This window comes from Amycolatopsis sp. NPDC004747 (assembly GCF_053601335.1).
On record NZ_JBSGBQ010000015.1, the window covers coordinates 40,754 to 98,424 of the forward strand.

Annotated in this window: 23 protein-coding genes (1 of these 23 cut by a window edge); 15 read left to right on the top strand and 8 right to left on the bottom strand. The window is 74.4% G+C overall.

Annotated elements, in window-relative coordinates; translation table 11 throughout:
* The first annotated feature begins 1,423 nt into the window (after nt 1–1,423).
* The 7 genes from ACWEGE_RS24455 (at nt 1,424) to ACWEGE_RS24485 (ending at nt 44,121) form a co-directional block, all read left to right on the top strand.
* The gene (locus ACWEGE_RS24455; RefSeq protein WP_449662766.1) at nt 1,424–19,093 is read left to right on the top strand and encodes a non-ribosomal peptide synthase/polyketide synthase; all 17,670 of its coding nucleotides are present in this window, start codon (nt 1,424–1,426) and stop codon (nt 19,091–19,093) included.
* Between the two features lie 24 nt (nt 19,094–19,117).
* A complete protein-coding gene (locus ACWEGE_RS24460; protein WP_013224966.1) occupies nt 19,118–19,318 on the top strand; it encodes an MbtH family protein in 201 nt (66 codons plus the stop codon).
* Between the two features lie 50 nt (nt 19,319–19,368).
* Entirely contained in the window at nt 19,369–20,769 is a 1,401-nt protein-coding gene (locus ACWEGE_RS24465; RefSeq protein ID WP_449662767.1) for a serine hydrolase domain-containing protein, read from the top strand.
* Nucleotides 20,770–20,817: 48 nt separating this feature from the next.
* A complete protein-coding gene (locus ACWEGE_RS24470; RefSeq protein WP_449662768.1) occupies nt 20,818–40,587 on the top strand; it encodes a non-ribosomal peptide synthase/polyketide synthase in 19,770 nt (6,589 codons plus the stop codon).
* Entirely contained in the window at nt 40,584–41,819 is a 1,236-nt protein-coding gene (locus tag ACWEGE_RS24475; RefSeq protein WP_449662769.1) for an MFS transporter, read from the top strand. Before ACWEGE_RS24470 ends, ACWEGE_RS24475 begins: the two co-directional genes overlap by 4 nt.
* Before the next feature lie 100 nt (nt 41,820–41,919).
* Nucleotides 41,920–42,732 (top strand): hypothetical protein, encoded by an 813-nt coding sequence (locus ACWEGE_RS24480; RefSeq protein ID WP_449662770.1) that lies wholly within the window; start codon nt 41,920–41,922, stop codon nt 42,730–42,732.
* A 624-nt stretch (nt 42,733–43,356) separates the two neighbouring features.
* The gene (locus tag ACWEGE_RS24485) at nt 43,357–44,121 is read left to right on the top strand and encodes a sugar phosphate isomerase/epimerase family protein (RefSeq protein ID WP_449662771.1); all 765 of its coding nucleotides are present in this window, start codon (nt 43,357–43,359) and stop codon (nt 44,119–44,121) included.
* Nucleotides 44,122–44,146: 25 nt separating this feature from the next.
* Here the strand turns inward: ACWEGE_RS24485 and ACWEGE_RS24490 are convergent, their stop codons facing one another.
* Nucleotides 44,147–44,806, bottom strand: a complete 660-nt coding sequence (locus ACWEGE_RS24490; RefSeq protein ID WP_449662772.1) for a lytic polysaccharide monooxygenase auxiliary activity family 9 protein — start codon at nt 44,804–44,806, stop codon at nt 44,147–44,149.
* 415 nt (nt 44,807–45,221) lie between these two features.
* On the opposite strand from ACWEGE_RS24490, the gene ACWEGE_RS24495 reads away from it, so the two are divergent.
* Both ACWEGE_RS24495 and ACWEGE_RS24500 read left to right on the top strand, forming a co-directional pair.
* Complete coding sequence (locus tag ACWEGE_RS24495) at nt 45,222–45,509, top strand: hypothetical protein (protein ID WP_449662773.1); 288 nt, start codon at nt 45,222–45,224, stop codon at nt 45,507–45,509.
* Between the two features lie 251 nt (nt 45,510–45,760).
* Nucleotides 45,761–45,934: a hypothetical protein gene (locus ACWEGE_RS24500; protein ID WP_449662774.1), complete on the top strand. Its 174-nt coding sequence runs from the start codon at nt 45,761–45,763 to the stop codon at nt 45,932–45,934.
* A gap of 132 nt (nt 45,935–46,066) precedes the next feature.
* Here the strand turns inward: ACWEGE_RS24500 and ACWEGE_RS24505 are convergent, their stop codons facing one another.
* From ACWEGE_RS24505 to ACWEGE_RS24520, 4 genes are all read right to left on the bottom strand, one after another.
* A complete protein-coding gene (locus tag ACWEGE_RS24505) occupies nt 46,067–46,678 on the bottom strand; it encodes a DUF3618 domain-containing protein (protein ID WP_449662775.1) in 612 nt (203 codons plus the stop codon).
* A complete protein-coding gene (locus tag ACWEGE_RS24510) occupies nt 46,675–47,103 on the bottom strand; it encodes a phage holin family protein (RefSeq protein WP_449662776.1) in 429 nt (142 codons plus the stop codon). The genes ACWEGE_RS24505 and ACWEGE_RS24510 overlap by 4 nt, the downstream gene beginning before the upstream one ends.
* The gene (locus tag ACWEGE_RS24515) at nt 47,103–48,071 is read right to left on the bottom strand and encodes a hypothetical protein (RefSeq protein WP_449662777.1); all 969 of its coding nucleotides are present in this window, start codon (nt 48,069–48,071) and stop codon (nt 47,103–47,105) included. Before ACWEGE_RS24515 ends, ACWEGE_RS24510 begins: the two co-directional genes overlap by 1 nt.
* Before the next feature lie 414 nt (nt 48,072–48,485).
* Nucleotides 48,486–48,950, bottom strand: a complete 465-nt coding sequence (locus ACWEGE_RS24520) for an SRPBCC family protein (RefSeq protein ID WP_449662778.1) — start codon at nt 48,948–48,950, stop codon at nt 48,486–48,488.
* 116 nt (nt 48,951–49,066) lie between these two features.
* Here ACWEGE_RS24520 and ACWEGE_RS24525 point away from each other — a divergent pair, with 116 nt between their 5' ends.
* From ACWEGE_RS24525 to ACWEGE_RS24535, 3 genes are read left to right on the top strand one after another with little or no spacing between them, the layout of a single operon-like run.
* Nucleotides 49,067–49,459, top strand: a complete 393-nt coding sequence (locus ACWEGE_RS24525; protein WP_449662779.1) for an STAS domain-containing protein — start codon at nt 49,067–49,069, stop codon at nt 49,457–49,459.
* A gap of 30 nt (nt 49,460–49,489) precedes the next feature.
* Nucleotides 49,490–50,299, top strand: a complete 810-nt coding sequence (locus ACWEGE_RS24530) for a nucleotidyltransferase (RefSeq protein WP_449662780.1) — start codon at nt 49,490–49,492, stop codon at nt 50,297–50,299.
* A complete protein-coding gene (locus tag ACWEGE_RS24535) occupies nt 50,296–51,030 on the top strand; it encodes a metallophosphoesterase family protein (protein ID WP_449662781.1) in 735 nt (244 codons plus the stop codon). Before ACWEGE_RS24530 ends, ACWEGE_RS24535 begins: the two co-directional genes overlap by 4 nt.
* 44 nt (nt 51,031–51,074) lie before the next feature.
* Here ACWEGE_RS24535 and ACWEGE_RS24540 read toward each other — a convergent pair whose 3' ends face one another.
* The 3 genes from ACWEGE_RS24540 to ACWEGE_RS24550 form a co-directional block, all read right to left on the bottom strand.
* The gene (locus ACWEGE_RS24540) at nt 51,075–54,290 is read right to left on the bottom strand and encodes a BTAD domain-containing putative transcriptional regulator (protein ID WP_449662782.1); all 3,216 of its coding nucleotides are present in this window, start codon (nt 54,288–54,290) and stop codon (nt 51,075–51,077) included.
* A gap of 206 nt (nt 54,291–54,496) precedes the next feature.
* Nucleotides 54,497–54,652: a hypothetical protein gene (locus tag ACWEGE_RS24545; RefSeq protein ID WP_449662783.1), complete on the bottom strand. Its 156-nt coding sequence runs from the start codon at nt 54,650–54,652 to the stop codon at nt 54,497–54,499.
* An 86-nt stretch (nt 54,653–54,738) separates the two neighbouring features.
* The gene (locus tag ACWEGE_RS24550) at nt 54,739–55,089 is read right to left on the bottom strand and encodes a hypothetical protein (RefSeq protein WP_449662784.1); all 351 of its coding nucleotides are present in this window, start codon (nt 55,087–55,089) and stop codon (nt 54,739–54,741) included.
* A gap of 306 nt (nt 55,090–55,395) precedes the next feature.
* Here ACWEGE_RS24550 and ACWEGE_RS24555 point away from each other — a divergent pair, with 306 nt between their 5' ends.
* The 3 genes from ACWEGE_RS24555 to ACWEGE_RS24565 form a co-directional block, all read left to right on the top strand.
* Nucleotides 55,396–56,358: a quinone oxidoreductase family protein gene (locus ACWEGE_RS24555; protein WP_449662785.1), complete on the top strand. Its 963-nt coding sequence runs from the start codon at nt 55,396–55,398 to the stop codon at nt 56,356–56,358.
* Between the two features lie 116 nt (nt 56,359–56,474).
* Nucleotides 56,475–57,227 carry an SDR family oxidoreductase gene (locus ACWEGE_RS24560; RefSeq protein ID WP_449662786.1) on the top strand — a complete coding sequence of 251 codons (753 nt, stop codon included), beginning with the start codon at nt 56,475–56,477 and terminating at the stop codon, nt 57,225–57,227.
* Nucleotides 57,224–57,671: the 5' portion of an SDR family oxidoreductase gene (locus ACWEGE_RS24565; RefSeq protein WP_449662787.1), read on the top strand. The gene runs 323 nt beyond the window's last position; the window shows 448 of its 771 coding nt (coding positions 1–448); its start codon is at nt 57,224–57,226; its stop codon lies beyond the right edge, outside the window. Before ACWEGE_RS24560 ends, ACWEGE_RS24565 begins: the two co-directional genes overlap by 4 nt.

Consider the following 57,671-nt stretch of genomic DNA (forward strand, 5'->3'; position numbering starts at 1 on the left):
CTGGCGGGGTTCGGGCCGGCTTTGCCACCCGGGGGCGGCTGGTGGGCGGGTTTTGGGTCGGGTCTGGCGTTCGGGGGCGGTGGGGCTGGCGGGGTTTGGGCCGGCTTTGCCACCCGGGGGCGGCTGGTGGGCGGGTTTTGGGTCGGGTCTGGCGTTCGGGGGCGGTGGGGCTGGCGGGGTTCGGGCCGGCTTTGCCACCCGGGGGCGGCTGGTGGGCGGGTTTTGGGTCGGGTCTGGCGTTCGGGGGCGGTGGGGCTGGCTGGATTCGGGTCGGCTCTGCCGCTGGAAGCGGCTTGGGCCGGCCAAGTGGGTCCGGGTCTGCCTCCGGAAGCGGCGGGATCGGCCGAGGTCCGGGTCGGAGGCATCGCCGGAAGTGGGCCGGGGTGGGGCCGAGGCGGATCGCGGCTTCCGGAGGCGGCGGGGCCGACTCTGCCCAAGGCCGGAGCCGCCGTGCGGAAGCGGCGCGGGTCCCGGCGAGCCCAAGACCGGGTCCTCCGAAGGCGGCTCGGAGCGCTCCCCGTGGCCAAGCCGCGCATGACCATCGCCGCGGGTGGCCCCCGCCCGCAAACCCCGCCAGATGCCCGCCCCGGCCGCCGCGGCCCACCCGCCCGGTGAACGCCGTTCACCCTTCCGGTCAATCGCACCCGCCGCATTCCCGGCCGTCTTTGTCTCGCTCTGCGGGATCCCGCAGTATCTGCGCGACGCCCCGTACCCCGTCCTCACCAATCGACCGTTTCACCTATGTGCCCGTGTCCTCCGCGTTACCCGCCAATCGGGTGATGTGTCGTAAGGTGAAGCACAACTTCCGATACCGATCACTTCCGTCATCGGACCCGGTCGTCACCCGAGTGACTCGGGTATTTCCGCTGGTGAGCGCCCTGCAGTAAAGTCAAACCTCCCAATCGAGGTAACATTTTCCGGCAGAAGAGTGAACATTAATCGTCGCCGTGCTACTCGCTGTCCGGGCAAACATCCGCGATTTTTGGACATTTTCGCCAATGCTCCGTTCGGCGGTACGAGCAACGCGTTCACTGGGTAGCGTGATGCCAATCCGGCTGGTCTTGGGGGTACTCGACTGCCGGATGACCGACCTGCTGCACAAGGAACGCTGGTTGTCGCGCGCGTTCGGCGGTCGCTGGTGCCCAACCGGCACGGCGGGGGTTGCCGTCGAAATCGGAACTTTTTCCGGGGTGCCCGCGCGGCCGTCACGCTGGAAAGGATCAATGTGTCTCGCGCTCGTTCTCGCGGGTTCGCCCGGGGTGTGGCACGCCGGGCCGATTTGTTGAACGAGTGGCAAAAAGCCGGCGCTCGCGGCGGGGGCAAAGCCCGGATCCGGCCACCGTTTCTCGCGATTTACCTGGTCGCGGGCCCTCCTGCCCGTACGGCCCCGCGCTGACCCACCCGCGTTCGAAAGGTTTCCGCAATGCCGCGATACGACGTCTCGGTTCATGCCGCCGATGACGACAGCGACAGAACAGCGCCCGCGCGCACTCTCGCCGAACTGTTCCAGGCCCAGGCCGCCCGCACCCCCGGAAAACCGGCGCTGACCGGCGCCGGTGGCACGCTGACCTACGCGACGGTGAACGCGCGGGCGAACCGGCTGGCGCGGCTGCTGATCGCCCGCGGGGCCGGCCCGGAAGGGGTCGTCGCGCTCGTCCTGCCGCGGTCGGCCGACCTCGTCGTCGCGCAGCTGGCGGTGGCCAAGGCCGGCGCCGCCTTCCTGCCCGTCGACCCCGACCAGCCCGCCGAGCGCATCGCGTTCGTGCTCGCCGACGCGCAGCCGGTGCTCGTCGTGGGCCGCGGGACCGCGGAAGCCCGCGGGACCGCGGAAGCCACCCTCGACCTCGGCGAACCCGGCCTGCTGGACGAACAGGCCGACACCGACCCCACCGACGCCGACCGGACGCGCCCGCTGCACCTCGACCACCCGGCCTACCTGATCTACACGTCCGGCTCGACCGGCGTCCCCAAAGGCGTCCTCGTCACCCACCGCGGCCTGGCCGGCTTCTTCGCCGCGATGCGCGAGCAGTACGACGTGCGACCCGGCGACCGGGTCCTCGAGTTCTCCTCGCCGAGCTTCGACGCGTCCATCCTCGAACTCGGCATGGCGCTGCCGCACGGGGCGGCCCTGGTCGTGCCGCCACCCGGCCCGCTGCTGGGCGACCGGCTCGCGGACGTCCTGGCCGAGTACGGAATCACCCACGCGCTCATCCCGCCGGTCGCCCTGGCCACGCTGCCGGCCGACCACCCGCTGCCGGCCTTCCGCACGGTGATCGTCGGCGGGGACGCCTGCCCGCCCGAACTGGTCCGGACCTGGGCGCCCGGACGCCGGATGATCAACTCCTACGGGCCGACCGAGTTCACCGTCGTGGCCACCTGGAGCGACCCGCTGACCCCCGGGGGCACGCCCCCGATCGGCCGTCCGCTGCCGGACGCCACCGCGTACGTGCTCGACGACGCGCTGCGCCCCGCCGCCACCGGCGAGCTGTACGTCACCGGCCCGGGGCTGGCCCGCGGCTACCTCGACCGGCCCGGGCTGACCGCGAGCCGGTTCGTCGCCGACCCGTTCGGCGCGCCCGGCGCGCGGATGTACCGGACCGGTGACGTCGTCCGCCGAACCGTCAGCGGTGAACTGGAGTTCGTCGGGCGGGCCGACCACCAGGTCAAGATCCGCGGCTTCCGGATCGAACCTGGCGAAATCGAAGCGCTGCTGCTCGGGCAGGACGGCGTCCGCGAGGCGGTCGTCGTCGCCCGCGAGGACCGCGGCAAACGCCTGGTCGCCTACTTCGCCGGGGACGCCGATCCGGCGGACCTGCGCGCCGCCGCGGCCGACCGGCTGCCGCCCTACATGGTGCCGGCCGCGTTCGTCGCTCTCGAGGCGATGCCGTTGACCCACCACGGCAAGCTCGACCGCGACGCCCTGCCCGAACCCGACTGGCAGGCGCAGGTCCGGGCCGCCCACACCGCGCCGCGGACCCCGGCCGAGCGGGCGCTCGCCGAAATCTGGGCCGACGTGCTGGGCGTCCCGGACATCGGCGTCGACGCGGACTTCTTCGAGCTCGGCGGCGACTCCATCCTCGGGGCCCGCGCGCTCGCCCGGATCCGCGCCCGCTTCGGCGCCGAGCTGTCCCCGCGGGTGGTGTTCGACGCCCGCACCATCGCGAAGCTCGCCGAGCTGCTGCCGGCCCGATCCGGTACCCCGGCCGCCCGGATCGAGCCGGTGCCCCACGAAGCCGTGGTGCCGCTCTCGCCGGTCCAGCGCCGCCTCTGGGTGCTCGACCAGCAGCACCCCGGCAGCACCGAATACAACGCCGGCGTCGGCCTCACCCTCGAAGGCCCGCTGGACCACGACGCCCTGCGCGCCGCGCTGGACGGGCTGGCCGCGCGGCACGAGTCGCTGCGGACGACGTTCCGGACCGTCGACGGCGAAGGCGTCCAGGTGGTCGCCGACGACGGCACCATCCCGCTGCGGGAAGCCGACGCCGAGGCCGACCTGGACGCGCAGCTCGCGGCCGAACTGGACCGCCCCTTCGACCTGACGACCGGGCCGCTCACGCGGGCCACGCTGATCCGCCGGGGCCCGGAGGAGCACCTGCTCCTGCTGTGCCAGCACCACATCATCACCGACGGCTGGTCGGTCGGCCTGCTCGTCGACGAGTTCGCCGCGCTCTACGCGGGGGAGAAGCCGGCCGCGCTCGACATCGGCTACCGCGACTACTCCCGGTGGCACCACGAGCGGCTGGCCGGGCTGCGCGAGGCGCAGCTGGCCTACTGGCGCACGCAGCTCGCCGGCCTCGAACCCCTGGACCTGCCCACCGACCGGCCGCGCCCGCCCGTGCGCGCCACCGAAGGCGCGATCCGCCGGTACGAGCTGCCCGAAGGCCTCGCCGGGCTGAGCCACGACACCGGCACGACGCTGTTCACGACGCTGACCGCGCTCGTCCAGGTGCTGCTGGCCCGCTACACCGGGCAGGACGACGTCGCCGTCGGCACCGCGGTCTCCGGCCGCGACCACGACCAGCTCGAACGGCTCGCCGGGTTCTTCGTCAACACCCTCGTCCTGCGGTCCGCGGTCGACGCCGCGGAACCGTTCGACGTCTTCCTCGGCCGGGTCAAGGAAACGACGCTGGCGGCCTTCGCCGCCGCCGAAGTGCCCTTCGACCAGGTCGTCGACGACCTGCGGCCGGCCCGTGACCCGAGCCGGACGCCGCTGGTGCAGGTCCTGCTCGTGCTGCAGCAGGACCTCGTCCGGCCCCGGGAGGCGGGTGCCCTCCGCCTGGGCGAGCACGACCTGCCCCGCCCCCGGGCCCGGTTCGACCTGGTGCTGGAGTTCCGGCCGCAGGGCCGCGGGGTCGCGATCGAGTACGACACCGCGCTCTTCGACGCCGCCACGATCGACCGCTTCGCCGGGCACCTGCGGGTGCTGGCCGAGGCCGTGGTCGCCGAGCCGCACCGGCCGGTGGCCGAGCTGCCCCTCATGGCTGACGCCGAACTGGCCGACCTGCACGCTCTCTCGCGCGGACCGGAGCTCGACGCGCCGGACGCCACGCTGGCGCAGCTGTTCGAGGCCCAGGCGGCCCGCACGCCGGACGCGGTCGCGGTCGTCTGCGAGGACCGCTCGCTCACCTACGCCGAGCTCGACGCGCAGGCCGGCCGGCTGGCCCGGGTCCTCGCCGAGCGAGGAGCCGGACCCGAACGGTTCGTCGCCGTGTCCCTGCCGCGCACGGAACGGATCCTGGTGGCGCTGCTCGGCGTGCTCAAGTCCGGTGCCGCCTACCTCCCGGTCGACCCCGCCTACCCGGCCGACCGCCAGGAACTGATCCTCGACGACGCCGCTCCGGCCCTGCTGCTCACTCCGGACGGCCGCGGTCCCGGGTCCGTGCCCGCCCTCGCTTTCGACGACCCCGCCCTGCTCGACAGCCGGGAGAGCGTGCCGTTCGCCCGCGCGGCGAACCCGGACCACCCCGCCTACGTGATCCACACGTCCGGCTCGACCGGCCGCCCCAAGGGGGTCGTCGTCGCGCACCGCAGCGCCGCGAACCTGATGGCCTGGGCGGCGAACGACTTCCGGGACGTCTTCCGGCCGGGGTCCACAGTGGTCGCTTCGACGTCGCTCAACTTCGACGTCTCGGTGTTCGAGCTGTTCGCGCCGCTGACGACCGGCGCCACCGTCGAGATCGTCCGGGACGTGCTGGCCCTCGGCGAAGGCGAGCGCACCGGACGGCCGGTCGGCCTGGTCAGCGGGGTGCCCTCGGCGTTCGCCCAGCTGCTGGCCCAGGGCGCGGTTTCGGTGCGGCCGTCCACTGTGGTCCTGGCCGGCGAGGCGCTGACGCGGCACGCGCTCGACGACATCCGGAAGGCGCTGCCCGGCAGCCGGATCGCGAACATCTACGGGCCCACCGAGTCCACTGTGTACGCCACGGCGTGGTACCACGACACCGACCGCACCCCGCCGATCGGCCGCCCGATCGCCGGCGTCCGCGCGTACGTCCTGGACCGCGGGATGCGGCCGGTGCCCGTCGGCGTGCCCGGCGAACTGCACCTCGGCGGCGCCGGGGTGGCCCGCGGCTACCTCGGCCGGCCCGGCCTGACCGCGGGCCGGTTCGTCGCCGACCCCTTCGGCGCGCCGGGTGCCCGGATGTACCGGACCGGCGACGTCGTCCGCTGGAGCACCCGCGGCGAGCTGGAGTACCTCGGCCGCGCCGACGACCAGGTCAAGATCCGCGGCTTCCGGATCGAGCCCGGCGAGGTGGAGGCCGCGCTGCGGAAGCACCCGGACGTCACCGAGGCGGTGGTCGTCGCGCGCACCGACGGCGGCCACCAGCGACTGGTCGCCTACGTCGTGCCCGGGGCACCCGCGGACCTGCGGGACTTCCTCGGCGCCTCGCTGCCCGCCCACCTGGTGCCCTCGGCGTTCGTGGCGCTGGAGAGGCTGCCGCTGAACCCCAGCGGCAAGCTCGACCGGCGGGCCCTGCCCGCCCCGGACTTCACGGGCGGCACCACCCGCGTCGCGCCGCGCACCGAAACCGAGCGGCTGCTGGCCGCCATCTGGGCCGACGCCCTCGGCCTGCCGGAAGTCGGCGTCGAGGACAACTTCTTCGAGCTCGGCGGCGACTCGATCCTCGGCATCCGGCTGGTGTCCGAGGCGGCCAAGGCCGGGCTCCGGATCACCACCAAGGACGTCTTCCGGCACCAGACGATCGCCGCGCTCGCCGCGGCGGCCGGGGTGGCCGAGCCGGTGGCCGAGCGGCCCGCGGCGACCGGCGAAGTGGTCGTCACCCCGATCCAGCACTGGTACCTGGACACCGACCCGGCCGAGCCGGACCGGTTCGTCCAGCAGCTGAGCGTCCGGCTCGCCGAAGACGTCGACGAGGACCGGCTGCGCGCAGCGGTGAACACCGTCGTCGCCCACCACGACGCCCTGCGGCTGCGGTTCCGCCGCACGGACGGCGGCTGGACCCAGGAGCACGCCGAGCCCGGCGAAACCGACGTCTTCGGCGCGAAGATCGACATCGGGCACGGCCCGCTGGTGAGCGCCGAGCTGACCGGCACCACCCTGCGCCTGGCCGTGCACCACCTGGTGGTGGACGGCGTCTCGTGGCGGATCCTCCTGGAGGACGTCGACCACGCCTACCACGGACGCGCGCTGGGCGCCCGCACGACGTCCTTCGGCGACTGGGCCGCCCGGCTCGCCGGCCACTCCTTCGCCGCCGACCTCCCGTACTGGCAGGCGGTCGCGGGCGCCGACATCCCGCTGGACAACGACGGCCCCGGCACGGTGGCGAGCACCCGCACGGTCACCACCCGACTGGACGCCGAGCTGACCCGCGCGCTGCTGCAGGACGTCCCGGGCGTCTACCGCACCCAGGTCAACGACGTGCTGCTGGCCGCGCTCGGCGACGCCCTGCGCCGCTGGACCGGCGCCGGGCGCGTGCTCGTCGACCTCGAAGGCCACGGGCGGGAAGACCTGTTCGACGACGTCGACCTGTCCCGCACGGTCGGCTGGTTCACCTCGATGTTCCCCGTCGCGCTCGAGGTGCCGGAGGACGGCGTCGCGAGCCTGCTCAAGTCCGTCAAGGAGCAGCTGCGCGCGATCCCGGCCCGCGGCCTCTCCTACGGCGTGCTCCACCACCTCACCGGGACCGCTCCCGCGGTGAGGCCCCGGCTCAGCTTCAACTACCTCGGCCGGTTCGAAGCCGGCGGCGAGCTGTACCGGGGCCTCGAGCGGGAACTGGAACTCCGGCAGCACCCCGCGGACACCCGGCCGCACGCCGTCGACGTCGTCGCCCGGGTCACCGGCGGCCGCCTGGAGATCACCTGGTTCTACTCGGAACAGCTCCACGCGGAAGCCACCATCCAGGCCGTCGCCGACGACCTCGTCCGCGGCCTGGCCGGGATCGTCGCGCACTGCACCGCACCGGCGGCCGGCGGCCGCACGCCGTCGGACTTCCCGCTGGCCCGGCTCGACCAATCCACTGTGGACCGGTTGGCGGGCGACGGCCGCGACGTCGAGGACGTCTACCCGCTCACCCCGGCCCAGGCTGGCATGCTGTTCCACCGGCTCACCGGCGGCGGCAGGCACGCCTACCTCCAGCAGGTGACGTTCGTGCAGAGCGGCGTCCCCGATCCCGAAGCGCTGGGCCGCGCCTGGCAGCGGGTGGTGGACCGGACCCCGGTCCTGCGCACCCGGGTCGTCTGGGACGGCCTCGACGAGCCCGTGCAGGTGGTGCACCGGCGGGTCACCCTGCCGATCGAGTACCGGGACTGGACGAGCGAGCCCGCCGGCCTCGACGCCGTGCTGGCGGCCGACCGGGACGCCGGCCTCGACCTGGGCGAGCTGCCGCTGATGCGGCTGCTGCTCGCCCGCGTCTCGGCGACCGAGGTCCGCGTGGTCTGGACGTTCCACCACCTGCTGCTCGACGGCTGGAGCCTCTTCCAGGTGCTCTCCGACGTCGCGGCGGCGCACGCCGGACGCCCGCTGCCGACCCGCCGCCCGTTCCGCGACCACCTCCGCTGGCTGTCCGAACAGGACACCCCGGCCGCGGAACGGTACTGGCGGGACAAGCTTTCCGGACGGCCCGAGCCGGCCCGGCTGCGCACCGACCGCGCCCCCGACGGGCACGCGGCCGAATCGACGGCGTCGCTGCGGATCGAGCTGGCCGCCGGGCCGCTGCGCAAGGCCGCGCAACGCCACGGGCTGACCCTCAACACGCTCGTGCAAGGCGCCTGGGCGGTGCTGCTGGCCCGCCACACCGGACGGCCGGAGGTCTGCTTCGGCACCACGGTCGCCGGGCGGCCCGCCGAACTGCCCGGGGCCGACGAGATCACCGGCATGTTCATCACCACGCTGCCGGTCGTCACCGACGTCGGCGAGCGGACGGCCGCGGTGGACTGGCTGCGCGGCCTCCAGGACGACCAAGCCGAGGCCCGGCGGTTCGACCACCTGTCCCTGGCCCGCCTGCAGGGCTGGGGCGGGGAGTTCGACACCCTGCTCGTCTTCGAGAACTACCCGGTCACCGCGGAGCTCGGGCTGCGCGACCTGCGCGGGGTCGAGACGACCAACTACCCGCTCAGCGTCGTCGCCTACCCCGGCGAGGAGCGCCTGGAGTTCCTGTTCGGCTACGACCCCGAGCTGTTCGACGCCGCCACGATCGCCGGCTTCGCCGGGTGCCTGCAGACCCTGCTGGCCGAGCTCGCGACCCGGCCGCACGAGCCGCTCGCCCGGCTGCGCATGCTCACCGGCGCCGAGGAGCGCGAAGTCCTGGACACCGGCACCGGTCCCGCGCAGGACCAGCCGGACACGACCGTGCCCGCCCTGTTCGCCGAGCAGGTCCGCCGCACGCCCGACGCGGTCGCCGTCACCGGCGCGGAAACCCTGACCTACGCGGAGCTGGACGCCCGGGCGAACCGGCTGGCCCACCGCCTGCTCGCCCTCGGAGCGCGGCGGGACGAACTGGTCGGGCTGCTGCTGGGCCGCTCGGCCGACGTCGTCGTCGCCGAACTCGCGGTGCTCAAGGCCGGCGGTGCCTACCTGCCGCTGGACGCCCGCGCACCCCGCAGCCGGCTCACGGCGCTGCTCGGCGGCGTCGGCGTGCTGGTGACCGACGACGTCGGCCGGGCGCGCGCCCGGGAAGTCCACAGTGGACCGGTGGTGACGATCGGCGAGGTGGGCGACGAGCCGGCCGAGGCGCCGGATGTCCCGCTGCGGCCGGAAAACCTCGCCTACGTGATGTACACGTCGGGCTCGACCGGGATCCCCAAGGGCGTGGCCGTCAGCCACCGGGCCATCGTCGCGCTGGCGCGGGAGCGGGCCTTCGCCCGCGCCGCCCACCGCACCGTGCTCATGCACTCCGCGCTGGCCTTCGACGCTTCGACGTACGAGGTGTGGGTGCCGCTGCTCGGCGGCGGGCGGGTCGTCGTCGCCCCGCCGGGCGACCTCGACGCCGACGTGCTGCGCCGCCTGGTCACCACGCACGGGGTGACCGGGGTGTTCATCACCGCGGGGCTGTTCCGCGTGCTGGCGCAGGAGGACCCCGGCTGCCTGCGCGGTGTCCGCGAGGTGTGGACGGGCGGCGAAGTGGTGCGCCCCGCCGCGGTGCACCGCGTGTCGGAGGCGTGCCCGGGGCTCACCGTGGTGGACGTCTACGGGCCCACCGAGACGACGACCTTCGCCACCCGGCACCCCCTGCCGCCGGGCGAGCCGGTGCCGGACGTGCTGCCGATCGGGCGGCCGCTGGACGGCACCGCGGCCTACGTCCTCGACCACGGGCTGCGGCCGGTGCCGCCGGGTGCCGTCGGCGAGCTGTACCTGGCCGGCACCGGGCTGGCCCGGGGCTACCTCGGGCAGCCGGGGCTGACGGCCGACCGGTTCCCCGCCGACCCCTTCGGCGCGCCGGGCGAGCGGATGTACCGCACCGGTGACCTCGTCCGGTGGACCTCCGACGGCGTTCTCGAGTTCGTCGGCCGGGCCGACGACCAGGTGAAGATCCGCGGCTTCCGCGTCGAGCTCGGCGAGATCGAGACGGCGCTGACCGCCCACCCCGAGGTGACCGAAGCCGTCGTCGCCGCGGTGGAGTCCGGCGGGACCAAGCGGCTCGTCGCCTACGTCGTCGCGACCGGGACGCCGGACCTGCGGGAGTTCCTGCTGCGCTCGCTGCCGGACTACCTCGTGCCCGCGGTGTTCGTGCCGCTGGAAGCCCTGCCGCTCAACGAGAACGGGAAGGTCGACCGCCGCGCGCTGCCCGCACCCGACTTCGTCTCCGGGCTCGGCTACCGCGAGCCCGCGACGGACGCCGAGCGGCTGCTCGCGAACATCTGGGCCGAAGTGCTGCGGGTGGACCGCGTGGGCGCCGAGGACAACTTCTTCGAACTCGGCGGCGACTCGATCCTGTCCATCCAGGTGGTTTCGCGGGCCCGCCGGGCCGGCCTCGACCTGATGCCGGGCCAGGTGTTCGACCACCCGACCGTCGCCGCGCTCGCGCTGGCCACCACCCCGGCCGCGCCCGCCACGGCCGCCGCCGTCGCCGAGCCGGTGACCGGCGGGATGCCGCTGACGCCGGTGCAGCGCTGGTACCTCGACCCACGGCCGGTGCACCCGGAGCAGTTCGTCCAGTCCGTTTCGGTGGACCTGCCCGCCGCGCCCGACCCGGCCGCGCTGCGCCGCGCGTTGCGCGCTCTCCAGCTGCACCACGACGCCCTGCGGCTGCGGTTCACCGCCGACGGCCAGTCCCACGCGGCCGACGCCGTCGACGTCCTCGACGCCACCATCGACCTGGAGAACGGGCCGCTGCTGCGCGCCGAGCTGTCCGGCACGACACTGACCCTCGCCGCGCACCACCTGGTCGTCGACGGCGTCTCGTGGCGCGTCCTCCTGGAGGACCTGGAAACCCTCCTCGCCGGCGGTGAACTCCCCGCCAAGACGACGTCCTTCCGCGACTGGGCGCGCACCCTGGCCGACCACACGGCCGGCGGTTTCTTCGACGACGAACTCGCCCACTGGGCGGCGATCGACGCCGACCCGGCCCTCCCGGTCGACGCGGCCGGCGCCAACACCTACGGCTCGGCCCGCTCGGTGGTCGTGCGGCTGCCCGCGGAGGCGACCCGGGCGGTGCTGCACGACGTGCCGGGGGTGTACCGGACGCAGGTCAACGACGTCCTGCTGACCGCGCTCGGCCGGGTCCTGCGCGACTGGACCGGCCGCGACCGCGTGCTGGTCGACCTCGAAGGCCACGGCCGGGAGGATCTGTTCGGCGGCATCGACCTCTCCCGCACGGTCGGCTGGTTCACGTCGATCTTCCCGGTCGAGCTGACGTCGTCCGGCGAGGACTGGGGCGAAGCCCTGAAGACGACGAAGGAGCGGCTCCGCGCGATTCCCCGCCGTGGCATCGGCTACGGCGCCCTGCGCCACCTCGCCGGCACCGCGCCGCGGATCGAGCCCCGGATCAGCTTCAACTACCTGGGCCGCTTCGACCACGGCGGCGGCCTGGGCGGCGCGGCCCACCCCGAGCAGGTCCGCGCGCACCAGCTCGACGTCGTCGGCGCGGTCGTCGGCGACGAGCTGGAACTGACCTGGCACTACGCCGAAGACGTGCACACCGAAGCCACCGTCCGGCGGCTCGCCGACGCGCTCCTCGAAGCGCTCACCGGGATCGTCGCGCACTGCGCCCGCCCGGACGCCGGCGGCCGCACGCCGTCGGACTTCCCGCTCGCCCGCCTCGACCAGGCCGCGGTGGACCGGCTGGCCGGCGATGGCCGCGACGTCGAGGACGTCTACCCGCTCACGCCGATGCAGTCGGGCATGGTCTTCCACAGCCTCGTCGACGGCGCGGCCGGGACCTACCTCAACCAGGTGCGGCTGCGGCTGACCGGCATCAGCGACCCCGAGCGCCTCGCCCGGGCGTGGCAGCGGGTCGTCGCGGACACGCCGGTGCTGCGCACCCGCGTCGTCTGGGAGGGCCTCGACGAACCCGTGCAGGTCGTCGCGCGGTCCGTCGCGGTCCCGGTCGTCCACCTCGACTGGACCGCGCTGGAGGACGACGAGCGCGCCCGCGAGCAGGAGCGGTTCCTCGAAGCGGACCGGGCCGCGGGCTTCGACCTGACGGCCGCCCCGCTGCTGCGGCTGGCCTTCGCGCGGCTGCCCGGCGGCGACGTGCTGCTGGTCTGGACGTTCCACCACGTGCTGCTCGACGGCTGGAGCGCCGCGCAGGTGTTCGGCGAGGTGTGCGCCCGGTACGCGGGTACCGCCGTCCCCGGCCGGCGTCCGCCGTTCCGCGAATACCTGCGCTGGCTGGGCGAGCAGGACACCGCCGACGCCGAAGCGCACTGGCGCGACCAGCTCGCCGGGCTGCGGACACCGACGCCGCTGCCCTACGACCGGCGGCCGGTGGAGGCGCACCGGGCGCGGTCCGCCGCGTCGGTCCGGGTGTCCGCGCCCGCCGACGGGCTGCGGGAGCTGGCCCGCCGCGCCGGCCTGACGCTCAACACGATCTTCCAGGGCGCCTGGGCCCTCGTGCTGTCCCGCTGCAGCGGGGAATCCGCGGTCGTCTTCGGCACCACCGTCTCCGGGCGGCCCGCCGACCTGCCGGGGGTCGAAGCGATGGCCGGGTTGTTCATCAACACCCTGCCCGCGCCGGTGACCGTCCACGACGGACTCGTCGTGACGGACTGGCTGGCCGACCTGCAGACGGCCCAGGCCCGCTCGCGCCGGTTCGACTTCGTGTCACTGGCCCAGCTGCAGACCTGGGCGGGGGGCACCACGCTGTTCGACAGCATCCTCGTGTTCGAGAACTACCCCTTCGACCCGGTGGCCCTGGCGGCACACGGCATCGGCCTGCACGAAGAGGGCGAGCTGCAGCCGACCAACTACCCGCTCAGCGTGGTCGTCACGCCGGGGGAGCGCCTGGAGGTGTCGTTCGACCACGACCCGGACCTGTTCGACCGGGCCACCGTCGACCGGCTGGCCGCGCAGCTGCTCCTGGTCCTGGAGCGCATCGCCGCGGATTCCGGCCGGCGGGTCGGCGACCTCGATCTGCTGACCGACGACGACCGCGAACGCGTGCTGCGGACGTTCAACGCCACCGCGCACCCGGTGGCCGAGGCGACGGTGGTGGGCCGGTTCGCCGACCAGGTGCGTCGGACGCCGGATGCTCTGGCGGTCGACGATCTGACCTACGCGGAGCTCGATGCCCGCGCCGACGGGCTCGCGTCCCGGCTGGCCGAGCTGGGGGTCGGGGTCGAGGACCGGGTGGGGTTGCTTTTGGAGCGGTCGGTCGATCTTGTCGTGGCCGAGCTGGCGGTGCTGAAGGCGGGGGCGGCGTACGTGCCGGTGGAACTGCGTGCGCCGGAGAGCCGGATGCGGCTGGTGCTGGCCGAAGCGGGCGTCTCCGCGGTCATCGCGGAAGAGTCCTACCAGGACATCCACAATGGACTGTCGGTGCGGGTGGACGAAACCGGGCCGGAAGGTGCGCCCGAGGTCACGGTGCGGCCGGCGAACCTGGCCTACGTGATGTACACCTCGGGGTCCACCGGCAAGCCGAAGGGCGTCGCGGTGACTCACCGCGACGTCGTGGCCCTGGCATCGGACCGCTCGTTCGTGGGCGAGGCGCATCGGACGGTGTTGCTGCATTCGCCGCAGGCGTTCGACGCTTCGACGTATGAGGTGTGGGTGCCGTTGCTCAACGGCGGCCGGGTGGTCGTCGCCCCGCCCGGCGACGTCGATGCCGAGGTGCTGCGCGAGGTGGTCGGTCGCCGCGGGGTGCGGGCGCTGTGGCTGACTGCGGGACTGTTCCGGCTGCTGGCCCAGGAGGATCCCGCGTGCCTGCGCGGGGCCGGCGAGGTGTGGACCGGTGGTGACGTCGTGCCCGCCGCCGCGGTCCGCCAGGTGCGGGACGCCTGCCCGGGGCTGACCGTGGTCGACGGCTACGGCCCCACCGAGACGACGACTTTCGCGAGCCGGTTCTTCGTGGCCCCCGAAGACGCCGTGCCGGACGCGATGCCGATCGGGCGGCCCTTGGACAACATGGCCGCCTACGTCTTGGACGAGGGGCTGCGGCCGGTGCCGCCGGGCGTGACCGGGGAGTTGTTCATCGCCGGTGCCGGGGTGTCTCGCGGGTACCTGGGCCGGTCGGGGCTGACGGCGGAGCGCTTTGTGGCCAACCCGTTCGGGGCTGCGGGGGAGCGGATGTACCGCACGGGTGACGTGGTCCGCTGGACCCCCGATGGTGTGCTGGAGTTCGTCGGCCGTGCCGACGACCAGGTGAAGATCCGTGGGTTCCGGATCGAGCTGGGCGAGATCGAGACGGCCCTGGCCGCCCATCCGGACGTCACCGAGGCCGTGGTGATCGCCCGGGATCGGCGGCTGGTCGCCTACGTCGTCGCGGCCGGGAAGCCGGAGCTGCGGGGGTGGCTGCAGCGGGACCTGCCGGACTACATGGTCCCGTCGGCCTTCGTCACGCTGGACGCGCTTCCGTTGAGCGCCAACGGAAAGGTGGACCGCAAGGCGCTCCCGGAGCCGGCCGCGGAGCCGGTCGCCGGGTACGTGCCGCCGCGCACGGACACCGAACGCGTGCTCGCCGAAGTCTGGGCCGACGTGCTCGGCGTGCCCGGGGTCGGCGTCGAGGACAACTTCTTCGAGCTCGGCGGCGACTCGATCCTGAGCATCCAGGTCGTCTCCCGGGCCCGGCGCCACGGGCTCGCGCTCACCCCGCGGGACCTGTTCGCCCACCAGACCGTCGCGGCGCTGGCCGTGGCGGCGGGCTCGGCCGCGGTGACCGTGGCCGAGCAGGGGCCGGTCACCGGCGCCGCCGCGCTGACCCCGATCCAGCTCTGGTTCTTCGCGGGCCGCCACGGCGACCCGGACGGGTTCACCCAGTCGGTGCGGGTCGAGCGGCCCGAGCCGTTCGACGTCGAGACGCTGCGCGCGGCGCTGGCCACGCTGGTGCGGCACCACGACGCCCTGCGGATGCGGTTCACCGTGGCCGGCCAGGAAAACGCCCCGGCCGAACCGGCGGAGCTCCTCGGGGCCGAGATCGACGTGACCCGCGGGCCGCTCCTGTCCGCCGAGCTCCTCGAACCCGCCGTCCTGCGGCTGACGGTCAACCACCTCGTCGTCGACGGCGTCTCCTGGCGGATCCTGCTGGAGGACCTGGAAACCGCCTACCGCGGCGGCCCGCTGCCGCCGAAGACGACGTCGTTCCGCGACTGGGCCAACCGCCTCGCCGCGCACGCCGAGGACGGCGGCTTCGACGGCGAACTGCCGTACTGGCGTCGCGCGCTGGCCGTCGACCCGGCGCTGCCGATCGACCACCACACCGCCGAGGCGGGCACCGGCACGGTCACCACGCGCCTGGACGCCGAGCTGACCAGGGCACTGCTGCAGGACGTCCCCGGCGTCTACCGGACGCAGGTCAACGACGTGCTGCTGGCCGCACTCGGCCGGGTGCTCGCCCGCTGGACCGGCCGCGACGGCGTGCTGATCGACCTGGAGGGCCACGGCCGCGAGGACCTGTTCGACGACGTCGACCTCTCCCGCACGGTCGGCTGGTTCACCTCGCTCTACCCGGTCGCGCTGCGGATCGACGACGACTGGGCAGCCCTGCTCAAGTCGGTGAAGGAGCAGCTGCGCGCGGTGCCCCGCCGCGGCGTGGGCTTCGGCGCCCTGCGGTACCTGACCGGGACCGCGCCCGCGCTGACGCCCGAGATCGGCTTCAACTACCTGGGCCGCCTCGACGGCGCGGCCGGCAGCCTCGACTCTTCGGTCGGCGAGGGCGCGGGCCGGGCGCACCTGCTCGACGTCGTCGGCCGGGTGGACCGGGAAACCCTGGAACTGACCTGGTACTACTCGCGCGACACGCACACCGCCGCCACGGTGGAGAAACTGGCCGCGGACCTGGTGGTCGCGCTGGGCGAAGCCGTCGCGCACTGTGCCGCGCCCGGCGTGGGCGGCCGCACGCCGAGCGACTTCCCGCTGGCCGGCCTGGACCAGCGGCAGGTCGACCGGATCGCCGGCGACGGCCGCGACGTGGCCGACCTCCACCCGCTCACGCCGATGCAGGCGGGCATGGTCTTCCACGGGCTTTCCCAAGAGGCCCAAGGCGTCTACTTCGAACAGGTCACCGCGGTCCTCGACGGGGTCGCCGAGCCGCGGTTCCTGGCGCGGGCCTGGCAGCACGTCGTCGACCGGACGCCGGTGCTGCGCGGCAGCGTCGTCTGGGAGGACGTCCCCGAGCCGCTGCTCGTGGTCCACCGCGCGGCGCGGGTGCCGGTCACCGAGCTCGACTGGCGGGACCGCGACCGCGAGGAAGCCTTGCGCGAGCTGCTCGCCCAGGACCGGGCGAAGCCGTTCGACCTGGCGGCCGCGCCGCTGCTGCGGGTCACCTTGGCCCGGCTGCCCGGCGACGCCGTCCAGCTCGTCTGGACCTTCCACCACGTCCTGCTCGACGGCTGGAGCGTCTTCCAGGTGCTGTCCGACGTCTGCACCGCCTACGCGGCCCTGCGCGACGGCACCGCGCCGGCTCTCCCACACCGCCGTCCGTTCGGCGACTACGTCACGTGGCTGAGCGGCCAGACCGCCGAGGGCGCCGAAGAGTACTGGCGCCGCGAGCTCGCCGACGTCACCGAGCCGACCCCGTTGCCCTACGACCGGGCACCCGCAGCCACCCACGAATCGAGCTCGTCGACGTGGGTCGGCCGGGAGCTCGACGAGGCGGCCACCGCCCGGCTGGCGGCGTTCGCCCGGCGCGAGCGGCTCACCCTGAACGCCGTCGTGCAGGGCGCCTGGGCGCTCCTGCTGGCCCGGCACGGCGGCGAGGACGACGTCTGCTTCGGCGCCACCGTGTCCGGCCGCCCGGCCGGGCTGGCCGGCGTCGACGACATCACCGGCATCTTCATCAACACCCTGCCCGTGCGGGTCACCGCCGACCCGGCGGCGCCGGTCGCCGGCTGGCTGCGCGGTCTGCAGACCACGCAGGCGGAATCGCGCCGGTTCGAGCACGTGCCGCTGACCGCGGTGCAGGCCTGGAGCGGCGTCGAGGGCGGCCGGAACCTGTTCGACAGCCTCGTGGTGTTCGAGAACTACCCGGTCACCGCCGCGGATGTCGCGGCGCACGGCGTGCGGCTGCGCGAACTGCAGGCGATGGAGACGACCAACTACCCGCTCAGCGTCGTGGCCGCACCCGGCCCGCGCCTGTCGCTCGGCCTCGGCTACGACCCGGCGCTGTTCGACGAGGCCACCGTCGAGCGGCTGGCCGGGCGGCTCGAACACCTCCTGGAAGCGATCGCCGAAGACCCGGCCCGGCCCTTGCGCGAGTTCGACGTCCTCGACGCCGCCGAACGCGAGCAGGTGCTGGAGACGTTCAACGACACCGGTTACGAAGTCCCGCCGGTCACCCTGACCGAGCTGATCGAGGCCCAGGCGGCCCGCACCCCGGACGCCGTCGCGGTGGTCTCGCGCGAAGAGCGGCTCACCTTCGCCGAACTCGACACGCGCGCCGACCGGCTGGCCCGGCTGCTGGCCGCGCGCGGAGCCGGGCCGGAGCGGATCGTCGCGCTCGCCCTGGGGCGCTCGGTGGAGATCGTCGTCGCGCAGCTGGCGGTGCTCAAGACCGGCGCCGCCTACCTGCCGGTCGACCCGGACTACCCGCCCGAGCGGATCGCGTTCATGCTCGCCGACGCGAACCCGGTCGTCGTGGTGACACTGCCCGGCACGCCGATGCCGGGCGGGAACGTGCTCGTCCTCGACGGCTCGGAGGTCCGGGGCCCGGCCACTCCGCTCGGGCGGTCCGTGCCGCCGGCCGCACCGGCGTACGTCATCTACACCTCGGGCTCGACCGGCACGCCCAAGGGCGTCGTCGTCACCCACGCCGGGCTGGCGAGCTTCGCGAGCGCCGAGATCGCCCACTTCGACGTCCGGCCCGGTGACCGCGTCCTGCAGTTCTCCTCGCCCAGCTTCGACGCTTCGGTGCTGGAGCTGTGCATGGCGCTGCCCGCGGGGGCCGCGCTGGTCGTGCCGCCGCCCGGGCCGCTGCTCGGCGACCACCTCGCCGCCGTGCTGCGCGACGAAGGCGTCACCCACGCGCTGATCCCGCCGGTGGCCATGGCCAGCGTGCCGGACGTCGACCTGCCCGCGTTCCGCACGCTGGTCGTCGGCGGCGAGGCCTGCCCGGCCGACCTGGTGGCCCGCTGGGCGCCGGGCCGCCGGATGATCAACGCCTACGGGCCCACCGAAACCACGGTGGTGGCGACCTGGAGCGACCCACTGGAACCCGGGGCCACCCCGCCGATCGGCCGCCCGATCCGCAACACCCGCGTCCGCGTCCTCGACGCCGCGCTCCGGCCGGTGCCGATCGGCGTCCCGGGAGAGCTGTACGTCGCCGGGGCCGGGCTCGCCCGCGGGTACCTCGACCGGCCGGGGCTCACCGCGTCGCGGTTCCTCGCCGACCCGTTCGGGGCGCCGGGGGAGCGGATGTACCGCACCGGCGACCTGGTCCGGTGGCGCGCCGACGGCACCCTCGGCTTCCTCGGCCGGGCCGACGACCAGGTCAAGATCCGCGGCTTCCGGATCGAGCCCGGCGAGATCGTGGCGGTGCTGCGCCGGCACGGCGGAGTTCGCGACGCGGCCGTCGTGGCGGACGGGCAGCGGCTGATCGCCTACGTCGTCGGCGAGCCGGGCGCCGGGCTGCGGGAGCACGTCGCCGCCGCGCTGCCTGCCCACTTCGTGCCCGCCGCGTTCGTCCGGCTCGACGCCCTTCCCCTGACGGCCAACGGAAAGCTGGACCGGCGGGCGCTGCCTGCTCCGGTCGCGCCGGCGGAGACCGCCGGGTACGCGGCCCCGGAAACCGAGACCGAAGAGGTCCTCGCGGCCATCTGGGCCGAGGCCCTCGAACTCGAGCGGGTCGGCGTCGAGGACAACTTCTTCGCCCTCGGCGGCGATTCGCTGCGCAGCCTCCGGATCACCTCGATGACGAAGTCCGCCTTCGACGTCGAAATCACCCCCAAGGACGTGCTCACCGCGGGCACGGTGCTGGCACTGGCGGAGCTCGTCGAAGAACGGGTCCTGCAGGACCTCGAACGGCTCGCCGCCGGCCAAGACCTCTGAAACCCCGACCGAAAGGAAGATCCCATGCAGGACGACGCCGAATTCCAGGTGCTGGTCAACGACGAGGGGCAGTACTCGCTGTGGCCGGTGGCGAACGAGGTACCCGCGGGCTGGCGCGCCGACGGCTTCCGCGGCGGCCGGCAGGAGTGCATGGACCACGTCGACGAGGTGTGGACCGACATGCGGCCGCTGAGCCTGCAGCGGCAGATGGCCGCCGACGGCTGAGCCCGCGGCAGGAGCTGTCCCCACCGAACCGACGCGGAAGGTTCCCACCCATGCCCTCACCCACGACGCTTTCCCAGTCCTCGCTGCGGGTTCCGCTGCCCGCGGCCGACGGACGGCTGCAGCGGCTGCTCACCGGCCTCGCCCACAAGCACGGCGTCCCGGCGGCCCAGCTGGTCGTCACCGACGGCGGCCGGACGGCTTCGGCGGTGGCCGGCGGGGTCACCGCCGAGGCCAAGTTCCCCGTCGGCTCGATCACCAAGGCGTTCACCGCGGCTCTGGCGATGCTGCTGGTCGCCGACGGCGACCTCGACCCGGACGACCCGCTCGGCGAGCACCTGGACGGCCTCGGCCCCCAGGTCGGCCTGCCCACCATCGGGCAGGTGCTGAGCCACACCGGCGGGCTGCCCGCCGGGCTCGGCCCCGCCGCCGAGGAGGCCGGCTCGGCCCGCCGGTACCTGCGGGTGTGCCGCGACGCCGGGCTCGTCCAGCCGCCCGGGCAAGGCTTCTCCTACTCCAACGTCGGGTACGTGCTCGCCGGGTACGTGGTCGAAGCCGTCACCGGGATGAGCTGGTGGGAGGCGGTGGAGTCGCTCCTGCTCGACGAGCTCGGCATCGACGGCGCGTTCGTCGTGGAGCCGGGTGCGCGGCGCCGCCCCGGCGGCCACGTCAGCGGGCACGCCGTGCACGCGGCGACCGGCCGCGCCCGGCCGGTCGCGCAGACCGTGACCGCCGCCGAGGCCGCGACCGGGGCGCTCGCGCTGAGCGCCGAGGACCTCGCCGCCTTCGGCCGCATGTTCTGCGGTGGCGACGGGCCGCTGCCCGCCGCCCTCGCCGAGCTGATGCACCGTCCGGTGCCGGGCGCGGAGCCGTTCGGGCTGGCCGACACGTGGGGGCTCGGCCTGGCCGGCTACCGGGGGGCTGACGCCGACCACCGTCTTTCGGGGGCTCCGGGTGGCGGAGCCCCCGGCCCGGGGCGGAGCCTCGGACGCTACTGGACCGGGCACGACGGGACCGCCGACGGCACTTCCTGCCACCTGCGGGTGGACCCCGGGTGCGGGCGGATCGTCGCGCTCACCACCAACGGGAGCACCGGCTCGGCACTGTGGGTCGACCTGGTCGCCGCGCTGCGGGCCGACGGTCTGCCGGTCGGCGACTACGAGCTCCCGCACGGCCTCGACCGCGCCGCCCGGCCGGCCACGGACCTGTCGGGCCACTACACCAACGGCGACCTCGAGTACCAGGTCGACGTCCGCGCGGACGGCGCCGTCCTCGTCGTCGACGGCGAGGTCTACCCGGAGCTGGCGCTGCTGCGCGACGGGTCGTTCTCGGTGCGCGAACCCGCCACCGGCCGCCGGATCATCGGCGGCCGCTTCCTGACCGACCCGGCCACCGGGACCGTCAGCGCCATGCAGGCCGGGGGCCGCGTCGCCCGACGGCGCCGGGCCTCCTGACCGCGTCCTCGGACCACTCCCGACTCCAGCTGTGAGGAACGAAAAGCGATGACCACCTCGAGGAAGAGCCGCATCGACGCGTTGCCCGCCGAGCTGCGGGAGACGCTCAAGCGCCGCCTGGCCGGGCAGGCGGAGCGGTCCGACGTCATCGGCCGGGCGCCGCGCGAGCAGCCCCTGCCGCTGTCGTTCGCCCAGCAGCGCCTGTGGTTCCTCGACGAGTTCCAGCCGGGCGCCGCGGAGCACCCCGGGGCCGCGGAGTACAACAGCGCGGTCGGGCTGCGGCTGACCGGCCCGCTGGACACGGGCGCGCTCACCGGTGCGCTCGGGCAGCTGGTGGCGCGCCATGAAGCCCTTCGCACGACCATCGACGACACCGCCGGCACCCCGGTGCAGGTCGTGCACCCGGCTCTCGTGGTCCCGGTGCGGACGGTCGACCTGACCACCGATCCCGTGCTCGGGTCTGCCGATCCGGCTTCGTGCGGGGGATCCGGGTGGCGGAGCCCCCGGCCCGGGGCGGAGCCCCGGATGTCACTGGACGAGGTGCTGGGCGCGGAGTACGGCCGGTCGTTCGACCTGCGCCGCGGGCCGCTGGTGCGGTTGCTGCTGGTGCGGGTGGCGGAGGAGGACCACGTCCTGCTGCTCACCGCCCACCACATCGTCACCGACGGCGCTTCGATGGGCATCCTGGTCGGCGAGCTCGGCGCGCTCTACGCGGCCGCGGTGCGCGGCGAGCCCGCGAACCTGCCCGAACCGGCGGTCCAGTACGCCGATTTCGCCGTGTGGCAGCGCAACCGGCTCGCCGGGCCCGCGCTCGACCGGCACCTCGCCTACTGGACCACCCAGCTGGCCGGGGTCGAGCCGCTCGACCTGCCGGTCGACCGGCCCCGGCCGGCCGTGCGCACGACCGCGGGTGCCGTGCACCGCTTCCGCGTCCCGGCCGGGGTCGCGGCCGGGCTGGCCGAGCTGGCCCGGGCCCACGACACCACGCTCTACACCGTGCTCCTCGCCGCCTGCCAGGTGCTCTTCGCCCGCTACACCGGCCGCACCGACGTCGCGGTCGGCAGCGTGGTCTCCGGGCGGAACCGGCCGGAACTGCAGCGGACGGTCGGCTTCTTCGTCGACACCGTCGTCATCCGGTCCACTGTGGATCGTTCGGAGCCGTTCGGGGTGTTCCTGGACGCCGTCCGCGCGACGGTGCTGGAGGCCTTCGACCACGCCGAAACCCCGTTCGAGAAACTGGTCGAAGCGCTGCGGGTCGAGCGTGATCCCGGCCGCAACCCGCTGTTCGACGTGATGGTCCTGCTGCAGGGGAGCCAGGAGGGGCAGGCGGACTTCGCCGGCCTGACGGCCGAACCGGTCGAGGTGGCCCGCCGGGCGGCCACGTTCGACCTCACCGTCGAGTTCCAGGCGACCGCGGCCGCGCTCGAGGGGTCGCTGGAGTACAACACCGACCTGTTCGACGAACGGACCGTCGTCGCGCTGGCCGGGCAGCTCACCGTGCTGCTCACCGCGATCGCCGCCGGCGCGCACCGCCCGGTCGGCGAGCTGGACCTGCTGACCGGCGGCGACCGTGAGCGGGTGCTGCGGACGTTCAACGCCACCGCGTGCCCGGTGGCCGAGGCGACGGTGCCGGGCCGGTTCGCCGACCAGGCACGTCGGACGCCGGACGCGTTGGCGGTTGACGATCTGACCTACGCGGAGCTCGATGCCCGCGCCGACGGGCTCGCGTCCCGGCTGGCCGAGCTGGGGGTCGGGGTCGAGGACCGGGTGGGGCTGCTTTTGGAGCGGTCGGTCGATCTTGTCGTGGCCGAGCTGGCGGTGCTGAAGGCGGGGGCGGCGTACGTGCCGGTGGATCTCCGCGCCCCGGAGAGCCGGGTGCGCCTGGTGCTGGCCGAAGCGGGCGTCTCCGTGGTCATCGCCGATCGGTCCTGTTCGGACGTCCACAGCGGACCCGTGGTTCAGGTGGGCGAGACCGGCCCGGAGGGCGCGCCGGTCGTGGTGCGGCCCGGGAACCTGGCGTACGTGATGTACACCTCGGGGTCGACCGGGACGCCGAAGGGCGTGGCGGTGACCCATCGCGACGTCGTGGCCTTGGCGTCGGACCGGTCGTTTGCGGGGGAGGCGCATCGGACGGTGTTGCTGCATTCGCCGCAGGCGTTCGACGCTTCGACGTACGAGGTGTGGGTGCCGTTGCTCAACGGCGGCCGGGTGGTCGTCGCCCCGCCGGGCGAGGTGGACGCCGAGGTGCTGCGCGAGGCCATCACGCAGCGGGGAGTGCGGGCACTGTGGCTGACCGCCGGGCTCTTCCGGCTGCTGGCGCAGGTGGATCCCGGGTGCCTGCGGGGGGCCGGTGAGGTGTGGACCGGTGGTGACGTCGTGCCCGCCGCCGCGGTCCGGCAGGTGCGGGAGGCCTGTCCCGGTCTGACCGTCGTGGACGGTTACGGTCCGACCGAGACGACGACTTTCGCGAGCCGGTTCGTGCTGGGCTCCGATGACGTCGTCCCGGACGCGATGCCGATCGGGCGCCCCCTGGACAACATGGCCGCCTACGTCCTCGACGAGGGGCTGCGGCCGGTGCCGCCGGGGGTGGCGGGGGAGCTGTTCATCGCCGGCGCCGGGGTGTCCCGTGGCTATCTCGGCCGGCCCGGGCTGACCGCGGAACGCTTTGTGGCCAACCCGTTCGGAGCACCGGGGGAGCGGATGTACCGCACCGGTGACGTCGTCCGCTGGACCGCGGACGGCGTGCTGGAGTTCGTCGGCCGTGCCGACGACCAGGTGAAGATCCGTGGGTTCCGGATCGAGCTGGGCGAGATCGAGACGGCCCTCGCCGCCCATCCGGACGTCACCGAGGCCGTGGTCGTCGCCCGGGACGGGCGGCTGGTCGCCTACGTCGTCGCGGCCGGGAAGCCGGAGCTGCGGGGGTGGTTGCAGCGGGACCTGCCGGACTACATGGTCCCGTCGGCCTTCGTCACACTGGACGCGCTTCCGTTGAGCGCCAACGGGAAAGTCGACCGCCGGGCGCTCCCGGCACCCGAAGCGCCGGAGGACGGCGGCCGGACCCACGTGCCCCCGCGCACCCCCGTCGAGCACCAGCTGGCGGCCATCTGGGCCGAGGTGCTCGGCAACGACCGCATCGGCGTGGAAGACAACTTCTTCGGCCTCGGCGGCGACTCGATCCTGTCCATCCAGGTGGTCGCCCAGGCCCGCCAGGCCGGCCTGCGGCTCACCTCTCGCGACATCTTCCTGCACCAGACCATCGCCGGCCTCGCGACCGCCGTGCAGACCACCACGGCGCCCGCCCCGGCCGCCGTGCCGGTCGCCGGGCCCGCGCCGCTGACCCCGATCCAGCACTGGTTCTTCGCCACCCACGGGCCGCTGAACCACTTCACCATGTCACAGCTGCTGGAACTGCCCGCCGACGTCGACCGGCAGGCGCTGGGGACCGCCGTCGACGCGGTCGTCGCCCACCACGAAGCCCTGCGGACCCGGTTCTTCACCGTCGACGGGCAGTGGCGGCAGGAGGTCACGCCCACCGCGCCGGCCGGGGTCCTGCGGATCCGGGACCTGTCCTCGCTCGGCGAGGCCGGGCAGCGCGCCGGCATCGAGGCCGCGGCCGCCCAGGTGCGCGCCGGGCTGGACCTGGCCACCGGCACCCTCGCGGGCGCGGTGCTGCTCTTGCGTGGCACCCTCCCGCCGCTGCTGTTCCTGGCCGTGCACCACCTCGTGGTCGACGGGGTGTCGCTGCGGCTGCTGCTCGGCGATCTCGAAACCGCCTACCGCGAGGCCGCCGCGGGCGCGGAAGTCCGGCTCCCGGCCACCGCCACGGCGTTCACCCAGTGGGCGCACCTGCTCGAGCGGCACGTCCGGGCCGGCGGGTTCGACGACGACCTCGAGCACTGGACGCGGGTGGCCCGCCGGGTGCCGGCGGCGTTGCCCGCCGACCACCCGGGCGCCGGCACCACCGGCTCCACCCGCACCCTGACCGTCACCCTCGGCGCCGAAGACACCGACGCGCTGTTGCACCGCGTCCCCGACACCTACCGGACCCAGGTCAACGACGTGCTGCTGAGCGCGCTCGGGCGGGCACTGGCGGACCGCACCGGCCAGGACGGCGTCCTGATCGCGCTGGAGGGGCACGGCCGGGAGGACGTCCTCGACGGCGTCGACCTCTCCCGCACGGCGGGCTGGTTCACCACGCAGTTCCCGGTGGCGCTCGACCTGCCGCCGTCGCGGGACTGGGGGGCCACCCTCAAGGCGGTCAAGGAGCAGCTGCGGGCCGTCCCGCGCCGGGGCCTCAGCTACGAGGCCCTGCGCCACCTCGGCGAGCCCGGCGCGCCGGGACACGCGCTGCAGGCCTTCCCGCTGCCGCAGATCTGCTTCAACTACCACGGCCGCTGGGACGCCGGGGCCGGCGGCGACGGCCTGGTCCGCGGACGGCACGACAGCCCAGGGCCGGAGATCGCCCCCGAAGAGGCGAGCACGCACCAGCTGGACGTCGTCGGCGTCGTCGAGGCCGGCGAGCTGTCGGTGACCTGGTCCTACTCCGACCAGGTCAACGACTCCGAGACGGTCCGGGAGCTGGCCGAGGCGATGCTGGCCGGGCTGCGGGAGATCGTCGCGCACTGCGCGCTGCCCGGCAGCGGCGGGCGCACCCCCTCGGACTTCCCGCTCGCCGGGCTCGACCAGGCCGCGGTGGACCGCCTGGTGGGCGACGGCCGCGAAGTCGACGACGTCTACCCGCTCACCCCGCTGCAGGCGGGGATGCTGTTCCACACCCTGCTCGACCCCACCGCCGGCGCCTACGTCGACCAGGCCCGGATGCTCCTGGACGGTGTTCGCGACCTCGACGCGTTCGCGGTGGCCTGGCAGCAGGTGGCGGACCGGACCCCGGTCCTGCGCTCCCGGCTGGTCTGGGACGGCCTCGAAGAGCCCTTGCAGGTGGTGCAGCGCCGGGCCGCCGTGCCGGTCACGCGGCACGACTGGCGCGAGCTGCCGGAGGCCGAGCAGCGGACACGGCTGGAGCGGCTTTCGGCCGAGGAAGCCGACGCCGGGGTGGACCTGACCACCGCCCCGCTGATGCGGCTGGCCATCGTCGCGCTGACCGACGACCGGGTGCTGCTGGTCTGGACGTTCCACCACATCGTGCTCGACGGCTGGAGCCTGGCGCAGATCTTCACCGAGGTGTGCGAGCAGTACGCCGCCGTCACCGAGCACCGCGCCCCGCGGGTGCCGGCCCACCGGCCCTTCCGCGACTACCTCGGCTGGTTGGCCGCGCAGGACACCACCGCGGCCGAGGAGCACTGGCGCGCGGTGCTGTCCGGGGTCGCCGCCCCGACCCCGCTGCCCTGGGACCGGCCGCCGTCGAGCGCGCACCGGACGAGCTCGTCGCGCACGACCCGGGCCGCCCTGTCCACAGAGGACACCGCGCGGCTGCGGGAGGTGGCCGGGCGCCACGGCCTGACCGTCAACACCCTCGTGCAGGGGGCGTGGGCGCTGCTGCTGGCCCACCACAGCGGCGAGTCCGACGTCGTGTTCGGCACCACCGTGTCCGGCCGCCCCGACGACCTGCCGGGCGTGGAAGCCATGGTCGGGATGTTCATCAACACCGTCCCGACGCGGACGCGGATCGACCGCGGCGAACCGGTGCTCGCGTGGCTGCGGCGGCTGCAGGACGAGCAGAACCAGGCCCGGCGCCACGACTTCCTCGCGCTCGGCAAGCTGCGCGCCCTCAGCGACGTCCCGCCGGGGGCGAACCTGTTCGACAGCATGGTCGCCTTCGAGAACTACCCGTTCGACGAGAACGCCGCCGCGCGGGCCGGGGTCACCCTGGCCGGGGTCACCGCCCTCGACGCCACCAACTTCCCGGTCACCCTGCGCGCCTACGTCGACCGCCGGCTGGGCTTCGAGCTCTGCACCGATCCGGCCCTGTTCGACGAGGAAACCGCGGCCGCGCTGGCGGCGCGGCTGGAGACCCTGCTGCGAGGCCTCGCCGAGGACCCGGACCGCCCGATCGGCCGGCTGCCGTGGCTCTCGGCCGACGACCGCGCGCAGCTCGCTGCCGACCGGCCGCCGTCGCTGCCCGCGCCGACCATCACCGAGCTGTTCGCCGAACGGGCCGCGGCGAACCCCGACGCCGTCGCGCTCACCGCCGACGGCACCCACCTGACCTACGCCGAGCTCAACGCGCGGGCGAACCGCCTGGCGCACCGGCTGATCGCGCTCGGCGCGGGGCCCGAACGGTTCGTCGCCCTGCGCCTGCCGCGCTCGGCCGCGCAGGTCGTCGCGATCCTCGCCGTGCTCAAGGCCGGGGCCGCGTACCTGCCGATCGACCCGGCCACGCCGGCCGCGCGCGTCGACCGGATGCTCGCCGACACCGCTCCCGTCGCCGTCCTCGAGCCCGAAGACGTCGACGTGGACTCGGGTCCGGACACCGATCCGCCGCTGCGCTGCACCCCGGACCACCCCGCCTACGTCATCTACACCTCCGGCTCGACCGGGCTGCCCAAGGGCGTGGTGATCCCGCACCGCAACGTCACCCGCCTGTTCGCCGCCACCGACGCCCGGTTCGGCTTCGGGGCCGACGACGTCTGGACGCTGTTCCACAGCTACGCGTTCGACTTCTCCGTGTGGGAGCTCTGGGGCCCGCTGCTGCACGGCGGCCGGCTCGTCGTCGTGCCGCACGCCGTCTCCCGCTCGCCGCGGGAGTTCCTGCGCCTGCTGGCCGACGAGCGCGTCACCGTGCTCAACCAGACGCCGTCGGCGTTCTACCAGCTCGCCCGGGCCGACGAGGACGATCCCGAAACCGGGGCCCGGCTCGCCCTGCGGTACGTCGTCTTCGGCGGCGAGGCCCTCGACACGCTGAGGCTGGCCGGCTGGTTCGCCCGCCACGGCGACCGCGCGCCCCGGCTGGTGAACATGTACGGCATCACCGAAACCACCGTGCACGTCACCCACCACGACCTGGTGTCCGATGCGGACAGTCCCGGCAGCATCGGCACCGCGCTGCCCGACCTGCGCGGGTACGTCCTCGACAGCGACCTCAACCCGGTCCCGGCCGGGGTGCCCGGCGAGCTCCACGTCGCCGGCGACGGCTTGGCCCGCGGCTACCTCGGCCGCCCCGGGCTGACCGCCGCCCGGTTCGTCGCCGACCCCTTCGGCGCACCCGGATCCCGGATGTACTCCTCCGGCGACCTGGTGTCCCGCACCCGCGACGGCGCCCTGCGCTACCACGGCCGCGCCGACCAGCAGGTCAAGATCCGCGGCTTCCGCATCGAACCGGGCGAGATCGAGGCCACCCTGCTCACCCTGGCCGACGTCGGCTCGGCGGCGGTGCTGGCCCGCGAAGACGAACCCGGCCGCAAACGGCTGGTCGCCTACGTCGTCCCGGCGGCGCCGGACGCCCCGCCGAGCGCGGCGCGGCTGCGCGAACACCTGAGCCGGTCGCTGCCGGAGTACATGGTTCCCTCGGCGTTCGTCACGCTCGACGAGCTGCCCCTGACCCGCAACGGAAAGCTCGACCAGCGGGCGCTGCCGGCGCCGGCCGCGACGGACCCCGGGAGCTTCGTCGAACCCCGCACCGAAACCGAACGCGCGGTCGCGGCCGTCCTGGCCACCACGCTCGGCTTGGAGCGCGTCGGCGCCGACGGCAACTTCTTCACCCTCGGCGGGGATTCCATCCTCAGCATCCGGTTCACCTCCGCGCTGCGCGAGGCCTTCGGCGTCGACGTCTCACCGCGGACGGTGTTCGACCACCCGACGGTGGCGGGCCTGGCGGCCGCGCTGCCCGCCGCGCCGGCCACACCGGCCGCCGCGGCGATCACGCGAGCCGACCGCGACGGCGAGCTGCCGCTGTCCTTCGCCCAGCAGCGGCTGTGGTTCCTCGACGACTTCGTCCCGGACAACCCCGAGCACGTCACGGTCTTCGGCGTGCGGCTGCGCGGCGACCTGCGGCCCGGCGCCCTCGCCCGGGCGCTCACCAGGCTGATCGCCCGGCACGAGCCGCTGCGCACCACCTTCCCGGCCGTCGACGGACGGCCCCGCCAGGTCGTGGGGGAGCCGTGGCAGCTGGCCCTGCCGGTCACCGACCTGGCCGGCCCGGCGGCGGAGGAGGACCTGCGGCGGCTGCTGACCGAAGACCTCGCCCGGCCGTTCGACCTGGCCGCGGGGCCGCTGCTGCGCGCGCGGCTGGTCCGCGTGGCACCGGACGACCACGCGCTGGTGCTCGCGATGCACCACATCATCACCGACGGCTGGTCGATGGGCGTGCTCGCCGGCGAGCTGGTCACCCTCTACGGCGACGAGAACGCCGAACTGCCCCCGCTGCCCATCCAGTACGCGGACTTCGCCGCGTGGCAGCGCGCCCGGCTCACCGGGGCCTTCCTCGACGACCAGCTCGCCTTCTGGCGGCGCGAACTCGACGGCGTGCGCCCGCTGGACCTGCCGACCGACCGCCCCCGGCCGGCGACCCGGACGGGCAACGGCGCCGAACTCGGGTTCACCCTCGGCGCCGAGGCGCTCGCCGGGCTGCACCGGCTGTGCCGGGACTCCGGCACCACCCTGTTCACGGCGCTGGTCGCGGGCTGCCAGCTGGTGCTGCGGCGCTGGGCGGGCCAGGACGACGTGGTCGTCGGCACGGTGACCTCCGGCCGCGACCACCCGGAGGTCCAGCACCTCGTCGGTCTCTTCGTCAACACCGTGGTGCTGCGCTCGCGCGTGGACGGGCGGCAGGGGTTCGGCGAGCTGCTCGGCGCCGTCCGCCGGACGGTCCTGGACGCCTTCGCGCACCAGGAGGTGCCGTTCGAGCGGATCGTCGACGAGCTGAGCCCCGAACGGGACCCGAGCCGCACGCCGCTGTTCGAGGTGCTGGTGACCCTGCAGAACATCGGCACCGGCCTGCCCGCACTCGCCGGGCTCACCGCGAGCGAGCTGGAACTGCCGATGACCACCGCCGAGTTCGACCTGGGCGTCGAGTTCGAGGAGGACGCGAGCGGACTGCGGGGCCAGCTGAACTACAACACCGACCTGTTCGACGCGGCGACGATGCGGCGTTTCGCCGACCACCTCACGATGGTGCTCACCGCCGTCGCGGCCGAGCCGGACCGGCCGGTCGACGCACTGCCGCTGCTGCCTGCGACGGAGTACGACCTGGTCGTCGAGAAGTGGAACGACACCGCGCTGGACGTGCCCGAGGCCACCGTCACCCAGCTGTTCGAGGCCCAGGCCCGGCAGCGCCCGGACGAGACCGCGCTGGTGGCCGGGGACGTGGAGCTGAGCTTCGCCGAGCTCAATGCTCGCGCCAACCGGCTGGCCCGGCGGCTGGTTTCGCTGGGGGCGGGGCCGGAGCGGGTGGTGGCGCTGGTGCTGCCGCGGACCGCCGAGGCGATCATCGCTTTCCTGGCGGTGCTGAAGGCGGGTGCGGTGTACCTGCCGATCGATCCCGCACTGCCGGACGACCGGAAAGAGCTGCTGTTGCAGGATGCCGGGGCGAGCCTGGTACTGGGACTGTCCGAAATGGAGCCAGGGGACCACTCCGGCGCGGACCTCACCGACGCCGATCGTGTCGCGCCGCTGCGGCCGGAGAACCCGGCCTACGTCATTTACACCTCCGGCTCGACCGGCCGCCCGAAGGGTGTGGCGGTTCCCTACCGCAACCTGACCAACCTGCTCTTCAACCACCGCAACGACTTCGCCGCGCCGGGGGAGCGGTTGCGGGTGGCGTTGACGGCGACGTTGTCGTTCGACACGTCGCTGGAAGGCCCGGTGTTGATGGCCGACGGCCACGAGCTGCACCTGATCGGCGAGGACGTCCGGCTCGACCCGGACGCGCTGGTCGATTACATCGCCGAGCGCCGGATCGACTTCCTCGACCTCACCCCGACCTACCTGCGCCGGCTGCTTCCCGCCGGCCTGCTGACGGATCCGCGGCACCGGCCGAAGATCCTGATGCTGGGCGGCGAAGCACTGGACGAAACGCTCTGGCGCGAGCTGGGTTCGGCGGAAGCCTCGGTGGCGCACAACTTCTACGGCCCGACCGAGTACACAGTGGACGCCGTGTCCTGCCGGGTCGGCGACCACGACCGGCCGGTCCTGGGGCGTCCGCTGGCCAACACGCGCGCCTACGTCCTCGACGAGCACCTGCGGCCGGTGCCCGCCGGTGTGCCGGGTGAGCTGTTCCTGGCCGGGGCGCAGCTGGCCCGCGGTTATCTCGGGCGGCCGGGCCGGACGGCGGGGAGCTTTGTCGCCAATCCGTTCGGCGAGCCTGGCGAACGCATGTACCGCACGGGCGACCGGGTGCGCTGGACTTCGGACGGTGAGCTGGAGTACCTGGGGCGGCTGGACGACCAGGTGAAGATCCGGGGGTTCCGGGTCGAGCCGGGCGAGGTCGAAGCCGCTTTGACCCGCCTGCCCGAGGTCGCCGGGGCCGTCGTGGTGGCCGACAGGCCCGCCGAAGGGCACGCCCGGCTGGTGGCCTACGTGGTCTCGACCGCGGACCCGACGTGGCTGCGGACAGCGCTGAAGGAGACGCTCCCCGACTACCTGGTCCCGTCGGTGTTCGTGCCGATCGAGGCGATTCCGTTGACTCCGCAGGGCAAGGTCGACCGCCGTGCCCTGCCCGCGCCCGCCGTGCACCCCGTCCCGGCCGAGGGCCGGACGGCTCCGCGCACGGACACCGAACGGCTGCTGGCCGAGATCTGGGCCGACGTCCTCGGCGTGCCGGCACCGGGGGTGGACGACAACTTCTTCGCACTCGGCGGGGACTCGATCCTGTCCATCCAGGTGGTTTCCCTCGCTCGGCGCCGCGGCCTGCGGCTGACCTCCCGGGACGTCTTCCGCCACCAGAACATCGCCGAGCTCGCCCTCGTCGCCGGCACCGACGCACTCGCCGCACCCGAGACCGGGTTCACCGGTGCGGCGCCGCTCACGCCGATCCAGCGGTGGTTCTTCGAGACCGGCGCCGTCGACCACTTCACGATGTCCACGCTCGCCGAACTCGACCCGGACGTGGCACTCCCGGCACTCGAAACCGCGCTGGCCGCGGTCCTGGCCCGCCACGAAGCCCTGCGCACGCGGTTCACCCGCACCGGCGACGGGTGGCGGCAGGAGTTCTCGCCCGACGCGGAGATCCCGGCGCTGAGGCACGCCGAATCGTCCGACATCCGCGCGGTCGCCGCCGAAGCACGCGCCACGCTGCGGGTCGAGGGCGGTCCGCTCGCCGCCGCCGTCCTGGTCACTTCCGACGCGCAGCCGCCGCGGCTGCTGCTGGTCGTCCACCACCTGGTGGTGGACGGCGTGTCCTGGCGGATCCTGTTCGACGACCTGGAAACCGCCTACCGCCAGGTCGTCGCCGGGCAGCCGATCGACCTCGGCCCGGCCCCGGTGAGCGCCCTGCGCTGGGCCGACCGCCTCGCCGAGCACTCCTTCGACGCCGAACTGCCGTACTGGACCGAAGCACTCGACGGCGTCGACCCGGACCTGCCGGTGGACGCGGCGGGGGAGAACACCGCCGGAAGCGCCCGCACGGTCGTCGTCGGCCTGGACGCCGGCACCACCGACGCCCTGCTGCACCAGGTCCCCGAGGTCTACCGCACGCAGGTCAACGACGTCCTGCTCAGCGCGCTCGGCCGCGTGCTGGCCCGCTGGACCGGCCGCGAACGCGTCCTGGTCTCCCTCGAAGGACACGGCCGCGAAGAGATCTTCGACGACCTGGACCTCTCCCGCACGGTCGGCTGGTTCACCGCCGAATTCCCGGTCGCGCTCACCCTCCCGGCGACCGAAGGCCGGCGACCGACGGACTGGGGACCGACCCTGAAGGCGGTCAAGGAACAGCTGCGCGCGGTGCCCGGCAAGGGCCTCGGTTACGGCTCGCTGGCCCTGCCCGGCGCCCCGGTGCCGCAGATTTCGCTGAACTACCACGGGCAATGGACCACCGGCGGCGACGCCGAGGGGCTGTACCGCGGCTGGGGTGGCGACCTCGGGGCCGACATCGACCCCGAGCGGCCGCGCGGCACCCTGCTCGACGTCGTCGGCATCGTCGACGGCGGCCGGCTCGAACTGGCCTGGACCTACTCGCCCGAGGTGCACCGGGAAGACACCGTGCGCGGGCTCGCCGAGCAGGTCGCGGCGGCACTGCGGGAGATCGTCGCGCACTGCGCCACGCCAGAGGCGGGGGGCCGCACGCCGTCGGACTTCCCGCTCGCCCGGCTGAGCCAGTCCGAAGTGGACGCGGTGGCCGGCGACGGCCGCGCGGTCGAGGACATCTACCCGCTCACCCCGCTGCAGGCCGGCATGGTGTTCCACACCCTGCTCGACGGCGGCTCCCCGGCCTACTTCGAACAGGTCCGCGTGCGCCTGGCCGGCGTCGCCGACCCCGCGGCCCTCGCCGCGGCCTGGCAGCGGGTGGTCGACCGCACCCCGGTCCTGCGCACCCGGCTCGTCTGGACCGGCGTGGACGAGCCGGTGCAGGTGGTGGACCGCACCGCGACCCTGCCGGTGACCCGGCACGACTGGCGTGACCTCGGCCCGGCCGCGCGGGAAACCGCGTTGCGTGACCTCCTGGAAGCCGACCGGGCCACCCCGCTGGACCTGACCCGGGCCCCGCTGACCCGGCTGGCGATCGCCGCCCTGCCCGGCGACGAGGTCGAGCTGGTCTGGACCTGCCACCACGTCGTGCTCGACGGCTGGAGCACCGCGCAGGTCTTCGCCGAGGCCTGCGAGGAGTACGCCGCCGCGACCGCCGGCGTCCGGCCCGCCCTGGTCACCCGGCGCCCGTACCGCGACTACCTCGGCTGGCTGGCCGGCCGCGACCAGGCCGCCGCCGACGCGTTCTGGCGGACCACCCTGGCCGGGTTCGACGCGCCGACCGCGTTGCCCTACGACCGCCCGCCCGCCCAGGCCCACGAGGCCCGCTCCACCGATTCCGCCCGGATCGAGCTGCCCCCGGCCGCGACGCTGCGGCTGCGGGAGTTCGCCGGCACCCACGGCCTCACCGTCAACACCCTCGTCCAGGGCGGCTGGGCGCTGCTGCTGGCGCTGGTCTCCGGCGACCGCGACGTGCTCTTCGGCACCACCGTGTCCGGCCGTCCGGCCGACCTGCCCGGCGTCGAGACGATGATCGGCCTGTTCATCAACACGATCCCGACCCGCGTCCGGGTGGACGGCGCCGAGCCCGTCGCGCGGTGGCTGGGCCGGCTGCAGGCCGCCCAGAGCGAAGCCCGCGACCACGATTTCGTGTCGCTGACCCGGCTGCGCCCGCTCAGCGACGTGCCCGCCGGCCAGAACCTGTTCGACAGCATGGTGGTCTTCGAGAACTACCCGATCAGCGAGCCCGCCACCGCGGGCGCGCCCCGGGTCGCCGAAGTCACCGCGGCCGACGCCACGAACTTCCCGCTGTGCCTGCGTGCCTACCTGGGCGACGGCCTCAACCTCGACCTCGCCTACGACCCGGCGCTGTTCGACCCGGCCACCGTCACGGCGCTGAGCGAGCGGCTGGTCTTCCTGCTCGACGCCGTCACCGCGGACCCGGACCGGCCACTGGGCCGGGTGCCGTGGACCGGCGCCGCCGAACGCGCCCGGGTCCTCGCCGACGCCCACGGCCCCGATGCGGCCGGGACGCCGGCCACGGTGCCCGCGCTGTTCGCCGACCGGGTCCGGCGCCACCCGGCGGCCCCGGCCGTGCTCGACGGCGACCGGACGCTGACCTACGCCGAGCTCGACGGGCGGGCGAACCACCTGGCGCACCGGCTGGCCGGGCTGGGCGTCGCCGCCGAGGACCGGATCGGGCTGCTGCTCGAACCGTCGCTCGCGCACGTCGTCGCGGAACTCGGCGTGCTCAAGGCCGGCGCGGCCTACGTGCCGCTGGACACCCGCGCCCCGCACGAGCGGCTGCGCGCGGTGCTCGCCGAGGCGGCGGTGTCGGTCGTGGTGGCCGGCGACACCTGGCTGACGGCCGCCGAAGCCGTCCACAGCGGACCGGTGCTGACCGTCGGCGAGCAGCGGTCGCGCACCGCGCCGGAGCGCCCGGTGGACCCGGAAAACCTCGCCTACGTCATGTACACCTCCGGCTCCACCGGCGTGCCCAAGGGCGTCGCCGTGCGCCACCGCGACATCACCGCGCTGGCCCAGGACGGCCGGTTCGCCGGCGGTGCCCACACGCGGGTGCTCGCGCACTCGCCGCTGGCCTTCGACGCCTCCACCTACGAGCTGTGGGTCCCCCTGCTCAACGGGGGCGCGGTGGTCCTGCCCGGCGAGCCCGACCTCACCGTGGAATCGCTGCGCCGCACGGTGTCCGCGCACGACGTGACGGCGGCGTGGCTGACGGCCGGGCTCTTCCGGCTGCTCGCCCAGGACGCCCCGGACTGCCTGCGCGGCCTGCGCGAGGTGTGGACCGGCGGCGACGTCGTCCCGCCCGCCGTGGTGCGGGCGGTCCGGGCGGCCTGCCCGGGCCTGGTCGTGGTCGACGGCTACGGCCCCACCGAAACGACCACCTTCGCCACCTCGTTCCGGGTGGACGGCGACGCGGCGGTGCCCGAGCCGGTCCCCATCGGCCGCCCGCTCGACGGCATGCGCGCGTACGTGCTGGACCCGGAACTGCGGCCGGTCCCGGCCGGGGCGCCCGGCGAACTGTGCCTGGCCGGCGCCGGCTGCGCGCGCGGCTACCTCGGCCGCCCCGGCCTGACGGCCGAGCGCTTCGTCGCCGACCCCTTCGGCGCGCCGGGGGAGCGGATGTACCGCACCGGCGACGTCGTCCGGCGCGGGCCCGACGGGAACCTGGTGTTCCTCGGCCGCTCCGACGACCAGGTCAAGCTGCGCGGGTTCCGGATCGAGCTCGCCGAGGTCGAAGCCGTGCTGGCCGCGCACCCGGCGGTCGCGCAGGCGGTCGCCGGTGTCCACCCGGACTCCTCCGGCACTCGGCGGCTGGTCGGGTACGTCGTCCTCGAGCGCTCGGCCGATCCCGGCGAGCTGCGGGCGCACGCCGCCGCTTCCCTGCCCGAGTACATGGTCCCCGCCGTCGTCCTGGTGCTGCCCGAACTTCCGCTGAACCGCAACGGAAAGGTCGACCGCCGAGCCCTGCCGGCCCCGGACGGGCCGCTGACCTCCCGACAGCCCTACGTCGAACCGGCCACCGCGACCGAGCGCGTCGTCGCCGGGATCTGGCAACGGCTGCTCGGGGTCGAGCGGGCCGGGGCGAAGGACAACTTCTTCGAGCTCGGCGGCGACTCGATCCTCAGCATCCGGCTCGTTTCCCGGCTGCTGGCCGAATGCGGCGTCTCGCTGTCGCCGCGGGCGGTGTTCGCCCACCCGACGGTCTCCCGGCTCGCCGCCGCGGTCGAAACCGCCGGGGCCGGTGCCGCGGACCCGATCCCGGCCGTGCCCCGCGACCGCGAGCTGCCGCAGTCCTTCGCCCAGCAGCGGCTGTGGTTCCTCGACGAGTTCGAGCCCGGCGGCACCGAGTACGTCACCGGCTCCGCCGTGCGGCTGCGCGGCGAACTGGACGTCGACGCGCTCACGGCGGCGTTCACCGCCCTGGTCGCCCGGCACGAACCGCTGCGGACCACCTTCGGCTCGGCCGAGGGCCACGGCGTCCAGCTCGTGCACCCGCCCGCGCCGGTCCCGGTGCCGGTCACCGACCTGACCGACCGGCCCGCGGACGCCCGGGAGGAAGCGCTCGCGGAGATCCTGCGCGCCGACGGCGAACAGCCCTTCGACCTGCGCGAAGGGCCGCTGCTGAGGGTCAACCTGATCCGGCTGGCCCCGCAGGAGCACGTGCTCGTCGTCACCGTGCACCACATCGTCACCGACGGCTGGTCGAACGGGCTCATCGGCGAAGAGCTCGGCCTGCTGTACGCGGCCGCGCTGCGCGGCGAGCGGGCCGAGCTGCCGCCCCTGCCCGTGCAGTACGCGGACTTCGCGGCCTGGCAACGCGGCCGGCTCGCCGAGCAAGAGCTCGCCGGGCAGGTCGAGTACTGGACCGAGCGCCTGCGCGACCTCGCCCCGCTGCAGCTGCCCACCGACCGGCCCCGGCCGCCGGTGCGCACCAGCCGCGGCGAGATCCGGGAGATCGCCGTCCCGGCGGCGGTGACCGCCCGGCTCGAGCAGCTGAGCCGGCAGCGGGAGACGACCCTGTTCACCACCCTCGTCGCCGCCTGCCAGGTGCTCCTCGGCCGCTGGGCAGGCCAGGACGACGTGGTCGTCGGCACGGTCGCCTCCGGCCGCGAGCGGCCCGAGCTCGAGGGACTCGTCGGGTTCTTCGTCAACACCCTGGTGCTGCGTTCGCGGGTCCGCCCGGACCTGGCCTTCACGGCGTTCCTCGACGAGGTCGCCGCGGGCGTCCGCGCGGCCTTCGACCACCAGGACCTGCCGTTCGAGCGGGTCGTCGACGCCGTCCAGCCGAGCCGGGACCCCAGCCGGACCCCGCTGTTCGACGTGCTGGTGGCGCTGCAGAACACCGGCACCCGCCTGCCCGCCTTCGCCGGTCTCACGGCGAGCGAGCTCGAGCTGCCGACGACCACCGCCGAGTTCGACCTGAGCGTCGAGTTCCAGCCGGACGGGGACGCGCTGCGGGTCGCCCTGACCTACAACACCGACCTGTTCGACGCCCGCACGATCGACCGGCTGGCCGGGCACCTGGGTGTCCTGCTCGCCGGCATCGCCGAGCACCCGGACCGGCGGGTGGACGCGCTGCCGCTGCTGCCCGCGGCCGAGTACGACCTGGTGGTCGAGGGCTGGAACGACACCGCGCTGGACGTTCCCGAGGTCACCGTCGCGGAGCTGTTCGAGGCCCAGGCGCGGCGGCGCCCGGAGGAGACCGCGCTGGTGGCCGGGGACGTCGAGCTGAGCTTCGCCGAGCTGAACGCCCGGGCGAACCGGCTGGCGCGGCACCTCGTTTCGCTGGGTGCCGGTCCGGAGCGGGTCGTGGCCCTGGTGTTGCCGCGGACCGCCGAGGCGATCGTGGCCTTCCTGGCGGTGGCGAAGGCGGGTGCGGTGTACCTGCCGATCGATCCGGCCCTGCCGGACGACCGGATCGAGCTGTTGCTGCGGGACGCCGGGGCGAGCCTGGTCCTGGGACCGGCGGAAATGGCGGCCTCGCCGCGGGAGTACTCCGCCGCGGATCTCACCGACGCCGATCGTGTCGCGCCGCTGCGGCCCGAGAACACCGCTTACGTGATCTACACGTCGGGGTCGACCGGCCGTCCGAAGGGCGTGGCGGTCCCGTACCGGAATCTGACGAACCTGTTGTTCAACCACCGCAACGACTTCGCCGCGCCGGGGGAGCGGTTGCGGGTGGCGTTGACGGCGACGTTGTCGTTCGACACGTCGCTGGAAGGTCCGGTGCTGATGGCCGACGGTCATGAGCTGCACCTGGTGGGCGACGAGGTCCGGCTCGACCCGGACGCGTTGGCCGGCTACGTCGCCGAGCGCCGGATCGACTTCCTCGACCTCACCCCGACCTACCTGCGCCGGTTGCTGCCCGCCGGCCTGCTGTCGGATCCGCGGCACCGGCCGAAGATCCTGATGCTGGGCGGCGAAGCCCTCGACCAGGGGCTCTGGCGCGAGCTGGCGGCGGCCGAAGTCACGGTGGCGCACAACTTCTACGGCCCGACCGAGTACACAGTGGACGCCGTCTCCTGCCGGGTCGGCGACCACGGCCGGCCGGTCCTGGGGCGTCCGCTGGCCAACACGCGTGCCTACGTCCTCGACGAGCACCTGCGGCTGGTGCCCGCCGGTGTGCCGGGTGAGCTGTTCCTGGCCGGGGCGCAGCTGGCGCGTGGTTATCTCGGCCGTCCGGGCCGGACGGCGGGGAGCTTTGTCGCCAATCCGTTCGGCGAGCCGGGCGAACGCATGTACCGCACCGGCGACCGGGTGCGCTGGACGTCCGACGGGCAGCTGGAGTACCTGGGGCGCTTGGACGACCAGGTGAAGATCCGGGGCTTCCGGGTCGAGCCGGGTGAGGTCGAAGCGGCCCTGACGCGGCTGCCCGAGGTCGCGGCCGCGGTCGTGGTGGCGACCCGGCCGGAGGACGGGCACGCCCGGCTGGTCGCCTACGTCGTCTCCTCGGCGGACCCGGCGCAGCTGCGGGCAGCGCTGAAGGAGACGCTGCCCGACTACCTGGTGCCCTCGGTGTTCGTGCCGATCGAGGCGGTTCCGCTGACCCCGCAGGGCAAGGTCGACCGCCGTGCCCTGCCCGAACCCGCCGACGCGGCCGAACCGGGCCTCCGCCACGTCGAGCCGTCGACCCCGGCCGAGCGGGCGCTCTGCGAGATCTGGGCCCAGGTCCTCGGCGTGGACCGGGTCGGTACCGCGGACAACTTCTTCGAGCTGGGCGGCGATTCCATCCTCAGCATGCAGGTCGTGTCCCTGGCCCGCCGCGCCGGGCTGCAGCTGTCCACGAAGGACATCTTCCTGCACCAGACCGTCGCCGCGCTGGCGCCGGTGGCCGGCGCGGTGGCCGAGGCGGCGGAGCCGGACCGGCCGGTCACCGGGCCGGTGCCGCTGACCCCGATCCAGGACTGGTTCTTCGCCCACCACACCGTCAACCCGCACCACTTCAACCAGTCCATGCTGGTCGAGCTCGCCGACGGCTTCGACGCCGGCGCGCTGGAACGGGCCCTGGCCGCGGTGTGGACCCACCACGACGCCCTCCGGATGCGCTTCACCCCCACCGAGGAGGGCTGGCGCCAGCACAACGCCGACGTCGAACCGGTGCCCGCGCTGCGCCACGAGGACCTGACCGCGGTGCCCGAGGCCGAGCGGGACGCCGCGCTGGCGCGGATCGCCGACGACGTCCACGCCGGGTTCGACCTCACGCGCGGCCCGCTGCTGGCCGCCGTCCTGGCCACCGCCGGCGCGGGGTGGCGGGCGCGGCTGTTCCTGGCCGTGCACCACGTCGTGGTCGACGCCGTCTCCTGGCGCATCCTGCTCGACGACCTCGACAACGCCTACCGGCAGGCCGTCCGCGGCGTCCCGATCGACCTCGGCCCGCGGACGACGTCGTTCCGGGACTGGGCGCACCGCCTGCGCGACCACGTCCGCGACGGCGGGTTCGACGACGAACTGGCCTACTGGACCGGCCTGCCGGACTCGGGACCGCTGCCGGTCGACCACCACCGGGACGACACCGGCACCGCGGAGGTCACCGTGGTGCTCGACGCCGACGACACCCACGCCCTGCTGCGCTCGGCGCCGTCGGCCTACCGCACCCGCGTCAACGACGTCCTGCTCACCGCGCTGGCCTGGGCGCTGGCCCGGTGGACCGGGCGCCCGGACGTTTCGATCGCCCTGGAAGGCCACGGCCGGGAAGACATCCTCGACGGCGTCGACCTCACCCGCACCGTCGGCTGGTTCACCACCCTGTACCCGGTGGCGCTGTCCGCCGACGGCGGCGACGATCCGGACTGGCGGACGCTGGTCAAATCGGTCCGCAAGCAGCTGCGGGCCGTGCCCGGCAACGGGTTCGGCCACGGCGCGCTCCGCCACCTCGGCGACCCGGACGTGCGGGAGCGGCTCGCCGGCACCGGGCCGCAGCCGCAGATCACCTTCAACTACCTCGGCCAGTGGGACGGCACCGCGAAGGCGGCCGAGGGGCTCTACACCGCGGTCCGCGGCTCGCTCGGCCTCGACCACGACCCGGCCGAGCACCGCCCGCACCTGCTCGACCTGGTCGGCGCGGTCGAGGACGGCGAGCTGGTGTTCTCCTTGATCTACCAGCCCGGCCGGCACGACCGGCGGACCGTCGAAGCGGTGGCCGGCGACTTCGCCGGAGCCCTGCGGCGGATCGCGGCCGACTGCCAGGCCCCCACCGAGCGGAGGGGGCGCCGGTGACCACGCGGCTGTCCCGGAACCGGAACTACCGGCTGCTGTGGGGCAGCCAGGCGCTGTCGGAGGGCGGGTTCAGCGCGTCGATGATCGCGTTGCCGCTGCTGGTGCTGGCGGTGACCGGCTCGCCGGCGCTGTCCGGGCTGGTGCTCGGCGTGGACGCGATGGCCCAGCTCGTCGCGGGGCTGCCCGCGGGCGCACTGGCGGACCGCTGGGACCGCAAGAAGATCCTGCTCGGCTGCGAGGCGGGCTACGCGCTGGCGGTGGGCAGCCTGGCCGCGGCGATCTGGTGGGACGTGGTGAGCGTCGCGCACCTGGTCGCGGTCGCGGCGGTCATGGGCTGCTGCCGGTCGCTGTTCGGCCCGGCCGAAGACGCGATGCTGGCCGGCGTGGTGACCGCGGACCAGCTGCCCACCGCGGTGGCGATGAACTCCGCGCGCGGCGCGCTCGGCCAGCTGTCGGGCACCGCGGCCGGCGGGTTCCTCTACGCGCTGGGGCGGGCCGTCCCGTTCGCCTTCGACCTGCTGGCCCACCTGGTTTCACTGGTCGCGCTGTGCTTCGTCCGGGCACCGCGCCGCGAGGAACCCCCGGCCGGGGGCGGGCACCTGGGCCGGGAGATCGTGGAGGGGCTGCGCTGGGTGTGGGCGGTGCGGCACGTCCGGGTCACCATGGCGTGCGCGGTGAGCCTGAACTTCTTCTTCAGCGCGTACTACGTCGTCGTCATCGTGCTGGCCCAGCAGCGGGGCGTCACCTCGGGTGAGATCGGCGTGATGGCCGCGATGCTCGGGGCCGGTGGGGTGCTGGGCTCGTTGCTCGCGCCCTACCTGCAGCGGCGGCTCAGCCCCTACGTGTCGATCGTGAGCGTGTTCTGGGTGCTGACCCTGCTCACCCCGCTGGCGGCCGTCCTCCACGACGGCTACCTGCTGGCGGCGCTGTTCGTGGTGCTGGCCCTGTCCCCGCCGACCGCCAACACGACGATCGGCACCTACCAGCTGCTGCTCACCCCCGACCGGCTGCGCGGGCGCCTGACCAGCGTGATGGGCGTGATCGGCGGGGTCTCCGCGGCGACCGGGCCTGCCTTCGGCGGCCTGGTGGTGCAGCTGGTCCCCGGGGGGAACGCGGTGCTGCTGTGCACGGCCGGGATCGCCCTGGTGACGGTCGTCGTCACGGTCAGCCCCACCCTGCGCCGGTTCCCCCGCGCCGACACGCTCGTCCCCGCCGAGACCGCCGGCCGGTGACGCCGACGGGTGGTCGAGGTTCCGGACCGCCGTTCACTGGGTAGCCCGTAGGTGTGAGCTGAGCAGGTGATGCCTGCTGCGACGAGTGAGAGGTGATCACATGAGCCAGGGCGACGCCCCGGTCGGGCGATCGGTGAAGACGGCGGCGGCCGGCGTACGGGATCTCGCCGCGGAGGCCGCGCGGGTGGGCGCGGCCGCGGCCGCACGGGCGGTCGAAATCACCGATCGGAAGCTGGCCGAAAGCAAGGACGAACTGGCGAAGGTCGGCCGCGCGGCGACGAAGGATTTCGACAAGAGCACCCGGTCATCCCGCCGCGACGTGCTGTCGAACAGCACGGCGGCCCGCGACGAGGTCCTGGCCCGCGCGGCGAAGCTGCGCGACCCGGGCCGCAAGGCGGCCCAGGCGGTGGCGACGGTGGTGAGTTCGGCGGGCGAGTCGGGCCGCAAGCGCCGCAAGGCGGTGGCGACGGCGAAACGTGACCTGGCGGTGGCGCTCCAGGAGGCCAAGAGCGTGGCCCGGGGCGAGCGCTCCAAGCGAGCCCGCTGGCCGTGGCTGCTGGCCGTGGGTGCGCTGGCGGCGGCGATCGTGGCGGTGGTCCAGGTCCGCCGGCCGAACCCGCTGGCCGAGGCGGAGAAGAACGCTTCGGCGGGGTCGGAGGAGTCGAAGACGGCTTCGTCGCCTTCTCCGGCTGCTGCGCCGACTTCGCCTGCGACGCCGACTTCGGCGGCAGCGCCTTCTTCGGCCCCGGCCGCGCAGCCGGCGCCCAAGCCGGCCTCCGCGGCGGCCAAGCCGGCGGCACCGCAGGCCAAGCCGGCGACCCCGGCCGAGAAGCCCGCACAGCAGGCGGCCAAGGCCGCCGACGGGGCGAACGGCCGCGCCCCCGCGGGCCGCGGCCAGAACAAGTCCCACTGAGCCGGCGCCGGTACCCGCGCCCGAGGTGATCACGGGCGCGGGTACCGGCATGCCCGCACGACCCCAGCCGCGGACGCCGGCCTGGGTGGCTTGGCCCGCGGGGCCGGCCTGTGGCTTACCGTGGAGCGGTCCGAGCCGCGGGCAACTTGGCCTGCGGGCCCGGGTGGGCTTGCCGCGGGCAGCCTGGCCGCCCGCGGCGGCGCGGCTTACGGCGGCCGGTCCGCGGTGGCGTAGGGCAGGTGGGGCGGCTCGGCCAGCGGCGGCTGGGTTGGCGTGATTTGGCATGGGGTGGCCTGGCCGGCGGGCTTGGGTGGCGGCGGCTTGGTCGGCGGGCTGAGGTTGGTTTGGCCGGCGGCGGCTCGGTCGGCGGGCTGGGAGTGGCTCGAGTGAGGCCACCTGGCAGCGGCAGCCCAGGTCCGCGGCGGCTGGTTTGGCGTGGCCGGCGTAGCCTGCCCGGCGGCGGCTTGGCCCGCGGCAGCCGACCCGGCCCACAGCGCCCGGCCTCGGCGGCCGGCCACAGCGCAGCCCAGCCCAGCCCGCAACACCCTGCCCACAACCGGCGCGCTCCCACACCGCCCACCCGGAAAGCGCTTACAATCCCCACTAAGAGCGGGGAGGTCGCCAATGGCGTGGCAGTTCGCGGTGAGCACCCTGGGCATGCCCGGCCTCCCGGTCCGCGAATCCGCCCGCATCGCGCGAGCCCACCACTGCGCCGGACTGGAACTGCGCGTGCACCCCGACGAAGAAGTCCACCCGGGACTCTCCGGCCCCGCCACTGACGCCGTCCGAAGGCTCCTCGACGGCGAAGGCCTGGCCATCTCCTGCCTCGCCGGGTACGCCAAGGTGGCCGCCGATGGCGCCGATCAGCCCGTCGTCGACGAGCTCAAAGCCCTGATCGCCCTCGCGCACCGGATCGGCGCGACGGACGTCCGCGTCTTCCCCGGCGGTGGCGGCGATGCCCGTCCTCGCATCGCCGCCGTCCTCGGGGACCTTCGGGACTCCGGGGTGCGGCTGCTCGTCGAGACGCACGACTCGCACCCCACCGGGGCCGCCGCGGTGAGCCTGGTCGAGGGATTCGGAACACCGGAGCTGGTCGCCGTGCTGTGGGATGCCGTGCACCCCTGGCGGGCCGGCGAAGCACCCGCCGTCACCAGGGATGTGCTCGGGCCCTACCTCGGCTACTTCCAGGTCAAGGACGTGAAGAGCCGCGAAACGCCGACGCCCGTGCCGCCGGGGGAGGGCGCCGTCCCGCTCGATGACTGCGGTGAGCTGCTGCGCTCGTGGTCCGGCTGGGTGTCACTCGAATGGGAAAAGGCCTGGTACCCCGGCCTCGCGCCGGTCGATGTCCCGCTGCGGGCCGCCTCGGCCTGGTTCACCCGGTACGGATGACGGTCCCGAGGCGGCCCGCTCCGGGTCAGCGTCCGGAGAAGTTCACGTCACTGCAGAAGTAGTACGACTGGTCGAGGTGGCTGGCCTGCCAGATCGTGTAGACGACGTGCCGCCCCGTCCGGCTGCCCGCGTTCACCGCGACCTGGTACTGCCCGGCGGGGGCGAGCTTGCCCGTCTGGGCGACCAGTTCGAGGTTGCCCCAGCCCAATGGCTGGGTCGCCGGGTTGAAGCCCTGCTTGGTGATGTACACCAGCAGGTAGTCGGCGCCGTGCCGGGCCTGGTCGGTGATGGTCAAGGTGAACCGGTTGTCCTTGTCGGCCGTCTGCCACGCGCCGACGGTGTCGAGGGCGTTGTACCGGGGCGCCTGCGTGCGGCCGCCGCTGCACAGCGTCCCGTCCGGGATCGCGCCCTGGTGGTTGCCCTTGACGCCCTCGCGGTAGAGCCCGTTCCAGTTCCACATCGCGTTCGGGTCGGCCTGCCAGGCCTGCCAGCACATCGGGTCCTTCGTCGCCATCGCCGGGTTCTGGAAGTCGCTGCCCCAGCGGTTCCAGCAGCCGTAGTTGCGCGACGGCGGGTCGGTGGCCGATCCGTGCGCGTCGGCGACGCCGGTGAGCACGCCGCCCAGCAGGACGGCGGTCACGGCCGTCACCACCAGGGAGAGCAGAGTTCTGCGTCGGGGAACCACGCTGTCCTCCTTCGTCGGGGCCGGATTCGGGAGCGCTCCCAGGCGCCGAACATACGCCGCGCCGCTCGGCACCGGCCAGCGCGCGATCTCCGCGGAACCCTTGCGGGACAGGTGTTCCCGGCACGGATCCGGACTGAACGACCACTGAACGGCGGAGGGCGGCCAAGTCCGGACCGCCCGATCGGTCCCGGACCGGGGGACTGCCGGTGAAGAAGCGGCGGGCCGGTTGCTCCGCGCGGGTGCATCCGGAAAAAATGTCACGAGCGCGCCCGGACGTCGCCGGGTGGGCTGTGCCTGTCCCGCGGCCGTCGGGTCCTCTGAGGACTTGAACCGATCTCCGTCCGGTGCTATAGGAATAAGGGAGAGCAGGACATGACCTGGTGACATCGCGAGACGATCCGGGGAGTGAACGACGATGCCGGACAAGATCGCCCGTTCGGCCGTGGCCGACGGGTTCGCCGAGCTGGTGCTGACCGACCCCGCGTGGGTCCGGGCGGAGTTCGAGGCGATCGTGACCGCGAACTTCGACCCGCCGCCACCACCGGTACCCGCCGCCGAGCCGGGGCCGCGGCCACCCGCGGTCGTCGGCGCGCCGCGGCGACGTCCCGGTGTCCGCCTGCTCGCCGCGAAGTGCCCGCGCCGGGAGAGGTCCCCTCCGCGGCTCCGGACGGCGAAGCGAACGGACACCGAGAAAGGGGAGTGATGCCGTGACGGCTGCCGGATCCACCACGGCGCCGGCGGGCGCTGCCTGCCCCGACAGCGGCCGGTAAGACCTTCGCAGGCCCGGCCACCGCGCCTCCAGGCGCATCCCGCGGCAGCGACGCCGGCGTGCCGGGAGCCGTCGAGTTCGTACCACCACGGACAAACGGTTTCGACACGCTGGTTCCTCCGCCGGTCCCGGTGCCGCCCGCCGGCACCGGGACCGGGCGGGGGCGAACGCAGGGAGGAAACCCGATGCCCGACGAGTTCACCCCGCCGAACGACCTGGCCGACCAGCAGGTGCCGGTCGCGTTCGACGGTGCCGACGCCGAAGACGTCACCGCGGTGCCGGCCGATGCCGATCCCGCGGATTTCGCCGACCAGCACCGCGAAGTTCCCGTGCCGGCCGACGCCGAGCCGTGGCCGTGAGCCCCGCCGCAGCGGCGGACCTCAGCCAGGAAGCTTCGCCACCGGCGAGGGGAACCGCCTGCCGGGGCTCCGGCAGATCCAGTGGCACGGGCCGGGGCGCGACCGCGGCGGCCGCGCCCCGGAGCCCGCGGCTCAGCCCTGGGACCGCACGTTCTCCCGGGCTTCCTGGGCTCGATCGGTGACGTCGCCGGTCGCCGACTGCGCTTCGTCCTTGACCGTCGACGCCGCGTCGGCGGCTTCGGACTTCACCGACTCCGCCGCCTGCTGCACCGGCTCGCGCAGGTTTTCCTTCAGTTCTTCGGCCGCGTGCTGGGCGACCGGGGCCACGTGCTCACGGGCGAGGTCGGTCGCCTGGCCGGCGAGCCGCCGCTCCGGCTCGCTCGCGGGCAGCAAGGACGACACGAGCCAGCCGGCCCCGAAGGCGATCAGGCCGGCGGCCAGCGGGTTGCCCTGCGTGCCGCGCCGGATCGACGCGGGCGCTTCGCCGACGGTGTCGGCGGCGCTGTTCACCTTGTCCTGGGCGGCCGAAGCGACCGAGCCCACCTTGTCGCCCGCGGTCGCCGCGTGGTCGGAGGCGGTGCCCATGACGCGATCCCGTGCGCCGCGCACCGCCGAGCGCACCCGCCCGATGCGGCGTTCGACGATCCGGCCCGGGGTCACCTTCTCGGTGAGGGCGTTCACGTCCGTGCTGAGATTGCGTTGCGTGCCTTCGATTTCGCGGCGGATCCGCTCCGGTTCGGTCATGGTCGTTCGCCTTTCAGTGCGTCCGGGACCTGCTGCAGGGTCTCGACGGTGCGTTCGGGTTTCGGGTTGATCCGGCGGACCTCGCGCCGTCCCGTCGCGTAGAGCGCGGCGCCGACGATCACCCACACGACCGCGACGATCAGCGCCGCCCAGCCGGAATCCATCACGTTCGCCAAGCCCTGCCACAGGGCGATGGAGAGGAACAGCACGACGAGGTAGCCGGCGAACCCGGCCCCGCCGAGCATGCCCGCGCCCTTCGCGGCCTTGCCCGCCTCGGCCTTCACCTCGGCTTTCGCCAGCTCCACCTCCTGCCGCACCAGGGTGGAGAGGTCCTTCATGACGTTGGACATCAGCTCACCCACCGAGGCGTCGGCGACGTCGGCGGGCGGGTCGGTGCGGTGCGCCGGTCCGGGTGCCTGGGTCATCACGGCACCTGACCCGGCGCGGAGAAGCGGGGGCTCGGCTGCGGGAGGGCGTCCGGCGGCTGGGGAGCAGTGCCGGGGTGGCCGGGCTGCGGGAGTCCTTCGGTGGGCTGTGGTGCGTTGTGGCCGCCGGGAGCAGTGCCGGGGTGGCTTGGTTGCGGGAGTCCTTCGGTGGGCTGTGGTGCGTTGTGGCCGCTGGGCGCAGTGCCGGGGTGGCTTGGTTGCGGGAGTCCTTCGGTGGGCTGTGGTGCGTTGTGGCCGCTGGGCGCCGCGCCCGGTCGGCTCGGCTGTGGCAGGCCGCCCGCCGGCTGGGGTGCGGTGTAGCCGCCCGGGGCCGCAGCGCCCGGCTGCGGGAGACCCGTCGCGTACCCGACGTGGTCCGGTGGCGTCGCCGCGTGACCGGCGGGTCGCTGCGGAGCACCCGGCCGGCCGTTCGGCGCGTTTTCCTTCTCCTCCTGCTGCTGAGCCACGACCCCCCGGGTGAGCCGCCCGACGAGCGCGCCGGCGACGGCCGCGCCGGCCAGGAACGCGCCGGGACGGCGGCGGGCGAAGCGCCGCACCTCGTCCAGCAGGTCACCCGGTTCGCGGTGCTCGAGCCAATCGGCGACCGACCGCGTCCGCTCCGACACCTGGCGGGCGACGTCGCCGGCGAGGCCGGGGGAGTCGGTCTGCTGCGCCATCCGCTCGAGCTGACCGGCCAGCTGGTGGAGGCTCTCGGCCGCCTTCCGCTGGCCGTCCCTGGCCTGCGACTGCAGCTGTTCCCGGCCTTCGCGGACCAGGTCGCGTGCTTCGTGGCGGGCGTGCTCGGCCACGTGTTTCGCTTGGTCCGCGGCCGTTTGCGCGACTTCGCTACCCCGGTCGGCGGCGGTGGCGGCCACTTCGCGGGCTTCGTCCTTGGCGGTTTCCGGCATCGACGGCGAGCCGTTGCCCTGCTGCTGCGGCGGTGACTGACCGCCGGGTCCCTGCGTCATCTCGACCTCCTGCGGGAGCGGCACGTTCCGCGCCTACTTGACTGCCGATGGGAGCCATCGGCCTGGTAGGGCGGCTGGCTACCCGGGCGGCCGGGGGATAAACCGGACCCCGGCCGTGTTCGGCCGGTGCCGCCTGCAGGGTCTCCGGCGGGAGCGTGTGCCGTTGATCGTCCACACAGGACAGTGACACCGCGGGGGTGGCGCCGGGAGGCAGGCCGCGCCCAGCCCGCGCACGAGGTCGATGCAGCGGCCGGTTTCCGGGCCGCGGACGGCGTTCAGTGCTGGGCGGCAGCGCTCGCCCCAGGTGCCGAGGACGCCGCTGCCGCGGTGTCGAGCTTCAGGTCCCGGGGGCGGCCGACAGCATGCGGCCGCCCCCGCCGTCCAGCCGACAGCGGGGGCGGTCCACCGGCGGGCTCAGTTCCCGGGGCGGGCGACGTCCCCGCGCCAGGCACCGGTCTCGCGGCCACCGCGCTCTTCGATGAAGGTCTTGAAGCGGCCGAGGTCGCCCTTGACGCGGCGGTCGAGGATGCCGAGCTTGTCGGCGACGTTCTCGACGAAGCCGTCCGGGTCGATGTCGAGCTGGGCGGTGACCCGGGTCTGCCGGTCGCCGAGGCGGTGGAACGTCACGACCCCGGCGTGCGTGGGGCCGGAGTCGGACTTCCAGGCGACGCGCTCGTCCGGGTGCTGCTCGGTGATCGTCGCGTCGAACTCCCGGGTCTGCCCGCCGACGCTGATCTTCCAGTGCGTGTGGGTGTCGTCGAGCTGCCGGATCTCGTCGACGCCCTCCATGAAGTGCGGGAACGACTCGAACTGCGTCCACTGGTTGTAGGCGGTGGTGACGTCGGTCTCGACGTCGACGGATTCGGTGACGGTGCTCATCGCGGCCTGTCCTTTCGTGCTGGTCGGGCTGGTCCGCTCCCCGATTACCCGGCAAATCGATGACAAAACGATGCAACCGCTCTAGGGTCGGGCACCAGCAACCGAAAGGAGCCCCCGTGACCGAGGACCGGACGCCCGTGCTGACGGTGCGCGTGCGCACGGTGCCGGAGGCCGTCGTCGTCGCGGCGGCCGGCGACCTGGATCTCGGCACCGCGCCGCTGCTGCGCGCCCGGGCCCGGGCCGCGCTGGACCGCGGGCCGGGCGCGCTCATCGTGGACCTGGGCGCGATCACCTTCTGCGGCTCGGCGGGGCTGCAGGTCCTCGCCGAGCTCGCCGGGGAGACGGCGGCCGCGGACCTGCCGTTCGCGGTGGTCGCCGACGGGCGCCCGGTGCTGCGTTCGCTTCAGGTCACCCGCCTGGACCGCACGCTCGCGCTGCACCCGACGGTGGACGGCGCCCGCGCGTGGATCCGGCGGCGGCCGGACGGCGCCGGGCGCACCGGCGGTTAGGCCCGGCCCGGTCGCGGGTAGTCCTCCGCCATGGAAGCGGAGGCGCTGCTGCAGAGCCTGACTCGCGTCGTGACCGCCCTCGACGGCACGGGCATCCGGTTCGCCGTCGCCGGCGGCCTGGCGGTGTACGCCCGCGGCGGGCCGCCGTCGGACCACGACGTCGACCTGTTCCTCAAGCCCGGCGACGCCGACCGGGCCGCGGAGGTGCTCACCGCCGCCGGCCTGCGCCGCGTGCACCCGCCGGAGGACTGGCTGACGAAGGTCTACGACGGCGAAATCCTCGTCGACCTCATCCACGGCCCCAACCACCGGCCGGTGACCGACGAGCTGCTCGACCGCGCGGCGCTGATGCGGATCGGGTCCACCGCGGCGCCGGTCGTCTCCGGCACCGACCTGCTGGTGGACAAGCTGCTCGTGCTGAGCGCGCACCGGTGCGACTTCGCGCCGCTGCTGCGGATCGCCCGCGACCTGCGCGAACAGGTCGGCTGGACCGACGTCGCCGTGCAGGTGTCGGCGTCCCCGTACGCCAGGGCGTTCCTGGCGCTGCTCGGCGACCTGGCCGTGATCGACCCGAAGGAGGCTCTCGTGCCCGAAGCACCGCAGTACCTCGTCGCCCGGCTCAGCCGGGCCCTGGCCGAAGACCCCCGCACCGCCGAGCTCGGCGTGCACGTGACCGTGCGGGGCGAGCACGTCCACCTGACCGGCGAAGTCACCTGCTCCTCGCGCAAGGCGGAGGTGGACGCCGTCGTCGGCGAGTACCTGACCGGGGAGCTGGTGCACAACGACATCCGGGTCGCCGACGTCCGCGAACCGGCGAGCGCGGAGGAGATCGGCCGATGAGGATCGCCGCGGTCGGGGACGTGCACCTGGGCGAGGACTCCCGCGGCCTGCTCCGGCCGGCCCTGGAGCACCTCGCGGGCACCGCCGACGTCCTGCTGCTGGCCGGGGACCTCACCCGGCACGGCACCGTCGAGGAGGCCCGCGTGGTGGCCGACGAGCTCGCCGGGCTCGGCGTGCCGATCGCCGCGGTCCTCGGCAACCACGACCACCACAGCGATTCCGGCGAGATGATCTCCAACCTGCTCCGCGAGATCGGGGTGGCGGTGCTGGAAGGCGACGCGGTGCGCTTCGACCTGCCGGACGGCTCCCTGGGGGTCGCCGGCGTCAAGGGCTTCGGCGGCGGGTTCGCGGGCAAGTGCGCCAGCCGGTTCGGCGAGCGGGAGATGAAGGACTTCGTCGAGACGACGATCGCGTCGGCCGATTCGTTGCGCAAAGCGTTGCAAAACCTCGACACGGACGTCGTGGTGGCCCTGACCCACTACGCGCCGATCCCCGGGACGCTGCACGGTGAGCCGCCCGAGATCCACCCGTTCCTGGGCTCGTACCTGCTGTGCGAGCCGATCGACGAGGTGGGGGCGGATCTGGCGCTGCACGGGCACGCGCACTTCGGGTGCGAGCAGGGGGTGACGCCGGGCGGGGTGCGGGTGCGGAACGTGGCGCAGCCGGTGATCCGGAAGGCGTACGCGCTCTACGAGCTGCACCCGGCCGAGCTGTCCGCGCGTTCCTCGTGAGGGGCAGGACCCGTCCTGCCCCTCACAACCGGTCGCGGCAGAGGTCACTCGGCCAGCAGGGCCCGCACCCTCGCCAGCACCGGGCGTTCGCCCGCCGCCGACAGGATCTCCTCGGCCGTCCGCCAGCACTCCCGGGCCGCTTCGAGGCCAATGGTGCTCGACCGGGCGCGGCCGAGCACCATGAACGCGTACGCCTGGCCCAGCCGGTGTCCCGTCTCCCGCAACCCGGCGATCGCCTGAACGGCGAGGCTTTCCGCGGTCTCGGGCGCGCCCGCGTTGAACGACACCCACGCCAGGCTGGTCCGGGCCTGCTCGGCCAGCAGCCGGAAGCCGCCCTCCTCGGCGGCGTGCAGGGCCGCCGAGGCGTGCTCCGCCGCGCCGTTTTCGTCCACTGTGGATAGACCGATCAGGGTGGCGATCCGGCCGCGCAGGTAGCCGATCTTCTCCGCCAGCCGGTGGGCTTCGGTGTACTCCGCCAGCGCGGCCGCCGGGTCGCCCGCCTGGCGGTGCAGGTCGCCGAGCGCGCCGAGCGCGTCCACCTCGAACCGCTGGTTGCCCGCCTCGCGGGCCACCGTCACCGCCCGCCGCGCCGCGGGCCACGCCGCCTCGAGCTCGCCCGTCACCCGGTGGACCGCGGCCAGCCGGACCAGCGCGTCGGCCTCGTCGTCGCGGGAACCCAGCTCCCGCAACGCTTCCAGCGCCTCGGTCAGCACCGCGCCGGCCCGGGCGAGGTCGCCCGACACGCGGTAGCCGTACCCGAGGTTGCACTGCGCGATCGCCGCCGCGTGCGGTGAGCCGAGCCGGCGGCAGAGCTCGAGCGCGCGTTCGTTGTGCTCCACGCCTTCGGCGAGCCTGCCGTGTTCGATGAGCACCGCCCCCAGGTTGATCAGCCCGTTCGCCGTCCGGATCGACGCGCCGCTGCGCACCGTGCCCGCCAGCGCCGCGGTGAAGTGCTCGACCGCCCGGTCGAGCCGGCCGAGGTCCAGGTGCACGACGCCGAGCGCGTGCAGGACCGAGTCGGCGCCGTCGCGGGCGCCGGCGGCGCGGTAGGAGGCCTGGGCGGCTTCGAGGTCCGCGAGCGCCGTCTCGTAGTCGCCGCGGCTCCAGGCCAGCGCGCCGAGGCTGTGCCGCATCGCCCCCGCCGCCCGCTCGTCGCCGGCCCGCCGCGCGGTGACCAGCCCAGCTGTCGCGGCCGCCTGCCATTCGGCGTCGAGCCGGTGGGAGTGGAAGAAGCCGCGCAGCAGGTCGGCGGCCCGCCAGGCGAACGACCCCTCGCCCGCCCGGGCGGTCCACCGGATCGCGGCCAGGACGTTGGCGTGCTCGGCCAGCAGCCAGCGGCGCGCTTCGGCGGGCTCGACGGCCTCGCCGCCTTCCGGTGCGTCGGGCAGCCGCTGCAGGTCGGGGTAGAGCGCGGTCGCCGCGCCGGCCGCGGCTCGCAGGTAGTACCCGCAGAGCCGGTCGAGCGCGGCGGCTCGCTCGGCCGCCGGGAGGTCCTCGCGGGCCCGCTCGGCGGCGTACGCGCGGAGCAGGTCGTGCAGGCCGAACCGGTCGCCGCCGCGGGGCTGCACGAGGTGGCTCGCCGCCAGTTCCCACAGCAGCCGCCGGGCGCCGGGCCCGTCCGTCGCGGCCAGCGCCGCCGCGCCCGCCACGCCGACGTCGGCCCCCGGCACCAGCCCGAGCAGGCGGAAGAACCGGGCCGCCGCCGGGGAAACGGCGTCGACGGACAGGTCGAAGGGCCGCCGGACACCGAGCTGCTCGAGGTCGGGCCCGGCCAGCTCGGCGAGGTAGCCGCGCAGCGACCGGTCCGGCCACAGCGCGAGGTTCGCCGCGACGATCCGCAGCGCCAGCGGCAGCCCGGCACACAGCCGCACCAGCTCGCGGGCGGCCGTGTCCTCGGCCGCGACGCGCTCTTCGCCGACGACCGAGGCGAGCAGGGCGAGGGACTCCTCCGGCGGCAACTCGCCCAGTTCCACCAGCCGGGTGTCCACGGTGGCGGCCAGGCCGCAGAGCCGGTCGCGGCTGGTGACCAGCACCGCGCAGCCCGGGCTCCCGGGCAGCAGCGCGCGCACCTGGTCCGGTCCGGCCACGTTGTCCAGTACGATCAGCACCCGCCGGTCGGCGAGCACCGAGCGGTAGAGCGCCGCGGCGTCGGCGAGCTCGGTCGGCACCTGGCCGGGCCGGACGCCGAGCGCGTGCGAGAACCGGGTGAGCACCTCCAGCTGTTCGAGCGCCGGAACCGCCGAGTAGCCCTGGAGGTCGGCGAAGAGCTGGCCGTCCGGGAAGTGCCGGGCGGCCCGGTGCGCCCAGTGCACGGCGGCGGTCGTCTTGCCGACGCCGGCCGGCCCGACGAGCAGCGCGATCGGCGGGTGCGTGCCGGGTGCCCCGCCCACCAGCTCGTCCAAAGTGGACATCAGCCGGGCGCGGCCGACGAGCGTGGCGACGGCCGGGGGCAGCTGCCGCGGCCGGAACTGCGGCTGCGCGACGGCCGGCGGGTCCTCGGGCACCTCGTCGGCGAGGACGGCCCGGTGCGCGCGCCGCAGCCGTTCGCCGGGACCGACGCCGAGCTCGCCGGTGAACATCCGGTGCAGTTCCCGGTAGGTCTCCAGGGCGTCGGCACGGCGGCCCGAGCGGTGCAGGGCCTCCAGGTACAGCGCCCACAACGCCTCCCGCCACGGGTGCTGACGCGTCACCCGAGCCAGCTCGCCGGTGATCTCGCCGGGCCGGCCGAGTTCGAGGCTCACCTCGAAGTAGCGCTCCTGCGCCCGCACCCGCTCTTCGGCGGGCCGGTCGACGTCCTCCCGGCTCAGCACCTCGGCCGGGACGTCGGCGAGCACCGGACCGCGCCAGCAGGCGAGCGCGGCGGCGAGCAGCTCGCGTTCGGCGTCCGGGCGCGGCTCGGCGCGCGCCGCGGCGGTGAGCTCGCGAAACCGCAGCAGGTCGTGCCGCTCGGGCGGCACGCGCAGCAGGTAGCCGGTCGGCTGGGTCTCGACGACGCCCTCGCCGAGCGCCCGCCGCAGCCGGACTGCGTGCACCTGGAGGCTCTTGCGCGCGGTCTCCGGCGGGTCGTCGCCCCACAGCAGCTCGGTGAGCCGCTCGAGCGACACCGTCGTGTTCGCCCGCATCAGCAACGCCGCCAGCAGGGCCCGCACCTTGGGCCCGGTGACCGGGACGGGCTCGCCGTCCCGCTGGACCTGCAACGGTCCGAGCACCCCGAAGCTCAGCACTTTCCGCACCCCCCGCTGACCGGACGAACCGGTCATCCCGCCGCGAGGGTAGCGGGAATCGATCAGTCCGGCGGGGCGGGCCGCACCACCAGCGAGCCGAACACCGGCTCGGGTTCGACGATCCGCAGGTCGGAGCCGGCCGCGGTCGAGCAGGACGGTCCAGGCGAACACCATCGCCGCGGCCCGGCAGACCGCGCCGATCAGGCCGCGTCGATCAGGCTGCGTCGATCAGGCAGCGCCGATCAGACCGCGCCTTCCAGGCCGGGCAGGGCCTGTGCCACGTCGTCCGCCGAGCCCAGTGCGGTCCGCGGGGCGTCGCCGGTCCACCCCGCGCGGGCGGCGAGCGGATCGGTCGGGAACCCGCCGGGCCCGGCGCACGGAGCTCTCCCGGAAAACACCGCGGCCGGGGTTCGGGGGCCCCGGCCGCGGCCGTCGTGAGTGCATCTCCCGTCAGAAGCGGAGCGTCTTCACGGTTCGGCGGCCGTCACCAGCGGAGGCCGATGTTGGACGGCCCGGCGGGGCCGGAGACGGTGCCGTACAGCCACTGGGCCGGCACGTTGGTGCAGACCCAGGACAGCGGCCCCGCCGCGGCGTCGAACCCGAGGCGGCAGACGGTGCCGTTGCCGTTGAGGACGGCCCACTCCGCCCCGCCCCGGCCGTGCACGTCGGCGTCGACCGACAGGGTGCCGCCCGGGAACCAGACCTCGGTCGTCTGGCAGGCGCTGCCCGGGCACGTTCTCGAAGTGCCGGCGGCCAGTGCGGCCGGTGCGGCGAGTGCGAGTGCGCCGGCGGCGACCGCCCCCACGACGGTCGCTCGCTTCACGAATCGGTTCATCTCTGCCCTCTTCCCCGTGTCGAAACGGAAGGGGCGGGCGCTGCAGGCCCCCAGCCTGCAGCGCGCGTCGCGAGCGACGCGGGAAGCGCTCCCCCAGTACCCCCTGGCTGCCAGGCGACCGGCACCCTCCACCGGCAGGTCCCCCCGGCCGGTGAGCTCCGGATCCCCAGTTCCTCGCTCCGACCGCCTGGCGGAACCGATCTTGCCGGGCGCCGGTTAAAGCCGGGCAAAACCGCGTCCGCCCGGCCGGGCGCCGAACCGGACCCGAGCCGGGGCCGGTGTCGCGGGTTGCCGCATGATCGGCACATGACGAACAGCATGCAGGCGGTCACCATCCCCGAGTTCGGTCCGGCCGAGGTGCTGCGGCTCGACGCCGTTGCGGTCCCGGAGCCGGGGCCGGGCGAGGTCTCGATCGACGTCGCCTACGCCGGCGCCAACTTCGCCGAGGTCCTCTACCGCCAGGGTGTCGTCGACGTCCCGCTGCCCTTCGTCCCCGGCATCGAGGTGTCCGGCCGCGTCCGCGCGCTGGGCGAAGGTGTTTCCGGCCTGGCGGTGGGGGAGCCGGTCGCCGCGTTGACGATCGTGGCGAGCGGTGGCTACGCCGAGGTCGTCACCACCTCCGCCGAGCTGGTGGCGCCGCTGTCCGGGACCGGGCCGGAGGTGGCGGCGGCGGTGCCGTCGAACAGCACCACCGCGTTCCTGGTGCTGGAGCGGGTGGCCCGGCTCGCCCCCGGCGAGCGCGTGCTCGTGCACGCCGCCGCCGGCGGGGTCGGCAGCCAGCTCGGGCAGGTTGCCCGGCTGCTCGGGGCCGGCCGGGTGGTCGGCACGGTCGGCAGCCAGGCGAAGATCGCCGCCGCGCGGGCGTTCGGCTACGACGAGGTCGTCCTGCGCGACCAGGTCGGCGGTACCGGCGAGTTCGACGTCGTGGTGGACATGGTCGGCGGGCCGTCGCGCCGCGCGAGCCTGGACCGGCTGGCCCCGATGGGCCGCCTGGTGGTCATGGGCAACGCCTCGGGCGCCGAGGACGTCGGCATCCCGGCCAACGAGCTGTGGTTCACCAACAAGACCGTGTCGGGGTTCAACCTGGCCGCGTTCTCCGCGCTGGCGCCGGGAACCGTGGGGCAGGCGTTGCGCCGCGCCGTCACGGCGGTCGCGGACGGGACCTTGCGCGTCGACGTCGAAGCCCTGCCGCTGGCCGACGCGGTGACCGCGCACCGCCGGATCGAGTCCGGGGCGACGACCGGCAAGCTCGTGCTCCGCGTGCGGTGAGCCGCGAGGCACTGTGACGTGCGTCCGCCTTGAGACCCGCGCCGCATCGCGCATAATGGCCACTGACCGACTGCTTGGTATGTGCCGGGCACCACAGCCGAAGGAGACTGCCTGCCGTGAACTCGTTCAAGGATCGCGTCGCGATCGTCACCGGGGCCAGCCGGGGCATCGGCCTCGGGATCGCGAAGACGCTCGTCGAGCGCGGCGCCAAGGTCTGCCTCACCGCGCGCAAGACCGACGCCCTGGAAGAGGCCGTCAGCTCCCTGGGCGGCCCCGACGTCGCGATGTTCGTGGCCGGCAAGTCCGACGACACCGACCACCAGGACGAGACGGTCGCCAAGACGATCGAGACCTTCGGCAGGCTCGACTACCTGGTCAACAACACCGGCATCAACCCCGCCTACGGGCCGACCCTGGACATCGACCCGGCGGCCGCGGCGAAGATCCTCGGCGTCAACGTGCTCGCGCCGTTGGCCTGGACCAAGCGCGCCCGCGACGCGTGGATGGGGGAGCACGGCGGCGCCGTCGTCAACGTCGCCTCCGTGGCCGGCCTCGGCGCTTCGCCGGGCATCGGGATGTACGGCGTCAGCAAGGCCGCGCTGATCCGGCTGACCGTCGAGCTCGGTGCCGAGCTGGGGCCGAAGATCCGCGTCAACGCCGTCGCGCCGGCCGTGGTCAAGACGAAGTTCGCGACCGCGCTGTACGAGGGCCGCGAAGAGGAGGTCGCCGCGGCGTACCCGATGAAGCGGCTCGGTGTGCCGTCCGACATCGCGGGCGCGGTGGCGTTCCTGCTGTCGGACGACGCGGGCTGGATCACCGGCCAGACGGTCGTCCTCGACGGCGGCGTGACCCTCGGCGGTGGCCTGTGACCGGCGTCGTCGTCACCGGGGGCGGCGGTGGCATCGGCGCTGCGCTGGCCCGCCGCTTCGCCGCCGACGGGGCCCGCGTCGTCGTGGCCGACCTCGACGGGGACAAGGCCGCGGAAGTGGCCGCCGAAGTCGGCGGGACGGCGTTCGCCGGCGACGTCGCGAGCCTGGACGGCGTGACGAAGCTGGTCGACAGCGCGCGCTCGGCGCTCGGCGAGATCGACGTCTTCTGCGCGAACGCGGGCATCGCGCCGTTCGGCGGCGCGGAGAGCGGCGAGGAAGTGTGGGCGCGCACCTGGGACGTCAACGTCATGTCCCACGTCCGCGCGGCCAACCTGCTGCTGCCGGCGTGGCTCGAGCGCGGCAAGGGACACTTCATCGCCACGGTGTCGGCGGCGGGACTGCTGACCAGCCTCGGCTCGGCGCCGTACTCGGTGACCAAGCACG

Excerpts from the sequence above, each read along its gene's own strand:
- ACWEGE_RS24455 (WP_449662766.1), top strand. The coding sequence starts at position 1,424 with ATGCCGCGATACGACGTCTCGGTTCATGCCGCCGATGACGACAGCGAC.
- ACWEGE_RS24460 (WP_013224966.1), top strand. The coding sequence starts at position 19,118 with ATGCAGGACGACGCCGAATTCCAGGTGCTGGTCAACGACGAGGGGCAG.
- ACWEGE_RS24465 (WP_449662767.1), top strand. The coding sequence starts at position 19,369 with ATGCCCTCACCCACGACGCTTTCCCAGTCCTCGCTGCGGGTTCCGCTG.
- ACWEGE_RS24470 (WP_449662768.1), top strand. The coding sequence starts at position 20,818 with ATGACCACCTCGAGGAAGAGCCGCATCGACGCGTTGCCCGCCGAGCTG.
- ACWEGE_RS24480 (WP_449662770.1), top strand. The coding sequence starts at position 41,920 with ATGAGCCAGGGCGACGCCCCGGTCGGGCGATCGGTGAAGACGGCGGCG.
- ACWEGE_RS24485 (WP_449662771.1), top strand. The coding sequence starts at position 43,357 with ATGGCGTGGCAGTTCGCGGTGAGCACCCTGGGCATGCCCGGCCTCCCG.
- ACWEGE_RS24495 (WP_449662773.1), top strand. The coding sequence starts at position 45,222 with ATGCCGGACAAGATCGCCCGTTCGGCCGTGGCCGACGGGTTCGCCGAG.
- ACWEGE_RS24500 (WP_449662774.1), top strand. The coding sequence starts at position 45,761 with ATGCCCGACGAGTTCACCCCGCCGAACGACCTGGCCGACCAGCAGGTG.
- ACWEGE_RS24505 (WP_449662775.1), bottom strand. The coding sequence starts at position 46,678 with ATGACCGAACCGGAGCGGATCCGCCGCGAAATCGAAGGCACGCAACGC.
- ACWEGE_RS24510 (WP_449662776.1), bottom strand. The coding sequence starts at position 47,103 with ATGACCCAGGCACCCGGACCGGCGCACCGCACCGACCCGCCCGCCGAC.
- ACWEGE_RS24515 (WP_449662777.1), bottom strand. The coding sequence starts at position 48,071 with ATGACGCAGGGACCCGGCGGTCAGTCACCGCCGCAGCAGCAGGGCAAC.
- ACWEGE_RS24520 (WP_449662778.1), bottom strand. The coding sequence starts at position 48,950 with ATGAGCACCGTCACCGAATCCGTCGACGTCGAGACCGACGTCACCACC.
- ACWEGE_RS24530 (WP_449662780.1), top strand. The coding sequence starts at position 49,490 with ATGGAAGCGGAGGCGCTGCTGCAGAGCCTGACTCGCGTCGTGACCGCC.
- ACWEGE_RS24535 (WP_449662781.1), top strand. The coding sequence starts at position 50,296 with ATGAGGATCGCCGCGGTCGGGGACGTGCACCTGGGCGAGGACTCCCGC.
- ACWEGE_RS24540 (WP_449662782.1), bottom strand. The coding sequence starts at position 54,290 with ATGACCGGTTCGTCCGGTCAGCGGGGGGTGCGGAAAGTGCTGAGCTTC.
- ACWEGE_RS24550 (WP_449662784.1), bottom strand. The coding sequence starts at position 55,089 with ATGAACCGATTCGTGAAGCGAGCGACCGTCGTGGGGGCGGTCGCCGCC.
- ACWEGE_RS24555 (WP_449662785.1), top strand. The coding sequence starts at position 55,396 with ATGACGAACAGCATGCAGGCGGTCACCATCCCCGAGTTCGGTCCGGCC.